Raw genomic sequence first — 55668 nt, 5'->3', positions numbered from 1 at the left:
GCCGCGTTCGTCCCACTCCTCGATCGTCCAGGCCGCGACCGCAGCGTCCCGTCCCGTAATCGGCGCGGAGAGCGGTTCGCCGACCGGGACTGCCGTCCCCTCGAGTTCGACGACGCCTGGCGTCGCGAGCTCCCGCACCGGCGTCGGCGTCACGGCCGCCATCCGGGCGTGGATCGCGCGGCGCTTCCAGCCCGTGTAGACGCCGACGACGCCCAGCGTGGCGAGCATCGCCGGAACGAGCACGAGATCCGAAACCATAGGTTGGCTTTGCGAACAGTTCCTCTTATATATAACTCGAGTCGGCGTCGCGGAACGGGAGCCGTCGTCCGTCGCTCTGTACGGCAATGTTTCGACTTCCTAGCAGTAGATATAAGTCACAACAGTATAATAATCTATACGGAAGCCAGTCTCGAGAACGAGGGGACGTACGGAAACGCCCCGGGTGTCAGAGCACCCGGGACCTGGCTTCCCAACCCGGAAGGGTTCAGGAGCCATTCTTACGTTCGTACTACCGGGACATAAACGTCCCGAACGGCGAAAGAAACGCCCGCTACGAGGAGCCTCGAGTCCGGTGTCGGCCGCGAGCAGACCCAGAGGCCGAAGCGAATGAGCGGTCCCGACGAGCCACCCGCAGACGACGGGGCTGGACTCCCCGACTGTCCCCGCTGTGGCGAACGGGTGGTGATTTCGGTCGCGTTCACCCCTCAGGCGGGGCTGGTCAGCCCCTGTGGCTGTTCCGTGCCGCCGGCGCTCTTTCCGGAGGTCCACGGGGACTAGTCGGGGCTCGCGTCGAGCCCCGCCGGACAGCCAGCCGGTCGGCGCGGTGAGCGTCCACGCCGTCGAAACCACCACCCGTCGACATCACGCGTCGGCCGGTCGGCCCGAAAGCGGCGGCTCGAGCGGGTCTCGCTCCGGGAGAATCGACTCCGAAAAGTCCGGTGGGAGGTCCGGACCGATCGCTCGATCGGTACCGGGACGGGCGTCGATCCGAAACGGGAGCCGGAAACGATCGGTCCCGTTCAGAACCGGGACGGGTCAGCCCTGCGTCGTCCAGCTGTGACCGCAGTTGACGCATGTGAGTTCGACTTCGACGCCCGGTTCCAGTAGTCGACTGTCGTTCCGTTCGCCGCAGTTCGGACACGTATCCGCCTCCATACAGGCAGCAACTCGAGTGGGGAGCGGAATAAGGCGCATTGCTAGCCAAATTGGCTGTGAAAGTCAGGGTGACACTCACTACCGCGGTCCTACACGGCGGCGTTCTCGCTCGAGGGTACGTGCTGGGAACGGTCAGTTCCGGTGACGATCCTCCTGGGCGTCCGTCTACCGCCGCCCGCCCTCGACCGAATGATCAGTCTCGTTTCGGCATCCGAATCGAGCGACTCATTCGTTATGTGTGAACTACCAGCAAGATTTTCACCGCGCCCACCCTTGCTTCGAGTATGAGCCAGCAAGTCACCGAACAGGTACGCGGTCATTACATCGGCGGCGAGTGGACGGACGGGACGGGCGACACCTTCGAGAGCGAGAACCCCGCCACCGGGGAGACGCTGGCGACGTTCGAGCGCGGGACGGAGGCGGACGTAGACGCCGCCCTCGAGGCCGCCGATAACGCCTTCGAGGAGTGGCGCGACCTGTCGTACATCGACCGCGCGGAGTACCTCTGGGACATCTACCACGAGCTACGAGACCGCCACGAGGAACTCGGCGAGATCGTCTCGAGGGAGTGCGGCAAGGAGATCTCCGAAGGAAAGGCCGACGTGACCGAGGCCTGGCACATGGTCGAGTGGGCGGCGGGCAACGCTCGCCACCCCCACGGCGACGTGGTTCCCTCCGAGGTCGCGGGCAAGGACTCCTACATGCGGCGCAAGCCGCGGGGCGTGATCGGCTGCATCACGCCGTGGAACTTCCCGGTCGCGATCCCGTTCTGGCACATGGCCATCGCGCTGGTCGAGGGCAACACCGTGGTCTGGAAGCCCGCCGAGCAGACGCCGTGGTGCGGCCACGTCATCGCCGAGATGATGGACGACGCCGGGGTGCCCGAGGGCGTCTTCAATATGATCCAGGGCTTCGGCGACGCCGGCGCGGCGATAACGGACGACGACCGGGTCGACACCGTTCTCTTTACCGGCTCCGCCGAGGTCGGCCACGAGATCGCGGGCAAGGTCGGCGGCGAGCCCGGCAAACTCGCGGCCTGCGAGATGGGCGGCAAGAACGGGATCGTGATCACCGATGAGGCAGACATGGACACCGCGGTCCACTCGGCGGTCATGTCCTCGTTCAAGACGACGGGGCAGCGCTGCGTCTCGAGCGAGCGACTGATCGTCCACGAGGACGTCTACGACGAGTTCAAAGACCGGTTCGTCGACGTCGCCGAAGATATCGCGGTCGGCGATCCGCTCGAGGCGGACACCTTCATGGGACCGGCCATCGAGGCCGACCACGTCGAGAAGATCCGGGGGTACAACGAACTGGCCCGCGAGGAGGGCGCGACCGTCCTCGTCGATCGGTTCGACCTCGAGGAAAGCGAGATTCCGGACGGGCACGCGGAGGGCCACTGGGTCGGCCCGTTCGTCTACGAGATCGACTACGAGCCCGACCTGCGCTGTCTCAACGAGGAGTGTTTCGGCCCGCACGTCGCCCTCGTCGAGTATTCGGGCGACATCGAGGACGCGGTCGAGATCCACAACGACACCCCCTACGGGCTGGCGGGGGCGATCATCTCGGAGGACTACCGGCAGCTCAACTACTTCCGTGACCACGCCGACGTGGGGCTGGCGTACGCGAACCTCCCGTGTATCGGCGCGGAGGTTCAGTTGCCCTTCGGCGGCGTCAAGAAATCCGGCAACGGGTATCCCAGTGCCCGCGAGGCCATCGAGGCCGTCACCGAGCGCACCGCCTGGACGATGAACAACGCCGACGAGATCGAAATGGCCCAGGGGCTCTCGGCGGACATCAAGACGTCCGAAGACTGACTCCGTTCGCGCCGGCCGCCGCTGACCGCCACAGACAGGCACACGCGGCTGGCCGAACCATCAAGAGTTATCGGGGTCGACACCCCCCGTATAGCCATGACCGACTTCGCAAAGCGAGTCGAGCAGGTGTCGATCAGCGGCATCCGCAAGGTGTTCGAGGCCGCCGGCGACGACGCGATCAACCTCGGGCTCGGCCAGCCCGACTTCCCGACGCCGGCCCACGCCCGCCGCGGGGCGATCGAGGCCATCGAGTCCGGACAGGTCGACGCCTACACCTCGAACAAGGGGACCCCACAGCTTCGCGAAGCGATTTCGGCGAAGTACGACCGCGACTACGGTCTCGAGGTCGACCCCGCCGACGTGATCGCCACCTCGGGCGGCAGCGAGGCGCTGCACATCGCGCTCGAGGCCCACGTCGATCCCGGCGAGGAAGTGATCTTCCCGGATCCCGGCTTCGTTTCCTACGACGCGCTGACGCGAATCGCCGACGGGACGCCGAAACCGGTCGGCCTACGCGACGACCTCACGCTCGACCCCGCGACGGTCGAGGACGCCATTACGGAGGAGACGGCGGCGTTCGTCGTCAACAGCCCTGCCAACCCGACGGGCGCGGTCCAGAGCGAGGAGGACATGCGCGAGTTCGCCCGCATCGCGGACGAACACGACGTGCTCTGTCTCTCCGACGAGGTGTACGAACACATCGTCTTCGAAGGCGAGCACCACTCGCCGCTCGAGTTCGCTGAGACGGACAACGTGGTCGTCGTCAGCGCCTGCTCGAAGACCTACTCGATGACCGGCTGGCGGCTCGGCTGGGTCGTCGCCTCGAACCGACGGATCGAGCGCATGCTTCGGGTCCACCAGTACGGCCAGGCCTGTGCCTCCGCGCCCGCGCAGTTCGCCGCCGAAGCCGCGCTGACCGGCCCACAGGAGCCGGTACAGGAGATGGTCGAGACCTTCGAGGAGCGCCGGGACCTCGTGCTCGACGGACTCACGGACGCCGGCCTCGAGGTTCCCACCCCCCAGGGAGCCTTCTACGCGATGCCGAAGGTCCCCGAGGGCTGGTGCGACGAAGTGATCGACCGCGGCGTCGTCGTCGTCCCCGGCGACGCCTTCGGCGCGAACGGCGAGGGCTACGCCCGGCTCTCGTACGCGACCGGCACCGAGGAGCTGAAAGAGGCGCTCGAGATTATCGACGACGCGACTCGAGCCGTTCGGTAGCGGTTCTCGTTTTCGGCTGAATCAGCTGGTCCGTGCCGCGAACTCATCGACGATCGTTTCGCAAAAGGCCTCGAGGTCGTCCGGGTTCCGACTCGTCACGAGTCCGTCGTCGACCACGACCTCCTCGTCCACCCACTCGCCGCCGGCGTTGCGGATATCGGACTCGAGGCTGTGGTACGAAGTCAGCGTCCGGCCCTCGACTGCGTCTGCCTCGATCAGCGTCCACGGCCCGTGACAGATCACGCCGGCCGGTTTGCCGTCTGTGAGATGTTCTTGCAGCAACTCGACGCCGTCCGCGTCGGTTCGAAGCGTGTCCGCGCCGACGGTACCGCCCGGGACGACCAGCGCGTCGTAGTCGTCCGCGGACGCTTCGTCGAACGTCCGATCGACCTCGTAGCGCTCGCTCTCCTCGAGGTCGTTATTGACGGTCTGGCCCTCGCCCGATTCGCTGCCCAAAACGTCGACCGTCGCCCCGGCGTCGGTGACGGCGTCTCTCGATTCGATGAACTCGACTTCTTCGGTGCCCGCGGGCGCGAGGAAGATTCCGATCGTCGTGTCCTCGAGCGGTCGGCTGTCGGGTGTGCTCACACTGGCTCGGAGGAGCGGCGTGCGGACAAGGATTCGACTTGCTCGTGCAACAGCCACTGCGACACCCCAATCGAATCCTTCCGCCCCGGAAACCGACGCTGCGTAGAGGATCACTCGGCCGGGAGGCGAACGGTAACGATGCTTCCCCCGTTGTCCCCCCTCGCGTACTGAAGGGATCCGCTGAACGCGTTGACGATCCGTCGCGCGAGCAACAACCCGATCCCGTTCCCGTGGCGCAACTGAGACGGTTCGTCTCGCACCTCCTCGTCTATCATCGACCACTCGTCGGCAGCGATCCCCGGCCCGTTGTCTGCGATCTCGACGTGCGCCTCTCCCGCGTGCTCGAACACTCGAACCGTCACCCGCGGCGAGGGCGAGCAGTTGTGCTCGATCCCGTTTTCGATGAGTTGCTCGAGGGCTGTCTCGATCCGTTCGTTGCATTCGACGACCACCGGCTCCTCGGTTGCTACCGTGATCGACGCCTCCGGATAGCGCGCTCGGAGCCGTTCAGACACCGTTTCCGCGACGGCATCGATCTCGAGTGGGTTCGTCTCTCCGGTGGGGTGGAGAATCAGATCCACCATTTGCTTCGCCTTTTCGCTGGTCGTGAGCAGGTTTTCCGCAGCGGCGTCGATGTGGTCGGCGTACGCCGCCGTTCCCTCCTCCGTGGATCTCTCTCTAAGCGTCTCGACGTACCCCCGTATCACGGACAGATCGTTCCGAATGTTGTGACGAAGGAGCCGATTGAGCACTCGCAGCAGACGTTCGCGGTCTTTGAACGCCGTAATATCGCGCGCCTCCGGAACGAGCAGGGTGACCCTCCCATCGTCGTCGGTTATCGGCCGGATCGAAAGGTCGATCACGGCCTCCCTGTCCGCGCCCCGAACGCGGAGTTCGTCCCGGTACGGACTTCCTGATTTGGCCTGTTCGAACCCGTTTCGGAGGGATTCCCGGTCTCCTTCGTCACAGAACTCCAGCGCCTCCCACAGTTTGGCTCCGACGACCGAGCGCACGTCCGTATCGGCGAACGACACTCTCGTCTCGTTCGCTTCGATGATGGTTCCGTCGGGCGACACTAACCCGGTGAACTGGTACGTATTGTTGAACACCGCTTCGAACCGACGCTGTCGCTCCATGCGGCGCGATATGTCACGACCGATACCGACTAGTTTCTCCGGCGTCCCGCGTTCGTCCATCATCGGTGCACCGGTGAACTCGTACGGAACGTGGTCACCGGCTTTCGTTTTCAGGCGGGCTTCGACCGTGGTCGTCTCGCCCGCCTCGAAGACGTCCTCGATGTGCGTTCGAACCCGGTTTCGATCCTCCTCGGCGATGAACTCGAGGGCGTTCATCGTCGCTATCTCGTCGTCGGTGTAGCCGGTAGTGCGCCGAAATTGGTCGTTCCACCGCGTTGGTGACCCGTCTCTGTCGAACGCGTAGAGGAGGTCCGGAAGCGCCTCGAAGATACTCTTCGTAAACGCCTGCTCGTCACGAAGCGACTGTTCGCGCTCTCGGCGGTCGGTGATGTCCTGCACGGCACCTCGAAGGCGGATGACCGTTCCGTCCCTCATTTTCGGGACGCCTTCCGTGTGGACCCACCGCTGCTCGCCGTGATGCGTGATGATTCGGAGTTCTTCCTCGAAGGGGTCTCCGTTACGGATCGCGTCCTCTATCGCCTGGCGAATGCGGGGTCTGTCCTCGGGATGGTAGAAGTCGATCGCCTCGTCGATGGACGGGGAGGCGTCTACGGGAATGCCGTGAATTCGGTTGACCTGGTCGGTCCATCGCAGGTCTCCGGACTGCAGGTCGAATTCCCAGCCGCCGACCACGGCCATCTGCTGCGTGTGGGCGAAGAGGTCGTTTTGACGTTCCAGACGCTGTTCGTACGTTTTCTGTTGGGTAATATCGATAACGACTCCTTCTACGGCCGCCACTTCGCCGTCGACTTCGACTGGGCTCGCTCGCTCCAGCACGTGCTTGATGTCGCCCGACCGCGTTCGGATACGATAGGTCTCAGTATACTGGCGTCGGGCATCGAGACCGTTTCGGATGCTCTGCTCGAGGGCATCACGATCATCGTCTACGACGAGGCTGCCATAGCTGACGTCCCCTTGCGTAAACGCGGACGATGGATAGCCGGTCAGCGCTTCGACCTGCCCGTTGAGAAACGTCATCTCCCACGGCGGTTTCGGGTCGTACCGGTAGGCGAGACCAGGGAGGTTATCGAGGAATCGGTCCAGCGTCGGACCGGGTTCGTCGGGGAAATTACTATCGGACACGGTCGGATCCTGTTCGTACCAACTCGAACGCTCCGGTATAACTCCCGCGGCCGACCGTCATCCCCACAGTTCTGTCGAGAGAGTCACATCGCACGACAACCACTGTTATACCGAGTCGTTGCGTTCGTTCGAACGAGATGCGCGCTGTACGCCTTCACGAACACGGTGACGCGGACGTACTGCAAGTCGACGAGGTTGACCGGCCTGACCCCGACGAGGACCAACTGCTAGTCGAAATCGCCGCCGCGGGCATCAATCCCGTCGACACCTACTTCCGAGACGGCTCGTACACCCCAGTCGACGTACCGTTCACGCCCGGCGTCGACTTCGCGGGCACCGTCGCCGAGACGGGCGACGGCGTCGACGGCTTCGACGAGGGCGACCGCGTCTTCGGCACCGGAATCGGCAATGGCGGGTTTCAGGGGTCGTACGCGGAGTACGCCACCGTCCCGACGGATCGCGTGGTTCATCTCCCCGACGGCGCCGACCTGACCGAAGCGGGTGCCGCTGGCGTCGCGGCCGTCACCGCCTGGCGCGCGCTGATCGATCACGCCGACCTCGAGCCCGCGGAATACTGCCTGATCCACGGCGGCTCCGGCGGCGTCGGCCACGCGGCGGTCCAGATTGCGGCCGCCGTGAGCGCCCGCGTCATCACCACCGCGTCCGAGGGGTACCACGACGCCCTCGCCGACTACGGGGCCGAAACGGTCCTCGACTACGGCCGCGACGATCTGGCCGATGCCGTGCTCGAGGCCTCCGACGGCGGCGTCGACGCCGTGCTGGACCACCGGCTCGACGACTACCTGCAGTTCGACGCCGAGGTCGCGGCGACGGGCGCACGCGTCGTCGGTATCGGCGAGAACAGTCCCGATCCGGGCTTTACCAACGACGGCCCCGCACGATCGAAAGACGTCACGTACCAGTTCATGAGCATGTTCAACACGCCGGATCTGCGCGTGCCGCTGCGCGGCGTCGGCCATCTCATGAGCACGGGCGGGCTCTCGATCGACGTGGCGCGGACGTACGACCTCGAGGAGGCGGCAGACGCCCAGCGCGCCGTCATGGAGGATAGCTTCCTCGGAAAACTGGTCGTAGAGCCGTAGTCGCGACGGAAACGATCCGTATAGACGGGCAGCGGAACGAGACCGCTACTGAGGCGAGTCGCAGACGGCGTCCGTCCGGGAGAGCAACGTTCGGCCGCGATCGGTGAGCGAGACGGTCTTCGTCGCGGAGTCGAACTCGACCGCGTCCGCAGCGGCTAACTTCGGGATGTGAGTGTGGTGGAGCGATATCTGGACGGCGCGGCGGTCTTCCGACGACACGCCGCCGTGATCAGAAATCGTGTTCGGCTCCGACGTCGCTTCCCCCGTCGCGATCTCGACGGCGATCTCCTGGAGCGGGACGGAGCCGTCGACGTCCTCGAGGTACTGCAGGAGTTCACGTCGTCTGCGGTCGGCTAACAGATCCATCGCCGTGTCTACGTCGTCCGAATCGCCGAACGCGGTGAGACTTTCGGGCGAACTGAGTAGCGGGATCATACCACTGATAGCGCCCGAACGGTATTTATATCGCGTGTGAGTCCGATCGAAACACTATCTGCGTCCGGGAGGAATCGCCGCTATCAGTGTCTCTATGGCCGTTTCGCGGCCCCACGACCCGTTACGCGAGGTCGGCGACCGCTTCCATCGTCGTCCGCTTGTCCTCCTCGGTCATGCCGTCGACGAAGCCGACCCGAACGGCGTCGACGCCGTCGATCTCGCTGTACTCCTCGATCCACTCGCGGACCTCCTCGGGGGTTCCCGCGGGCGCCAGTTCGTCGAGCAGTTCGTCGGGCAGGGCCGCGGCCATCGCGTCGGTGTCGCGGTCGTCCCAGGCTGCTCTGATCTCTTCGACGATGTCGGGGTAGCCCTGTTCGGCGACCGAGTTCCCGTAATAGGGTCCGTAGGCGCCGAGCATGAACGCGATCGATCCTCGCGCCTTCGCGCGAGCCTCCTCGCGGTCCTCGGCGGCGATACAGCGGACGATCGGGGCCACTCGAAGGTCCGAGAGGTCCTTGTCGGCCAGTTCGGCGCCGCGCTCTAGGTCCTCGAGTCGATCGCGCAGGCCGTCGGCGGTGAACATCTGCGGGGCCCAGCCGTCGCCGAATCGGCCTGCCATCTCGGTCGCTTTGGGGCCGAGGGTACCGAGGTCGATCGGCGGCGGGTTCTCGCTCGGGCCGCGCTCGTAGCCCAGCCCCGGAATCTCGAAGATCTCGCCCTCGTAGGCGGGGTTGCCCTCCTCGAAGACGGTGCGCATGACTTCGATCACCTCGCGGGTCCGTCGCAGCGGGCGATCGAACTCCATGCCGTGCCACCGCTCCGTGATCGCGGGCGAACTCGGGCCGATCCCGAACCGGTAGCGGCCGTCGGCGGCGGCCTGCAGCGTAAGCGCCGTCTGAGCGAGCATCGCCGGCGTCCGCCCGTACGGCGAGATCACGTCGGTGGAGATCCCGAGTTCGTCGGTGCGGTCGGCGGCCAGCGTCAGCGGCGGCACGATGTTCCAGCCGGTCGTCTCGCCGACCGTAATCCGATCGAAACCGAGATCCTCCGCCTGCACGGCGCGCTCGGCGACGTCCTGTGGTCGGTCGTAGTCTCCGAGTCGGATCAGCAAGTCCAGTTCGGCGTTCATCGTTCGTCCCTCCACACCGGCGCTCGAGTCGCGCGTCGCAGTGTCATCACCATGCACCGCGGTATGCAATCACATAAAACTGTAGCGTTTCCGTCCGGTCACGTCGCGGACACTGGCGGTTCCAGCGCCGGAGAAGATCGAGTTCGAGACGTTTCAGCTCGACAGGATCTCGTCACAGAGCCGCTGTGCGGCCTCGAGATGCTCGCGCGCTGCCCCATCGTCGGGCTCGTCGACTTCAGAGAGGAGCGCCCTGACAGTCTCGACGCGCTCGCGGACGACCGTCGGCTCGAGCCCGGCGGTCGCGGCGTCGCTGGCCACCGCCTCGGCCTCGCCGAGCCAGCGGTTCGTCTCGCGATCGATCGGGCGCTCGGCGGTCGCTGCCAGCCGGCGATGGAGCGCGCGGGCCCGCGCCTCGAGCGAGTCCCGACCGTCAGCGCCGGGTGAATCGTCGGTCACGATCGAACGAACGGGCGCACTCACCGTGACGGTTCCGCCGTCGAACCCGCGGGGGCTACGCCTCAGCGCTCGAGCCGGTGGGAAACGTTGATACCGGTCGTGACTAACGTGGTCGTATGACACGCGACTGCTCGTTCCTCGAGCAACTCGACCTCGCGGACGATCAGGTCTCCTTCGCGGACGGCCGCCGGGAATCGCACGCGACCGACTACGGATCGGAGCGCAACGACGAGGACGGCGCGCTTCCCGATGCCGTCGTCTGGCCGGAGACTACCGACGACGTTTCGGCGGTGCTCGCCGCGGCGACCGACCGCGGCGTCCCCGTCACACCCTACGCCGCGGGGACGGGACTCGAGGGCAACGCCGTTCCGGCCCACGGCGGGATCAGCCTCGATCTCACGCGCATGGACGACGTGGTCGACTACCGGCCCGACGATTTCCAGATCGACGTCGGTCCGGGGATCATCGGCTCGGCCGTCGACGAGCACGTCGCCCCCGACGGTCTCTTCTTCCCGCCGCTGCCGTCGTCTGGCGACATCTCGACGATCGGCGGGATGATCGCGACCGACGCCAGCGGCATGCAGACGGTCCGCTACGGCGAGATTGCCGACTGGGTGCTCGGCCTCGAGGCGGTACTCGCCGACGGCACCGTCATCGAGACCGGGTCGCGGGCGATCAAGACCTCGAGCGGCTACAACCTGACCGACCTCATCGTCGGCAGCGAGGGGACCCTCGCGGTCGTCACCGAGGCCACATTGGAGCTCGCGGGCCGTCCCGAACAGATCCGCGGGGGGCGAGCGATCTTCGAGACGTTAGACGACGCGGCCGAAGCAGTCTTCGACGCGGTCAGAACTGACGTCGGCGTCGCCCGGATCGAGCTCGTCGACGGGCTGAGCGCGACGATGGCGAACGAGTATCTGGGCAGCGACCTGCCCGACGCGCCGATGGTCTTCCTCGAGTTCCACGCCAACCACGGCGTCGACGAAGAGATCGACCTCTGTCGGGCGATCTTCGAGGACCACGACGTCGTTCGCTTCGAGATGAGCGACGACGACGCCGAGATGGAGGAACTCTGGAAGGCCCGTCGCGAACTGGCCTATGCCGTCTCGACGTACGACCCGGACCTCCAGCCGCTCCATCCCGGCGACGTGACGGTGCCGATCAGTGCCTACCCGGAGGTCGTCCGCGAGGCCAAACGGCTGGCCGACGAATACGACCTGCTCGTCCCCTGCTTCGGCCACGCGGGCGACGGCAACCTCCACTACAGCGTCATGGTCGACCCGAGCGATCCGGACCAGCTCGAGCGCGGCGAGCGCCTCTACCGCGAGATCGTCGAACTGGCAATCGAACTCGGCGGGACTGCCACCGGCGAACACGGCATCGGCGAGGGGAAACAGAAGTACCTCGAGCCGGAACACGGAGCCGGCGCGGTCGAGACGATGCGGACGATCAAGCGAGCGCTCGATCCGACGGACACGCTCAATCCGGGGAAGATCTTCCCCGAGACGGCCGACGGCGGGCGCGTGCACGATCGGGAGCGCTGAGACGGGTCGACGGGTCGAATCCCTGGCCGACGAGTCACGTTCCGGGATCGATATGTACGCAAACGTTATGATTCTCCCGTCGAATCACGTCGCCAATGCACCGGCGGGAGTTCCTCGCGCGCGTCCCGCTCGCTGCCGCCGGAACAGTCGCCGCATCCGGGACCGTCGCGGCCGGCGGCGGCGACGGCCGCCTGACGATCGAAGTCGTTCCGCACGCGTCGGTCAGTCCGACCGACGCTGCGATCCCGGCCGTCCTCGAGGGCGCTCATCTCTTCGCCGAGACGTGGACTGACGCGACTCCGGGGGTAGCCGAGGTGAGACCGGACCCGACGACACTCGCTGGCTTCGATATCGTTCCGTCGTACCACGAGACGCTCGATGCGATCGCCGACGACGACGCACTCCGGTCCGATCGAACTCCCGAAACGGTGACGCTGTTCGTCATCGACGACGGGGCGACGGCGGCGGGCGCGATGCGTTCGTATGCGGGCCACGACGGAGTCGGTGACGGGAAACCGGGCGCGTACGGCTACGTCAACGCCACGCTCGGCGGCCTGCTCGGAGTGCAAGTCGGGATGCCGCCCGGTCTGCTACGGAACTTCGCCGCCCACGAGTGCGGGCACGCGGTCCTCGGCTGGGCGGACTTCCCTCACTATCCGGCCGACGAGACTCACCGCGACCCGTCGCCGGGGCTCCGCGCCCACAGTTGCGGGGCGCAGGACCACCCCGCGGCGAGCGGCCCGTTCGTCCGCCACGGGATCACGCCGATGGCGACAGGCTACTCGGCGCGTGAGAGTCGAAATACCCCACGAGAGCACCGGTTCGCGACGGAACAGGGCAAACTCGGCGAAGCCGTGGCGCCGGTCGACGAATCACGGTCGTACTTCAACATGGACTACGTCCCCCGATTCTCGCGGACGGCTCGAGCGGCGATGGCCGCACACTACCGACAGTTCGTCTCGTAGCCGGTCGCGAGAACGAGCCGCGAGCGGGTCACCGCCCGCCGACGGAGCGTACGACGACGGTGACCGGACTCCCAGCGAGCGCTCGAGTCAAGCAGAGTTTTTAACACTGGATCTGTCCGACATGAGTACAGTTCGGGAAGCGAGGGGAACCTCGCATCCGAGTATCGAGGAAGATATGAGAGGTAGGATCCACGTCGACGTTCGAGCCAGTTGTAGCCTCCTCGGCACGGTACTCAAATATCTCTCGCTGACGCTGCTGTTCCCGACGGCGATCGCGCTCTACTATCGGGAGAGCCCGGTTCCGTTTCTCCTCACGCTGCTCGTCGCCGTCGCGATCGGCGCCGGCCTTGAGCGCCTCGAGGCCGACCCCGACCTCGAGCACCGGGAAGCGTTCCTGCTCGTCTCGCTGACGTGGCTCGTCGTCCCGCTCGTCGGGATGCTTCCCTATCTCGTCGCCGGGACGGGGACGATCGCGGATCCGGTCAACGCCTTTTTCGAGAGCATGAGCGGCTTTACGACGACCGGCGCGACGGTCATGGGTGACATCTCCGTCGACACCCATTCGCGGTCGATCTTGATGTGGCGACAGCTCACGCAGTGGCTCGGCGGAATGGGAATCCTCGTCCTGATGGTCGCGATCCTCTCGGTGCTCTCCGTCGGCGGGACGCAGCTTATCCGAGAGGAATCGCCCGGCCTACAGGTCGAGAAACTGACTCCCCGGATTCGGGAGACTGCGAGAGCGCTCTGGCTGATTTACGCCTGGTTTACGCTCGCCGCCGTGGTCGTCTACTACGGACTCCATCTCGCCGGTCTGGCGCCGAACATGGACTTCTACAACGCCGTTGCCCACGCGCTCACGTCGCTGCCGACCGGCGGGTTCTCTCCGGAGGGACGCAGCGTCGAGGCGTTCTCACCGATCGTCCAGTGGGCAGTCATGTTCTTTATGATCGTCGCCGGGACGAACTTCGCGCTCTACTGGTACGCTTGGCACGGCCGTTTCGATCGGCTGATCGAAAACGCCGAGTTCCGGGCGTACCTCCTCGCGATGGGAGTCGTCGGCGGACTCCTCTCGGCCCTGCTGTTCCTCGGCGTTGGTCTCGCGGCCGTCCCCGAGGCCGTCGCGCCGATTCCGGGCAGCCTCGAGCGCTCGTTGCGCCACGGGCTCTTCCAGTCACTCGCGATCGTGACGACGACCGGCTACGCCAGCATGGACTTCAATACGTGGAGCGAGTCGACCCAGATGATCCTCATCTTCGCGATGTTTCTGGGCGGCTCGGCGGGGTCTGCCGCCGGTTCGATCAAGATCGTTCGCTGGTACGTCATCCGGAAATCCATGCGACGCGAACTCTTCCGACTCGTCCACCCGCAAGCGGTCCGCCCGATCCGCATGGGCGGCACCGGCGAGGTCATCGACGAGGAGACCATTCACGGAATATTCGTCTTCGTGGCGCTCTTCCTGACGCTGTTCGTCGTCTCGACCGTGCTCCTCCTCATCGATGCCCATCGCACGCCGGGACTCTCGCTGTCGGCGCTCGAGGCGGTCAGCGCCGTGATCGCGACGCTGGGCAACGTCGGCCCGGGTGTCGGCGTCGTCGGGCCGATGAACAGCTACGAGCCGTTCTCCGACGCCGCGAAACTCTACATGGTCTTCCTGATGTGGATCGGCCGACTCGAGATTCTCTCCGTGCTGGTCATCCTGACGCCGGCGTACTGGCAGTCGTAGCGCAGTCACTCGCTCTCGCCGGCGGGCGGGACCGGCCGCTCGGATCGCGTCGCGGGTCCAGTCGCCGCTTCGGACGGCGACTCGTGGAAGTCCACCCCCGTAATTTCGAAGCGTGCGCCGCCGTCTGCGTCCGCGGTCGCCGTCACCGACCAGCCGTGTACCTCGCAGATGTCCGCGACGATCGAGAGTCCGAGGCCCGTTCCGCGGTCGCTGGTCGTGTATCCCGATTCGAAGAGTTGCGCTGGCTCGTCTTCGAATCCCGTCCCCGAATCGGTTACGGCGAAACCGTCGTCCACTGTTTCGATGGTAACGACGAGATCTGCTTCGTCGTCGTGGCCTCCTCCGTGCCGTCCCGGATGCGGCTCTGCCCGTCCGTGTTCGACCGAATTCCGGAAGAGATTCTCGAGTAACTGGCGGAGTTGGGTCCGGTCTGCGCTGAGTATCCCGTCGCTGGCGATCGAGAGCGTCGAGCCGTCCGTCTCGACCGTCGACCAGGCTTCGGTCGCCACGTCGGCGATCGAAACCGGACCGGGATCGAGCGCGGCCTGTCCCTGCCGGGTCAGCGCCAGCACGTCGTCGATCAGTTGTTCCATTCGCTCGTGGGACTCGGCGACCGTCCGGACGTAGTCGGGATCGTACTCCTCTTCGAGCAACTCGAGGTACCCCTTCGAGACCGAGAGGGGATTTCGCAGGTCGTGGCTGACGACGCCCGCGAACTGGTCTAGCTTGCGGTTCTTGCGCTCGAGTTCGCGCTCTCGGCGGACGCGATCGGTGACGTCGTGGACGACGACCGTCCAGCCGATCGGTTGCCCGCGGCCGTCGTCGATCGGCGAGGTCGAGAGTTCGTAGTGCCGGCGGTCGGTGCCGTTCTCGAGCGAAAATTGGCTGACACGGCCGTCGGAGTCGTCATCGGTATCGCCGGCGGTCGCGCCATCGGCCTCGTCGGTGCGAACCGCGGTCCGATCCGTCGCCGGCTCGAGCGGGTCGCCGAGCACCGCATCGACGTTCACGTTCGGTACGACGGCCGCGATCGGGTTGCCGACGAGGGCATCGCGAGGGCGTCCGAAGATCTCCTGAGCGACCGGGTTGCTGTCGACGACCCGACGGTCGGCGTCGATGACGAGCACGCCGTCCTCGAGGTTCGCGACGACCTCGCTGCGAGCGATCGGGGTGAGCTCGAGGAGGCGGTATCGGTAGAGGCCGAACGTGATCGCGAGTCCGGTGACGGTAAAGCCGATCGGCGTCGTCCCGATGATCTCGAGCGAGGACGTCGAGATGACGGCCGTCCCCCAGGGGACCGCGATGGCGACGAGCACTGCGACACCCTGCCAGCGGTAGAGCCGCTCGTTTCGCACGACCAGGGTGAGAACGAGTACCGACGTAACCGCGAGACAGAGCGTCGCGTAGCCGAGGTGGACGAACAGGCCGAGACGCGGCTCCGAGGTCGCGACCGTCGCAGACGACGTCCACCAGCTTCCGAGGGAGATCGGCTTCTCGTACGGCGGTCCCCACAGTACGTACGTCCAGCCGTTGATCGCAAGCAGGCCGACCATGACGAACGGCTCTACCGCCAGCAAGCCCAGCCGTCGGCGAGTGAGCCAGCGATCTTTCCCGGTGTACTCGAGCGCGAAGACGAGGAATAGCGTCGGGATAAGGGCGGCACACAGCCACTGTACGTCGGCCCAGCGGAGCTTCCAGGCCATCGTCGCCGATTCGATCTCGAGGATGTGCGCGCCGAGCCAGACGGCGACGGTAGCCATGAGGGCGGTGAGCGAGACCGAACCCGCGGCTGGGCGCGTCCGCCACGCCGAGAGAGTCGTGCCGCCGGCGACGACGAGCGAGAGCAACAGGACGATACTGTACGGGTTGATCACCCAGCCCATCCGTAGATAGCTACCTCTGCAGCAACGAGATGCAAGTGTCTACCGACCACCGACCGAGTACCGTTCCGAAACGCCGGAGCGCCGAAACCCGCGCGACGGCTCTCAGTCGTGGACCAGAACGTCGAGCACGTCCGTCCCCTCGCGAGCGAGCGCGTCCTCGAGCGTGCTCTCGATCTCGTCGGGCGTCTCGACGAGTTCGGCGCGGGCCCCGTGGCTCTCGGCGTTCTTCACGAGGTCGACCGCGGGCTCGAAGTCCATGCCGACGAAGTCGTAGTCCTCCTCCTCGCCGCCCATGAGATGGAGCGTGTTGTCCTTCAGGATGCGGTAGTTGCGGTTGTCGGAGATGACGACCGTCAGGTCCAGATCGTAGCGGGCGGCGCTGTAGATCGAGTGCGGGTAGTACTGGTAGGAGCCGTCGCCGATGAAGCCGATCACGTCGCGGGGCTCCTCGAGTTGCTCCTCGGCGACGGCAGCGCCCACCGCGGCCGGCAGCCCGTAGCCGAGGCCGCCGCCCTTGTTCGACATGTACTGCTCGGGGCCGAGGTCCCACCGGGTCAGCATGGCGTACTTCGAGGTGACGCCCTCGTCGACGATGGCGGCGTCGCCCGCGACGCGCTCCATCGCATCGACGAGTTCGGCTTTCGAGGAGCCGGGGTCGCTTCCGTCGCTCTCGCCGTAGCCGGCCATTTTCTCGTCGGCCATCGCCTTCACGTCGGCGACCTCCTCGAGCCGGTCGGCGACGACGTCGTCGGAGAGCCGTTCTCGGACGCGCTCGGTGAGCCCCTGCAGAACGAGTCCGGGATCGCCGACGACGGCCGCGTCTGCGGGCTGGTTCTTACCGACCTGCCAGGCGTCGTCGCTAATGTGAATACAGGTCGTGTCGGAATCGACGAGCGCTTCCTCGTGGCGGGTCAGCGTCGTGTTCGTCGAACAGCCCGCGAACAGTAGCGTGTCGGTGTCCATCAGCATCGAGGCGAGCGTCTCGTTCGTCGGCAGGTAGGAGACCCACTGCTCGTGGTCCGTCGGGAAATCCACCTCGGAAGAGAGGATCTCGCCGTGGACGCGAGCGCCCGTCGCCTCCGCGAGGTCGACCGCCGCGGCGACGGCGTCGGCGCCAGAGCGGGCGATGTGGTCGCCGACGACCATCACCGGGCTCTCCGCCTCGGTCAGCAGGTCGGCGGCACGCTCGAGTTGCACCGGATCGCCGCTCCCCGCGTTGGGGATCGCGCCGAGCCGTTCGGGTTCGGCGTCGGTTTCGGCCATCGTCACGTCCAGCGGCAAGCCGAGGAAGACGGGTCCCGTCGGTGGCGTCATCGCGACGCGGAACGCCCGGCGGAGCATCGTCGGCAGCGCCGAGACGTCGAGGACCTCGTCGGACCACTTGCAGAACTCGCGGGCCATGTTGGCGAGCCGACCCGAGAGGATCGGCTCCTCGTGGCGGAAGTCGGTGCTGTGGTTGCCCGCGGTTACGACCAATGGCGCGCCCGCGATTTTAGCCGCGTAGAGGTTCCCCAGCCCGTGGGCCAGACCGGGCGCGATGTGGAGGTTCGCGACCCCGACCGGCGTCACCGAGTCGTCGTGGTGGGAGTGATACCGTCGGCGCTGGGCGTAGCCCGAGGCCATTCCCACCGCGATGTCCTCGTGGAGCGCGAGCCGATACTCGAGGTCGCTTTCCCCGATCGCGTCCATGATCGGGAGTTCGGTCGTACCCGGGTTGCCGAAGACGTAGTCGACGCCGTAGGACTCGAGAGCGTCAGTGAAGAGATCCGCACCAGTATAGCTGTCCGTCATGCTCCCTCGTGGCACGGCATTTCACATCAAACTGTGTGTTTCGGAAAGCGGATTCCAGCGTCTGCGGACCCGGCCCGGGTATTATGCGTCAGTTCGTTGTCGCTCGACTATGCCCCTCGCGAGAGATGGGACAGGTGTCGGCGCGACGGCTCGAGCGTTCTGGTCGCAGGTCCATCCCGTATTCATGACGCCGCCGCTCGCCGCGTCGCTGTTCGGCGCGATCCTCGCCGGGAGCGTCGATCCAACAATCGCAGTGATCCACGTCGTCGCGATGTTCGCGGCGGTCTACACGGCCCACGTCAAGGACGGCTACGTCGATTTCCACGTCCGCGGCGAGGACGACGACCATCCGCTGTCCGCGACCGGTTGTCAGGTCGCGCTCGCGCTGTCGACGGCGACGTTCGCGCTATGCTGTGTCGCCCTCGGGGTCCTCGTCGACCTGTTCGCGGTCGCGCTCGTCGTCCCGACGTGGCTGATCGCCTACCACCACGCCCCCCAACTCGATATGAATCCCGTGACTGCGACGACCGGGTACCCGCTCGGAATCGCCCTTTCGGTGCTCGGCGGCTACTACGTGCAGGCGGCGACGCTCACCGCAGTGCCGATCGCTTTCGCGCTCGTCTTCCTGACGCTCCTCTCTGGAGTCAAGGTGATCGACGACGCGCAGGACTACGCGTACGATCGCTCGATCGAAAAGCGGACCGTCGCCGTGGCGGTCGGTCCCGACCGCGCCTACGGCGTCGCGTACGGCCTGATGGCCGTCGCGCTCGTCGCCGTCGCCGGCTTCGCCATCGCTCGCGTCTTCCCCGTCACGTCGCTGCTCGCGGCCCTCGCGTTCGCCGTCGTCGCGCTCGTTGCACGGCGGGCCGATCCCGAACTCGCGACGATGTTACTCATCCGCGGCTCGTACGTTTTCCTCGCCGTGCTCGTGGCCGCGGTGCGATTCGATCCGGTCGCTGGCCTCGTGTGAGTCGCGAGCCGCCGGCTCGAGCGATCGCTACACTGCCCCGCTGTGGCCACATCGCGGACAGTACATACACCCCCGTTTGATGAGCATGTAACTCTCGTTGCAGTGACCGCACGGAGAGCCGACCGATACCCCGACTTCGCGTCCCAGCGCCGTGACGGTGTTGTGCAGTTGCCGGTGTCGCTGCTCGCTCGCCTCGAGTCGCTCGTTGAGATCGGCCAGTTGTGCCCGGAGCACTCGGTCGCGTTTCAATCCGGGGTTGGGTAACGAACGTGGCATCATGTACCGCGTAGGTCACCACGAGCGAAAAGGGTATCTCTACTCGACATCGGCCGAGAGAATGCGGTGAACCGGCAATTTCGCCCCTCGAACGCTTGCGGCGTCGACTCGCTCGAGTGCTCGAGCGAGCCGTTAGTCGGTGTCGGCCTCCTCGGAGACGCTCGGCGGTTTCCAGTCCATCTTGATCGTCACCGTCTCGCGGTTCCCGCGGAGGATCGATGACCGTTCGCGGACGCCGACCTCGTACGCGATCGTTTCCGACGGATGGAGGTCGACGGTCTTGTTTCCGGTCCGAACCGACGACGAACCGTCGCCCTCGAGTTCGTCGGCCAGTTCGCGAAGTCGCTCGGCGACTTCGTTTCGCGTGAACTCGTCCTCGGCCAGTGTTTTCTCCACCATGGAGTTGCCTCTCAACGGGTCCGCGGCATAAGCCGACTGCCTGACGCTGTTTGCTCGAGTATATGTGTCGACGGCGAGAACGAATCGAGCCCGCGACGGAAGCGAGGTGGCGTCAGGAAAATCGGGCGTCGGGTCGACGGGGAGGTGTCCTCAGTTCGTGCTGACGATCTTGATCACGTCGCCCTCCTCGAGTTCGTAATCTTCGCCGACCTCGCGATTCGTCTTGGCGTTGACGGCGTGGAGGTAGCCGTCGCCGATGTCGGAGTGGACGCTGTAGGCCAGATCGACCGGAGTCGAGCCACGGGGCAGCAGGAAGGCGTCGGGCAGCACGTTGCCGCTGCCGTCGGACCACTTCGAGGCGTCCTCGACGGGATAGGCGGTGAGGTGATCGAGCAGGTCGTAGACTGCATGATCGAACGCCGTCTGGACGCCGGTGCCACCCCAGTCCGACATCGTCTCGGCGAGTCCCTCGAGGGCCTCGCGTTGCGCGTCACTAACGGTGTCGCCGATGTCGATCGTCTCGTCGCCGGGATCGTAGTCGACGAGACCGTTGTCGGCCGCCCGGCGGAGCGCGAGTTCACCCTCCGCGGTAGTCGGGATCACGGGCTTGTCCAGTTCGAGCAGGCGCTCGACGTTCTCCTCGGGGGCGACGTCGATCTTGTTCGCCGCGACGACGATCGGTTTGGTCCGCCGGCGAACGTCGCGGGCGAGCGCCTCGCGGTGTTCGTCCTCCCACTGGATGGGGTCGTCGGGGTAGTCGAGATCGCGGAGGACGATCGCGATCTGTTTCGGCGAGGCACCGAAGCCGGAGAGCATCTCCGAGAGGGCATCGTCGATGTCGAAATCGGGCGATCGGGACTTGCGCTCGACGGATTCCCAGTTGCGCTCGACGATGCCCGCCAGCCAGAGGTCCATCTCTTCCTCGATGAAGTCGATGTCCGCGAGCGGATCGTGGTCGCCGATGTCGACGGGCTCGCCCTTCTCGTTGGTTCCGCCGGAGGCGTCGACGACGTTGACGATCACGTCCGCGTTCGTCAGTTCGTCGAGGAACTGGTTGCCCAGCCCTTTCCCCTCGTGGGCGCCCGGCACCAGCCCCGCCACGTCGATGAGCTCGATCGGGACGTAGCGCTTGCCATCCTCGCAGTTGTCGGCGTTACAGCGCTCGTCGCGCTCGAGGCATGGACACTCCGTTCGGACGTAGCTCACCCCGCGGTTGGCGTCGATGGTGGTGAACGGGTAGTTGGCGACGTCTACCTCCGCCATCGTCGCCGCCGTGTAGAAAGTGGACTTGCCGGCGTTGGGTTTCCCGGCAAGTGCGATCGAAAGCATGACTCAGGGTAGCAGGGTCCGGGAAAACTACCTTTCGATTCCACAACTCGGAGTCCGACCGGCGAACCGACTCCGCGACCGGGATTTCGGCGGCCGTTATCTGGTGCCCGGTTCGAACGACTCGAGGACGACCGACGCTTCGCGAACCCCTTCCTCGAAGACGGCGTGATCCGACGCCGAAACGCGATCCGCGTGGGGCTCCCAGTCGACGGCCCGGATCTCGCGCAGTTCGGGCAGCGTTGCGTGTCGAAGGCCGGCCGCGACTTCGTCGACGGATTCGTCCGTGTGATACGAAACGGCCCGGGCGAGCGCGTCGACCGAGCGCGCGTCGCCGTTCCACTCGTGGTAGAGCACGGCGAGCGCGAGTCGAGCACGTTCCTTCCGGAGTACTTCGAGGACCGTTTCGGCCATCGATGGAACGGCTGCGACGGCGTCAACGCCGGGATCTCGCGTCGGCGTCGGCGAGTCGAGTGAGTCGACGCCGTCCGCGAACGCATCATGGATGGACGCGTCGAACGCGTCGGGGTCACTGTCGTCGGTTACGGTCCCGGTGGACGGCTGCAGCGGACAGACGGGAGCGGCAGTCCGCCCCGCGAGATCGGTATCGCTCCAGACGGCAGCCGATCCCCTCGTCGCCATCGTCCCCGCCCCGGTCGTTTCCGTCCCGCTTGCCCCAGTTGCATCGGGATCCACCGCCGCGGTGGTGGTCTGCGCGTCGGGTATCGTCGGACGGTCGCTCGCCACCGGTCCGATCGCGACCGTCGGGGTGACAACGGTCGCCGTCGGTCCGATCGCCGCATCGGTCGTCGCCGACGACTGCACGGCCGGGCCGGACGGCTCGGCCGCGGCAGGCAATTCGGTATCGGCCGCTCGAGACGCTCCGCTCGCGTCGATCGATCCGGACGAAGCGATATCCGGTTGCTCCCGGACGGCGGTGACGAAGCCGGCCGCGCCGCCGACCGGGACCAGCGTCGTCGTCAGCGACAGCGGATCGCGAATCGTGCCGCCCTCGAAGGTGACGTAGCCCGTCAGCCAGACGACGAGCGCGCAGGTGACGACGATTCCGGCCGACACCTGTATCACGGCTCGCCAGCGGACCTCAGAGGAGACGTTTCGACTGGCCAACCAGTAGCCGCCGGTGGCCAGCCCGGTCGGAACGAGCAACGAGACGAACAGTTCGAACGCGACGACCGGCTGCGAGGCCGGCGTTCCGAGCGTCCGGACGATACCGGTGACCGCGAGCACGAGTCCCATGAAGACGATCGCGACGGTCGATTCCCCCCCACCCCTCCCACTCGAATCGAACGGGGGTAGCGAAGCGCATACCGTCCCCTTTCAGGGACGGTCATATAAATCGAATTGTCAACTCAGAGTTCGACAGCCATCATCACCTCGTCGACGTAGTGGCCGTTGAGTTTGTAGTGATCCTCCCGGATCGCCTCGGTCTCCCAGTCGTGGGCCTCGAGGAACGCGATCGCCTCCTCGTTCGTCGAGGGAACGCTCTGGTAGACTTTCTCGTAGCCGTTCGAACCGGCCCACTCCAGACCTCGTGAGAGTAGATGGGAGCCGACGCCGTGGCCGCGGTACTCTTCCAAGACGCCGACGGTGACCTCGGCGGTGTGGCTCAGCTTCTCCAGTTCAGGCGCGTAGAGGTGTACCCAGCCGACCACGTCGTCCTCGACCGTAGCAACGAAGAACATCCGTGATTCGAGTTCGTTGTGCCGGAGCAACGTGTTCTCGTGATCGATCTCGTCGGCGACGCTCTCGGCCTCGATGTAGGTCTTCTCCTCTGCGACCTGCCGGATCGCGCCGACGATCCCCGTCAGGTCCTCCTGGCGTGCCGGCCGGATGTGGAACTCGAGATCCTCGGAGACGTACTCTTCTTCTGCCCCGGCGTCGATCGTCACGCGAAGCGTCCCGTCTTCCTCGTCGATCCGGCCGTCCCGCTTCAGGATCGCGACGTGGTGGCGGAAGCCACCGGGGTCGAGGCCGAGCCGGTCGCGCGTCTCCTCGGGGTCGACAGCTCCGTGGCGTTCGACGTACTCGTAGATCTGCTTGCGATCCTCGTGGCCGAACTCGAGCGTGTCAGTTGTTGCCATGAGTTTCGGTACCACAAACCACTACTTAATCTTTGGCCGACTGCTCGAGCGCGGACCGACACTCCCCCGCTACCACAGACAGCCGCGAGCGGCTTCGAGCCGGTCGTCTGCAGATCGATCGTATGGCCGACTTCATATCTGAGTATAGTTCATCTAGTAAAAACATATATTTATATTACTATGGTTGTATGCAGTTAGTTTCAATGAACCATACACGGCGGCGGTATCTGAAAACGGCAGCAGCATCGGCGATGATCGGTGCTGGATCGATGAGTTCGTTCGTCGGGTCGGTGACGGCCCAGTCCGGGGACGCACACTATGGCCTCGATGACGGGTTCGCGGACACTTCGTGGCTCGAGAACGAGGACGTACAGGTGATCACGGTCGCGGAACCGACTCGAAGCGCGGTCGCGGACGCGTTTCAGACGAGCGGCCCGCGCCTCATCGTCTTCGAAACCAGCGGGACGATCGACCTCGGGAACAGTAATCTGGAGATCACGGAGGACAAGTGCTGGGTGGCCGGACAGACGGCTCCCTCGCCAGGAATCACGTTCATCAGGGGAGCCGTCCAGATCGGGGCCAACGATTGCGTCGTCCAGCACATCCGATCACGGATCGGCCCCGGCGACGGGTCGATCCAAGGCAACGACGCCTTCAACACGCAGGACGGCACCCGGAACAACGTCGTCGACCACGTAACGGTCTCGTGGGGCGTCGACGAGTGTCTCTCCGTCGGTTACGACACGCAGAACACGACGGTCATCAACTCGCTGATCTACGAGGGGCTGTGGAACCCCTAGACGACGAGGCAGACCACAACTACGGCACGCTGGTCGGCGACGGCGCGTCGAACGTCACGCTAGCGGGAAACGTCTGGGCGAAGTGTCGCGGTCGCCTGCCGCGGCTCAAGGCCGACACCGACTCGGTCGTCGCCAACAACCTCACGTACTTCTTCGACGAGTCGGCCAACGCCGACAGCTCCGCCACCACGAGCTTCGTCGGCAACGTCTATACCGGGCTGACCGATACCGGCGACCCGATCCTCGAGGGGACGCCCACGGCTTACCACCGGGACAACGTGACGGCCGATCCGGCGCTCGACGGGCAGTCGTTCGCCGAGGTCTCGAGTACGAGTTCGCCGCCGCTGTGGCCCAGCGGTCTCTCGGAGCTACCCGCTGGCGACGTGGAGAGTCACAACCTCTCGAACGCTGGCGCGCGGCCGGCCGATCGGACCGGCAACGACCGGCGCATCGTCCAGGAGATCAGCGACCGGGCGGGTAACGACCGGCTCGATTCACCCTACGACTACTGGGTCGGCCACCCCGACGAGGTCGGTGGCTACCCGCAACTCCCGGTCAACACCCACTCGCTGTCGGTCCCCGACAGCGGCCTGCGCGACTGGCTCGCCCAGTGGGCGAGCGTCGTCGAAAGCGGCGGCTCCCAGCCCGGTTCGGGCGACGACGGCAGCGGGGACGACGGCAGTGCGAGCGGCCCGATCGCGACTGGCACCTACGAGATCGTCAACGTTCACAGCGGCCAACTGCTCGAGGTGGCCAACGCCTCGACGGCCGACGGCGCGAACGTCATGCAGTGGCCCGACACCGGCGGTGCTAACCAGCGCTGGACGTTCGAGTCGGTCTGAGTCCGCTCGCCCTTAAGACGGCAACTGGTACAGCCGGACGACCTTCCACCGGCAGTGTTTCGACTCGAGTGCGCGAGATGTCCCCGGTTCGCCGGGGTGCCCGACAGGTGTGTCTCGCGTTCTCCATGATCGGAACGAACGTGGCGGTTGCTGGCTGTGCGCTCGTGCTCGCGGTAGCAGTCGGACTGGTGGCCCACGAGTGGGCGCACGCGGCGGTTCTCCGACTCGCCCGCGTCGAGTACACCGTCTCCTATTTCCCTGGCCGGTCCGAAGGTGTCGTCTCGCTCCTGACGTCCCGCCCCTGGGCCGCCGTCCACCCCCGGCCGTCCGGTCGCGAGCCCGCTTGGGCCCTCCGACTTGCAGCTCTCGCACCCGCGTTGCTCGCGATCCCTGTCTTCTGGCTCGCGGCCGCCGGCTACGTGACGGCCGAGACGCCGGTCGTCGCCGCGGCGGCCATCGGCTGGCTGGCCTGTGCCCTCCCCAGCCCGCAGGATTTCTCGGTCGCGTTTCACGCCCGTCGACTGCTCGAGCGGTCCCGTGATCCGAACGCCGCAGCCCTCTCCCGCGCCGACTGACGGTCGTCGCTGGCTGTGCGCTCCGGTCCGCTCGCTACTTTCGTGACTTACGTGAAGCGACCGGTCGACCACGCGTGGACGCCGGTCACGACCGCGAACGAAACGAGGACGACTGCCCCACCGGCGAGGCCGCCGATCGGGACGATTCCCGCCGCAATCCCGGCCAGAAAGAGACCACAGAGGCCGACCGTCCCCGCGTACCGCAGCGGCCACCGATCGGCCGACGCGGGTTCGCTGGGCGGCTGGAGATAGGAATCCAGCCGGTTCGCGAGCGGCGTCGCCTCGACTCGACCGCGATCCTTGTCGTAGTCGACGATCCCGTGATTGTCGAGTTTCGGCAAGTGGGACTGATACAACGAAATGTAGACCCGCTGGCGCTCGTCCGATGTCAGGTTGTCGACGGTCGTCTCCTGCTCCCAGGCGGCGATCTGTTCGGCGAGTTCGCGCAGTCGAACCGGTCCCTCTGCGTCCCGAAGATAGCGGAGCACGTCACGACGACGCTTCGTTTGCAGGAGGTGATAAATGTCGTCGAGACTCAGGTCCGACGAGACCCCATCCGAATCGGACGCTCGAGTCGGTCCATCGACCGCGTCCGTCTGGCTGCGACTGGTCACTCTCCTTCTCGGGAGAGTATTCCTGACAAACAGATAAATCTACGGACTAGTTTTGAACGACCATTGAACTGCTGGGTCGAAAACGGCGGGACGGGCCGTGGGTCGACCCGTCGGGTGTCCGGGTGTGACGCGGTCATACAGCCACGAATGACCGCGGATCGGTAATCGAGCACGGGTGATCCACCGGCGCTTCCAGTCGTTCACAGTTCGGCGGGCGATCAGCACCACGCCGACATCCTATTGTTGGTGCGTCCAATAATAAAACTATTCCTCGAGACAAATACGCCATTGGTGGCGAATAAACTGGCCATTCGATGTATATATGGCAAACAGAAACCTGATGTCGGCAACTATCTAGCCAGGGAAGCGCGGGAGTTATCTATCTGTCAGTCTCGCTGCGTTGGCGAGCCCGATTCGGTCACGGATCGATCTCCATCGGCGCAGTTCGATCGGAGAGTTCGGCGCTGACGAGGGCGGCGTGACTGCGGCGGAGCCGCTCGGAGAGCGCCTGATGTGAGATACCCAACTCCGATGCCAGTTCCTTGAGGGTAACGCCTCTCGGCACGTCGAAATAGCCCAACTCGTGGGCCTTGTGTATCGTCTCGTACTGCGTTTCGGTCAGGGGCGTCCGCGCCGTCGCAAGGTCGTCGACGCCGCTGATTCGGGTGACGTTCACCCGGTAGTCGTACTGCTCGAAGAGTTCGTGACAGGCCGAGACCGACTCGCGATCGTGAAAGAGTAGTTTCAGCATCCAGCGGCCGTCGTGTCCGCGCGCCGTCAGAATGGCCCCGTCGTGTTCGGTCACGATCTCTTCGAACAGTTTCACGCTATCGCCGAACTCGAGTCGAAACAGCCAGCGATCTCCCGGGCCGACAGCGGTTTCGTCGTCCATCGGTGCGTTGCCGCTATCGTCGACGACGCTCGCGATCAGGTCGACCGACGGATCCGCCTCGAGCGCCTCGCGAACGGTCTCTTGATCCGGTCCACCCGTCCAGACCAGCGGTGCGGACCCGCCGATCATCCCACCAACCTGGAATTCGAACGCCGACACTCGATCGAACGTCCGGTCGAAACCGAGTCGATCGGCCGAAATCTCGAGTTCGACGACTGTAGTCATTATCGGATCTCACCACAGAGACGTATAGACGGATTTTGTTACCGGTAGCCTTTCCCGCCACCCAATCACAGTGATTATCAGTGTCGAGTGACTCTCGCCTGAGTTAACAAGTCGTTATAATTCCATCGTTTGCGGCCTCTCTAGCTTCGCTAAGAATATCGTCCGAAAAAATATTGCACGGCTGTCATATCTGCCACCGGTAGCCGGCAGAGGGAGCGAACGAGTCGACTCGTGGGTTCTCAGTGCCTGAAACTCCCGAGCAGCTACAAGTACGGTGCCAGCATCGTACGAGATGGCCAACCACTGGAACTGGCCGCCAGGGAATGCACGGCGTTGTCGTTCGTTCTTTTCCGCCGCTACTCGGACTCGCTCGTGAGGGGACCGCCGTCGGTAGATCGGTCTCGACACGGGACTCGACCGCGAATCGAGCGTCGATCGTTCGTCGCCGATCGGAGCGGATGTGACTCACGCGTTGGATTCCGGGCCGCCAGTCACGGGGGGTCCGATCGCCAAGGGGCGTCTCAAATCCCTTGCACGGTCTCGATGCTACCGATCGATTCGAGCGTCATCCAGCACAGAAAGAGGGCGTACAACGCCAGAAACCCGTACGCTTCGCGATTCGTGAGCTCGAGATGGGTGCGAGTGAAGACGATGAACACGAGCGTCGCGAACGCGAGAAATCCCATCGTCGGGACCGCCGCGAGGAAGTTGATGGTCGCCGAGCCGGCGAGCAGGACGCCGACGGGGATGGCGACCAACAGGTTGAACGTGTTGCTCCCGAGGACGTTCGTGAGACTGGTAACGCTCTCGTCGTTTCTGGCGGCGCGCACGCTGACGAATGCGTCCGGCAGGCTCGTCGCGGCCGCGATCACGGTCACCCCCCACAGGAACGACGGCGTACCGAAGATCGCACCGAAGGTGAGCGCGGCGCGGACGATCCCCTCGACGCCGACGGCGATAACCAGAAGCGCAACCGTCAGCCGAGCCCACTCTCGACGCGGGTTCACGGTGACCGACTCGTCGGCGACGTGGTCGCTGGCGTCCTGCTGGTGGAGAAAGACGTAGATCCCGTACGAAACGAGCGGGATGAGGGCGAGCGGCGGCGTCAGGATGGCGGCCTCGTTCGTTCCTCCCGGCACGTACGTCGCACCGAGGGCGAACACGATGAACAGGATGAGTACGCTGATAACGTAGAACTGCGCGTCCTTGTGAACGATATCTCTGGTCACCTCGAGTCGGTCGGTCGAGAGGGCGGAGAACGCCGGAATGACGAGCAGGTTGAAGATCGCGCTCCCGACGATGGCGCCGACGCCCAGCGAGAACTCGCCGTGGAGCACCGTGCTAATTACGATGGAGCTGAGTTCGGGGAAGCTCGAGCCGACGGCGACGACGATGGCCCCGTGGACGGCGACGGGCAACCCGTAGTGCTTGCTGAGACGCTCGGCGGCGAGTTCCAGTCGTTCACTCCCCCACCAGATGACGGCAGTCGCGACGACCGCCAGCACGAGAGGGACGAGGAGAGCGTTCATCGAGTGACGGTTGTCGGTACGTGCTGAAGACGTATTCCATTCGAGCGCACCCAACGGCGAACGCCCGGTCCACCGTCGATCGCGAGTTCGCGAGCGGTCAGCGACGGAGCCGCGCGACCCGTTCCCCGTCGCAGTCAGTGGTTTCGACCAGTTCGTCGTCGGCCAGGTCGGCGAGCAGTCCTTCGAGCCACTCGCGGCCGTACTCTCCATCGGGCGCGTAGTCGACGCGGATGCGGTGGCCGAGTGTATCGAGCTCGAGTTCGTCGTACTCTCGCAACGTGGCGATCACGCGGCCGCGGAACTGTCGGCGGCTCCCCTCGAAACTGGGCTGGGTGGGGACGTCCGGGGCGGTGAAGTCGCCGCTGGCGTAGGCGTCGCACCACTCGCGCCACGGACAGCCCGCCTCGTCACATTTCGGCGTCTGTTCGCAGGCGACGCCGCCGAGTTCCATGATCGCGTTGTTCCAGACTCGAGAGCGGCCGGCCGGCATGAGTTTTTGCGCTGCGTCTTCGAACGCCGTGTCGTCGTCCGGTACACCGAAGGCCCGATAGAGCACCCGCTTGACGTTCGTGTCGACGACCGCGTCGCCGTCGTTGAACGCGAAACTCGCCACCGCGTTGGCCGTGTACGGCCCGACCCCCATCAGCTCCTGGAGTTCGTCGGGCGTGGTCGGAAAGTCGCCGCCGTACTCCGTCTCGACCTGCTGGGCCGACTCGTGGAGATACTTCGCCCGGTTGTTGTACCCGAGACTGTGATCGGTCCAGAAGCCGACCACGTCCGCGCGGTCGGCGTCGGCCAGATCGGCGGTCGTCGGCCACCGCTCGAGAAATTCCTCCCAGGCCTCGACGACGCGGCCGAGCTGGGTCTGCTGGCTCATGACCTCACTGACGAGGATCTCGTAGGGATCGTCGGTTCGCCGCCACGGAAAGTCGCGGTGGTCGTCCTCGTACCACGCGATCAGCGCCTCGCGGACGGCCTTCTGATCGTCCGGTAGCGCCCGCTTTCCGGCCTCTGCTGTCATCGACGGGGGTTGGGGAAGCGACGGTTTAGGGGTGATGGTCGACGTCGACGTATCCGTCGCGTTTTTCTCCGTAGAATGTGTCGTACGCTTACATGAGTTCGCAGTCGCTCGGTCCGAAACTGATCGCCATCGGGTTCGCGATACTCGTCGCACCGTATCTCATCGCGTTTTACCTGTCCCTCGGCCCCGTCGGGTGGACGGTCGCCGGCGTATCGATCATACTCATCGGTATCGCCGTCTCCCTGCGAGAATCCCCCGGCTACGACGACGTCGACCGCCTCGAGCGGACGAACTGCGACGCCTGCGGCTCGCGGATCGACGCCGACGCCGACACCTGCGACTACTGCGGGGCCGTCCGCTGAATCGGCGTACGATACTACGGGCACGAACCGACCACGAAAGGTCTATCCGGCGCGCTCGAGTCCCCTCCCGTATGAGCCTCGACGAGCTTACCGACGACGTGACGGACTCGTACACCAACATCGGCGACGAACTGACCGTCTCGCTCGACCGAGAGACGCGCAACGAGTTGGCCCTGCTCGAGACGGCTCTCGAACCGGAGGAGACGGACGAACTCGTCCGGCGGGCGATCCACATGCTCTTTCAGTCGACCGTCGACACCGGGAAGCTCGACTTCCAGCTCCGATCCGGATACGACGTAACCTACGACGAGTACCTATCGGGGATGACATTCGAGGAGATGACCGGCGCGGACCAGTACCCGACGATGGACGACGAACGTCGCTACCAGTTCTGATCCCAGCGGTCGCTCGTCCGTCCGCTGCCCGAGCCGGAACCGTCCTCGTCCTAATACCTAATTAATGCCATTCATACAGTCCTGACTCCATAATAGGTGCGCTTATGCGTGCTCGCACCCTCGAGTCGCACATGGTAATCAGTCAAGCATCCACCGACTCGACGTATCGCTGTCCCGAGTGTTCCGGGCCGATCGCGGCTCGATACGAGTCGCTCGTCTGTGACGACTGCGGTCACACGCCCCGACACGGCGCCGATTGAGCCGGGCACCGCCGCTTCGAGCAGCCGTTCAGTCTCCCTGATTTTTCGCTCTCTATCTCCGCGGCCCTCGGATTGATCAGTCATCGACCGAGCGGCCGCTCTTCACTGTGGCAGTACCGCACTCGTGATGAAAAGCTGCGTCGCGTTCGCCCCGGCGCTCAGTCGTCGATCGGGGCCGCACTCGAGAGCGCTTCGTCGATGTCGGCCTCGGCCATCTTCTCGACCAGGGCGTCGATGACTTCCTCTCGCTTGCCGGTGACGAACTTGATCGAGCCGACGACGAGGTGGCCGCCGCCGGAGACGCCGCCGCCGGCGATCTCGGCCTCGAGTTCGGAGACCATATTCGGGATGTCCAGTCGGACGCCGTCACTGCGGAGGACGGCGAAGTCCGGGCCGTAGCCGACCGTGATAACCGGGTCGCCGGTCTCCTCGATCTTGCGGTCGTGGATCTCGCCGGTGGTCTTGCCTGGCGCGGGGTAGGTGAACCGATGGGCGTAGTTCTCGACGTCGATCCGGTAGAGGTGCGCGCCGTTCTCGAGCGTCTCGTGTTCGAGATGCGGCATCGCGGCCTCGAGCTGGTCGTCGACCTCCTCGCGACCGCGCTCGGCGAAGAACTCGACGAGGTCGCGGTGGCGTTCCTCGTCGTCGCTGTCGATCTGCAGCAGGTCCTGAATCAGCTGGTCGCCGGAGTTGTATCGCAGCCAGAAGGCGGCGTAGTCGAGTGCTTCGCTGACGTCCTGCAGGCGGTCCTCGTCGTAGCCCTCGTCGGCCGCGAGCGAGAGGTAATCGTCCATCGCGTCGGCCTTCGAACGATCAGAGAGGCCGGCAACGGCCGGGATATGGCGGAGCTCGTCGGTCATCTCGGGGTAGATCATCCGCGCGAGTTCGACGCAGAGCATCCCCGTCGTGATCCGGTAATCCTCGTCGTGGAGGTACGGGTTGACGTGGGCGTCGAGCAGGTCGCCCACTGCCTCGGGGTCGGGGTGGTGGTGGTCGACCGCGACGATCGGGATATCGTAGTGAGCCAGCGTCTCGTAGGCCGGCACGTCCTCGGCCGTCGAACCGTTGTCCAGCATGAGCAGCAGCGGCAGCTGCTGGCCGTGTTTCTCGCGGTCCTCGAGCGCGAAGTTCAGGTCCCGCGTGGCGTCTTCCATCTCGTAGAAGGGGGCCTTCGCGGGGAGGCGCTTGATGAGGTGTCGCGGCGCGTTCTCGTCTTCGTGTACGTCGGCGATGAACCGCTCGAGCGCGATCTGGACCGGGACCGCGGCGCACATCCCGTCACCGTCGGCGTGGTGGCGCACGCGGATCGGACGGCCCTCGAGCACCGTCCGACGGAGCAGTCGAGCGACTTCCTCCAGATCGGGCCGGAGCTTTTCGAAGGCCGGCCAGTCGATCAGCGGCTCGACGTCGTGGGGTTCGGCGCGGCCCTCGAGTGCCGTCTCGAGCCGTTCGCGGGCCTCTTCGGCGTCTTCGCCCTCGAGTTTCGAGAGGCCGTCGACCTCGATCTGGACCGAGCCCTCGCGGTGTTCCGGCGTGCCGGTCACGCGGACGATATCGCCGACTTCGATGGTGGGGTAGGCGCGGACGCCGGCCTCCTCGAATGCGGCGCAGGGAACGACGCCGTACTCGTCGGCGACGTGGAAGATCGTCGGCCCGGCGGTCTGTTTGACCTGCGTGACCTCCCCCTCGACGTGGATCTGTTCGCCCAGGTTCGCCTCGAGGCGGTCGGTGCCGGTCAGGGCGTAGTCGTGGGAGACCTCGGCGAGCGTGTAGTCGTCGACGTCGACGGGCTCGAAGGCGATGTCGCCGTTCTCGCGGACGCTCTCGAGTTCGACGACGAGTTCGTCGCCGACGGCGTAGGTGCCCTCGAGAACGGACTCGTGGACGAGCCCGGAGACGGAGTCAGAGAGGTCGACGAAAACGCCGTAGTCGACGATGCCGTTGATTTCGGCGAGATAGGTGCGGCCTTCCTCTATGTCGTCGGCGGTACAATCGGGAGCGAGATCGTAGACGACGGAATCCCCGTCGTCTGCGCCGGGTTCCCCGGCGGAGTCACGCGTCATCTTGAATCGCCGTTGGGGGCCGTCGCGTATAACCCTTGTCAAGAAGCGGTATCGGCTCACCGGACGGCGCTGTCGGTTCGAGGTGACAGACGAACCCGAGCCCACGACCGAACCGGAGCATCGGAACGTTTAGCAACCGCAAAGCCGCAGGTGGGTGTATGGGGCTGTTCGACGCGCTGTTTCGCTCGAGCGAGATCCTCGGCATCGCAGAGGAGACCCTCGAGTTCGCCCTCGAGTCCTCGGAGGCGACCCACCCGAACGAGTACATGGGATTTCTCCGGGGGACCGAGGCCGACCGGCTGGGAATGGACCGGGACGGCCTGATCATCACGGACGTCCTCGTGGTGCCGGGCACCGAGTCCAACAGCGTCAGCGCGACCGTCAAGACGAACCAGATCCCGAACGACGTGAAAGCGCTGGGCAGCATTCACTCCCATCCCAACGGCGTGATCAGCCCGAGCGACGCGGATCTGGACACCTTCGGACGGGGCAGCGTCCACGTCATCATCGGCGCACCCTACCGCCGAACCGACTGGAAGGCGTTCGACTCGCAGGGGAAGCCGACGCAACTGAACGTGATCGACGTCGACCTGCCCGACACCGAGGACTTCTTCGATTTCACGCAGGCGGATATCGACGAGGAACTGCGACGATGAGACTGCCGACGCTCGAGACGATGCTATCAGTGACTACCGGACCACGAACGGCGGGATCGACGCGGGAACGACAGGCCGAGACGGTGAGAGCGCCATGACGCGAACGGTCATCGCCCAGGGGACCTTCGACATCCTCCACCCCGGCCACGTCCATTACTTAGAGGAGGCCGCGGCGATGGGCGACGAGCTGTACGTGATCGTCGCGCGCAAGGCGAACGTCGATCACAAGGAGAAGCCGATCTGCCCCGCAACGCAGCGCCGCGATGTCGTCGGCGCGCTCGCGGCCGTCGACGAGGCCCTGCTCGGCCACGAGGAGGACATCTTCGTTCCGATCGAGGAGATCGACCCCGACGTGATCGCGCTGGGTCACGACCAGCACCACGACGACGAGGCCATCGCGGCCGAACTCGAGCGCCGCGGGATCGACTGCGAGGTCCGCCGCGCGAGCGCCCGGGAGTCGGCCGCCGACGAGCAACTCCTGTCTACGCGGCTGATCATCGATCGAATCCTCGAGCGACGGGGATAACTGCGCACTGTCTCGAGTCGAGCGGGCTGGGAGGCGCCGCTGGGTGTCGGGAGACGAAGCGATCGACGGCGCGACCGGGTCAGTTCTCGAGGATTATCGGTGGCGGGAGTCGGAGCGAGTCGACCGTGTGGCCCGTCTCGACGAAGTGCTCGATCGCCTTCTCCGACACCTCTTTTTCGGTGTAGCCGTCGGCAGTGCTGACCTGCCAGTCGCACTCGAGACAGTATTTGCACATAGGTCGGTCTAACTGGTATTCGATCGTAAGGCGGGGAAAGATTCGTGCAGGAAATCGAAGGGACCGGCCCCTGCCGGCGCCAGACGATGGCGCAACGCGCGAGCATCGACGGCGGCGAACCGGACCGACTCGACGATCTCAGTCGTCTTTGACGCCGGGGTTGGTAACCGCGCCGTTGGCCGCCGAGCCGAAGTCGCGGCCGAACTTCGCCAGCACGCCGTTCGTGTAGTTGGGCTCGGGCTGGTCCCACTCTTCGCGTCGGGCCTCGAGTTCCTCCTCGGAGAGGTCGACCTCGAGGGTGCGCTCTTCGATATCGATGGTGATCACGTCGCCATCCTCGATGAGGCCGATGGGGCCGCCGGCGAACGCCTCGGGTGCGACGTGGCCGATGGAGAACCCGCGCGTGGCACCGGAGAAGCGACCGTCGGTGAGGAGGGCGACGTCTTCGGCGTGGCCCTGACCGGCGACCGCGCTCGTGACGCCCAGCATCTCGCGCATGCCGGGACCGCCCTGCGGTCCTTCGTTGCGGATGGCGATGACGTCGCCGGTCTCGACGTGGCCCTCCTGAACGTACTGCATGGCGTTTTCTTCGTCCTCGAAGACGCGGACGGGGCCTTCGTGATGAAGGTCGTCGTCGCCGGTCACCTTGAGGACGGCCCCGCCGGGCGCGAGGTTGCCCGTCAGGATGCGGATCGCGCCCTGCTCGTTTTTGGGCTCGTCGACCGTGTAGAGGAAGTCGGTGTCGAGTTCCTCGATCGACGGGGGATCGAGCCGCTCGAGTTCCTCGCCGATCGTGTTGCCCGTGACCGTCAGCGCGTCGCCGTGGAGCAGGTCGGCCTCGTAGAGGGCGTTCAGGACGACCGGGACGCCGCCGACCTCGTGGAGGTCCTCCATCACCCGCGTGCCGCCGGGCTGGAGGTCGGCGATCTTCGGGGTTCGCCGACTGATCTCGTCGAACTCCTCGATCGAGAGGTCGACGCCGGCCTCGGCGGCCATCGCCAGCAGGTGGAGGACGGCGTTCGTCGAGCCGCCGACGGCGACCTGCAGCGCGATGGCGTTCTCGAACGATTTCTTGCTGAGGAAGTCAGAGGGTTTGCGGCCCGCTTCGACGGCCTCGACGGCGATTTCACCGGCCTCGCGGGCGATGTCGTAGCGCGACTCGGCTTCCGCAGGCGGGCTGGCGCTACCGAGCGGGGCGAAGCCGATCGCCTCGGAGATCGAGGCCATCGTGTTGGCGGTGAACATGCCGCCACAGGAGCCCGCGCCGGGGCAGGCGTGGCGCTCCATTTCGTCGAGTTCTTCCTCGCTCATCTCGCCGTCGGCGACGGCGCCGACGCCCTCGAAGACGTTCTGGACGGTGATTTCGCGCCCCTCGTGCTCTCCGGGCATGATCGAACCGCCGTAGAGGAAGACGCTCGGGAGGTCCGTCCGAATCGATGCCATCATCATCCCGGGCATGTTCTTGTCGCAGCCGCCGATGGTGACTAGTCCGTCCATGCGCTCGCCGAAGGAAACCAGCTCGACGGAGTCGGCGATCAGTTCCCGGGAGATCAGCGAGGCCTTCATCCCCTCGGTCCCCATCGAGATAGCGTCGGAGATGGTGATCGTCCCGAACTCGATGGGCATCCCGCCGGAGTCGTCGACGCCCTCGAGGGCGGCCTCCGCGACCTCGTCCAAGTGAACGTTACACGGCGTGATGTCGGCCGCCGGGTTCGGCACGCCGATCATCGGCGAGCCGAAGTCCTCGTCGTCGAACCCCATCGCGCGGAACATCGCACGATGCGGGGCTTTATCCGGTCCTTCCGTCACCTCGCGACTTCGGAGGGACTCGTCTTTCCCGTAGTCGAATTCGTCGTCGCTGCTCATGGTCTGACTGTGATTCGAGCGGGTATAAGTTCCCCTTTCTCGGTTACCCGTTCGTGCCTCCGCAATTCGGCCGAATTTGTTCGGCCAATCTGCGGGGGTAGTCGTCCGGAATCCAGTCTCACCGGAAGTGTTCTCGCGTCGGCGAGCGGCCGGGTGCGGCGTACTCGAGATACCCGGCCAGATAGCACAGAAAGAGCCGCGCGTAACCGATTCGTTCCTGCCGACGCGCGGAGGTCTCGACCGGACAGCTATGATCGTAGACGACCGTCCCCTCCCGCGCCAGCCGCAAGGAGAGGTCGGTATCCTCGAGAAATCCCAGAGACTCGTCGAAGCCGTCGACCGCCTCGAACGCCGTCCGCCGTACGCTGCAGTTGGGACCCGGCTGCTGGACGAAGCCGACCGGCCAGCACGCGCGATACCACCAGTCGGAGAGGACGCGAAAGCACACTCGATGGCGACGGCCGCTCTCGAGCGGCCGGAGCGGGCCACCGACGCCGACGACTTCGGGGGTCGCGTAGTGTCGGCAGTGGCGGCGCACCCACGTCGGCGGGACGACCGTGTCGGCGTCGGTAAAGAGCACCACGTCGCCGTCGGCCGCCGTTGCGCCCCGGTTTCGCGCGGGGCCGGGACCGGCCCGGCGGTCGTCGACCAGCACTCGATCGACGATCGAACGCTCGCGAGCCACCGCCACCGTCGTCTCGCCGCTCGCGACGACGATTACCTCGAGTCGCCCGTCGAACCGCTGGGCCGCGAGCGCATCCAGCGTTCGCTCGAGACGGTCCCCCTCGTCGCGGGCGGGGACGACGACCGAGGCGTCGGTGTCCGGCATCGTCGGGGACTGTCGGTGCGAACGACATAACCGCTGTGTCCTGCCGGTCCCGGTGGGCTCGGTGGACACGACAGCGACCCACGCCCCGGGAGACGGCGACAGTCGTTGCCAGCGTCGAAACCCCCTTGCCGAGGGCTTTCGTAGCGGAGATACCATCATGGCGACCGCGACAGTCAGCGCGGGGGCGCGCCTCCACGTCGGCTTTCAGAACCTCTCGCTCGCCCGCGAGCGCCTGTACGGCGGCATCGGCGTCGGCCTCGCGGAGCCGCGGGTCACCGTCACCGCCGAACCGGCCGAGGTCGTCGCGACCGACGACCCGCTGGTCCGCGAGTATGCCCGCCGTGCCGTCGACGTCCTCGAGGTCCCCGGCGTCTCGGTCACACTCGAGGAGTCTCTCCCGCGCCACGTCGGCCTCGGGAGCGGCACGCAGGTCGCGCTGGCCGTTCTGGCGGCGACCGCACGAGTCTACGGCCTCGAGCCCGGAATTCGCGAACACGCACCCGCGATGGGGCGGGGCGGTCGCAGCGGCGTCGGCGTCGCGACCTTCGAGGGCGGCGGCTTCGTCGTCGACGCCGGCCACCCGACGACCCGCTTTACGACCGAGCCACCGGCGGAGGGCGACTGGACCGTGCCGCCGGTCGTCGCCCGCCACGGTCTCCCGACGGAGTGGCGGTTTCTCGTCATCGTTCCCGACGCCGATCCCGGCCGGAACGGGGACGACGAAGACGCGAGCATGCGCGCGGTGGTCGAGCGCGCCGATCCCGCGATCGCCGACGAGATCGCGGGCGTCGTCACCCGGAAGCTGCTGCCGGCGGCCGCTGCGGGCCGACTCGAGGCCTTCGGCGAGGCTATCGCCGAAATCGGCCGCAAGAACGGCGCCTGGTACGCCGACGCACAGGGCGGCGTCTTCCGGCCGCCCGCAGGCGAACTCGTCGAGGCGCTCGAGGACTGCCCCGTGCTGTCGGGCATCGGCCAGTCGTCGTGGGGGCCGGTCGTCTACGGCGTCACCGATATCGATCACGCCGACGAGGCTCGGGCGGCGGCCGAAGACGCGCTCTCGCATCGAGGACTCGAGGGGCAGATCATTCTCGCGGAACCGGCCGAAGACGGGGCCAGAACTCGATTCGATGCCGAGTGACGGCACGCGACTACAGCGCGTGCCCGTTCTCGGCGGTGGTCCGCGCCGCAGTTATCGGACGTCGACAGTGCCGTCCGCTCGCAGCACGACGAGACACCCGCCGAAAGAGAATACGACCCTCCCCGAGGAATTTCTCGGTCCGTCTGCGGTCGGCTGGAACAGGGTGTCCAGTGCCAGCGGATCTATCACGTCCGCCAGAACGCACTCGAGGTCGATCGGATCGACGCCCTTCTCGGCTGCGACGGCCTCGATGACGGCCGTGCTGGCCGATCGGTCCGCGGAATCGGCTTCGTCCATGTCTCGAACCGAGGGGATCTCACCCGAGCTCCGGACGGGAGGAGAGGGTCAACTCGGGCAGTCCACCGGAACCCGGGATAGTCACCGACAGCTGATCCAGTAGCGGCGTCAGCGCGATCCGATCTCGCTCACGATCCCAGTCGATGACCCCCGCGTCGTGGAGCGCCGGAAGGTGCGCGTGTCGCAGGTGGAGGACGACCTCCCGCCGGTGCTCGGTCAGCACCTCGGTCGACGGAACGCCGTACTTCACCGCCGCGAGTTCGGTCGCCAGTCGACGGACCGTCACGGGTCGCCGCTGCGTCGTCAGGTACTGCAGCGCGTTCCGCCGGACCGAGTCGGACAGCAGCGCGTGGACCGCGTCGAGGAATTCGGGCGTCTCTACCTGCTCGAGCCGAAGGCGTTCGACCATGAATCGTTGTGGGAGCGTACCAGTAAAGCGCGTGCTCCGGGCTGCTCATGCCCTTTATATTGCGAGTAATGGACTCTCTGAATATCGTTTTAAGCGTTTCCCGCACCAGGCTGAAGTAAAACGCTCTCCAGAACTTTGTCCGCGCCGCGTCGCACCCGCTCGGAGAAGGCCTGTACCGAGACGCCGATTTCGTCCGCGAGTTCCTCGTACCCGACCTCGCGCGGGACTTTGAAGTAGCCTCGCTCGACGGCGAGCGAGAGCGCCTCGTACTGGGCCTCCGTCAGTCCGTAATCGTCCCCGTTCGCGTCGGTCTCGGCGAGCGAGGAGACGCGGTTGAGCCGATACGCGATGTCGTTCTCGAGGCAGTATCGGTTGAACCGCGCGAGTCCGGCGTGTTCCTCGAACCGAATTCGAAAGAGCCACTCGTCGTCGCTGTGGGCCTCGAGTATCGTCGCGTTCGTCCGGGCGATACCGGTGATCAGTTGCTCGGCGGGGTCTTCCCACTCGATCTTGTACAGCGCCCGGTCCCCGTACTCGTCGAGGACGGCGATCGACTTCACGTTCGGGCTCTCCGCCATCGCGTCCTCGAACGCGTCCAGATCCGTCCCGTAGCCCCAGATGTACGGCATGACTCGCTTCGCGGCGGGAACGACGCGCTCGATTTCGACCGAGAGGCCGGGATGCTCTGCGATGATTCGGCCCAGGAGGAACTCGTCGGCCTCGATCGATATTTCGGCGATGATGGCCATACGACCGATACGTACTCGACCGTCTTAGCACCGACCCGGCCGGTCGACGCTGTGACCCCCTGCCACAACAGGTAAATCGATCCGTCCGAACGGGAACGTATGGAGCGGATGCCGCTCGGAGTCTCGCGGCTCGACCGGATGATCGGCGGCGGCGCGCCGGCCGGCAGCGTCGTCCTGCTGGCCGGCGAGTCCGGAGCCGGTGCGCGGGAGTTTTGCTACACGAGCGCCGCGATGAACGGCCTCCTCGAGACCGATCCCGACCTGTTCGAACTCTACTACGGCGACCTCGAGCCGGGGGTGACGGTTCCGGAGGCCGTTCACTACGTCTCGTTTACGGACGAACGGGAGGCCGTCGTCACCGAGATGGGATTCGTCATGGACGACGACCTCGTCGACGCGGGCATGACGGACGTCTCGTTCGTCGAACTCGCGGAGGAGTACTTCCAGCTGACGCCGGTCCCGACCGACTGGTACGCGGAAGGGATGGCCGATATCACCGAACTCGGAACCCACAACGAGCGGACTGACGTTCTCGAGGTGCTGGGCGAGTATCTCACCGAACACGCCACCGGGAATCTCGTCGTGATCGACTCGCTGACTGACCTCGTCGCGGCGGCCGACGACCGGCTCGGCTGGGCGGACCTGACCGTTCTGCTGAAGGGGCTCAAGCGCGCGTCCCACCGCTGGGGCGGCGTGATCCTGTTGCTCGTCAACGCCGACGTCCTCGACCCGACGGAGCTGGGTCGGCTCAAAGAGGCCACCGACGGCACGCTGCTGTTCGAGTGGGAGAGCGGCGGCTCGGAGCGCGCCCGCACGCTCGTCGTCGAGCAGTTCCGCGGCGTCCTCTCGCGGCTCGAGGACGAGGACATCGTCCGGTTCGAGACGGAGATCCACGACGGCGGGTTCGACATCAGTAACGTGCGGAAGATCCGGTAACCGCTGCGAGCCGTCTCGAGCGGCCGAACTCAGTTCCTGAGTCGGAACGAATCCTTATGCGACCCCGGTCCCTCTCTCCGACAGATGTCGAGTCAGGACGACGACGGTGGTATCTCCTTCTACCCGCCCCCCGAGGTTGAGGACTGGCTCGCCGAGGAAGCGACTCGGCGGGGCGAGAGCCGCGACGACGTCTGTCGTCGTCTCGTCTCGGCGGCACACGCCGTCGCGACCGACGATTTCGAGCCGGCCGACCGCGACGACATCGCGGCCCTAGAGGGGCAGCTCGAGGCCCAGCGCGAGGATTTCACGGACCTTCTCGAAGACGTTCGCGACCGAGTCGTGCAGGTGAAACGCGAGACCGACGCGAAGGCAGCGGCCGACCACGACCACCCGGAGTTCGCGGCCGCGGCGGCATGCGCGACGCTCGACGAGGACCTCGCGGCCCTCGAAGACCGCGTCGATCGCGGGTTCGACAATTTCGAAACCGTCCTCGAGGAACTGCTCGACGAGGTCGACGCGCACGCGGAACGATCGACTGCCCTCGCTCGAGCCGTGCTCGAGCTTCGAGCGCGACGGGACGCCCTCGCCCAGCGCCGACGGAACCGCGACGCAGCCGAGCAGCTTCAGCTCGCTGCGAACCGGCTCGGGATCCGGACGGCGACCTGTGAGGACTGCGACTCGAGCGTCGATATCGCGTTGCTGACCGCCCCAGAGTGTCCCCGCTGTGCGAGCCAGTTCGCGGACGTCGCGGAACGGTCGTCGATCTTCGGCTCTCACCGACTCCTGACGGGCGATCCGCCCGCGCTCGAGGACCCCGACGACGCCGGCGAGTCGCCGACCGACGAGGTCTTCGAGGCGGTCGCAGCGGATGTCGACGGCGAGATGGGTGCGGCCGGGGACCGCTCGACTGGACCGGCCGACGACGGCGGTGACGAGCGATGACCGACCGGGACGACGGCGAGGAGACCGTGACGGATCGGACCGGAGAGAACCGCGACGAGACGGGCGATAGCGGGATCGAGCTCACTCACAGCGATACGGACGGAGCAGCGGCTGATTCGACGAACGACGAGAGTGAACCGCTGGGCGACCTCGCGGCGACGGTCGCGGAACGCTCGGACGCGGACTCGAGCGATCCGGCGTTCGACGACCTCTTCGACCGTCAGGACGTCGCCGACGTCGAAACCGATGAACTCTGGGTGCGACTCGAGTCCGACGACGCGAACGGTCCCAGCGAGGCGATCCGGTCGGCCGACCGGACCGTCCGCGAGGTCGAGAAACGCGCCTACTGCCAGGACTGCGAACACTTCGCCGACCCGCCGGAGACCGCGTGTACTCGCGAGGGAACCGACATCCTCGCCGTCCCGACGGTCACGACGTTCCGGGTCGCCGACTGCCCCGTCGTCCGCGACGCGGAAGCGCTCGAGGATCCGTACTGACGGGGGCGCTCGCGCGGTCGAACGAGTGGAGTACTTTTGCGTCTCGAGTTCGTAGCCAGTCGATATGCAGTTTTGCGACGACTGCGGCTCGATGATGAAGGCGCAGGGCGACCGGATGGTCTGCACGAACGACGACTGCGGGGCCTCGAGCGAGCGGGACCGCGAGCAGGAAGACGCGTTCGTCACGACGGAGTCACAGACCGACGACGACGTGATCGAGTCCGACGAGAACGCGAACTTCGAGGGCAAACCGAAGGCCAACGACGTCGTCTGCGACGAGTGCGGGAATCAGGAAGCCTGGTACACGCTCAAGCAGACCGCCTCGGCCGACGAGCCGCCGACGCGCTTTTTCAAGTGTACCGACTGCGGGAATCGGTGGAGGGAGTACAACTGAGCGATCGCAGGCGGCCACCAACGACGCCGTCCGCGGCGGACGCGTACTCGGAAAATCGCTATGGCCCCTTCCGAGCGACGGACTGGGTCCCAGGCGCGATGTCACCGTTCTGTCCTGCGATCGTCGCCCACACACCTGTTCCGTAGCGGCTCAGCGCCGCGATTCGTCGATCCCACGGGAACCGACACGACTTAATCGAAATCCGTGCCAGCTACTGGTATGGTTCGTCGAAGCGTTCTGTTCGCCCCCGGTGACAAACCCGAACTGATGCGGAAAGCGGCCGAAAGCGACGCCGACGTCGTCGTCTTCGACCTCGAGGACGCGGTCGCCCCGGCCGACAAGCGGGCCGCACGCGAAGCCGTCCGCGAGGTACTCGACGGCGTCGAGTCCGAGTGTGAGGTCTGCGTTCGCGTGAACCCGATCGGCATCTCGGCCGCGGCCGACCTCGAGGCGGTTCTCGCTGGCCCGCGGCCGGACAGCGTGATGCTCCCGAAGACGGAGGGGGCCGAGGACGTCCGGACTATCGACCGACTGCTCGAGGAACACGGTGCCGACCTCCCGGTGCTGTCGCTCATCGAGTCCGCGCCGGGAGTCCTCCGGGCCGACGACATCGCGGCGGCCGACGCGACCGACGCGCTGCTGTTCGGGGCCGAGGACCTCGCGGCCGACATCGGTGCGACTCGCACGAGCGAGGGGACGGAGGTGTTGTACGCTCGCGAGCGGACCGTGATCGCGGCCAGCGCCGCCGGCGTCGACGCGATCGACATCGTCTACACCGACTACACGGACGCGGACGGGCTCCGCGAGGAGACGACCTTCGCTGCGGGGCTCGGCTACGACGGGAAGATGGCGATCCATCCCGACCAGGTCCCGGTCATCAACGACGCGTTCACGCCCGCCGACGAGGACGTCGAGTGGGCCGAACGCGTGCTGGATGCCCGGGATCGGACGGACGCCGGCGTGTTCGAAGTCGACGGCGAGATGATCGACGCGCCGCTCATCGCACAGGCCGAACGCATCGTCGAACGCGCTCGACAGGCGGAATGAAAGCCGTCGTCCGGACTAACTTCGACGATAGCGTCTCCGCGTACGACGCCTACGAGCAGCGAACCGGCCGGTTCACAGCGCTCGCGCGGCTGCTGGCCGCCGAGATGGCGACTCGAGCAGACGGGCCCTTCGCGTCCGTCCTCGACGCCGGGGCCGGCACTGGCGTGAGCACGCGGGTCTTCGCCGACCGGGCGCAGCGGACGGTCGCGCTGGACATCAGCCGCGAGATGCTGCGCGAACTCGAGGCCGCACCGCGCGTCGAGGCGGATTTCGACCACTTACCGTTCGCCGACGGCTCGTTCGACGGGGTCGCGTTCACCGCGTCGCTCTTTCTCGTCCCGGATCCTGCGGTCGCGGCGCGGGAGGCCGCCCGCGTCCTGCGGACGGGTGGCGTCGTCGGTGCCGTCGCGCCGCTCGGCTGGGTCGACGTCGACGGGACGGACATCTTCGCCGCCCTCGACCGAGAGTCGCGGTCGCCGGCGGGGGCCGACGAGGTCGAGGCGGCGCTCGCCGACTCGTTCGCCGTCACCGCAGGCACCTGGCGGTTCGCGACGACGGCCGCGGACGTCCGACGCTTCCACGCGATTCCGGCGATGGCGGCGCGCCTCTATCCGAACCTCGCCGCCGAGGAACGCGTCGCGAAGGCGCGGGACCTGCTCGAGGGCCTCGAGGGAACCGTCGAACAGCGGTGGCGATGGATCGTCGGCGTCGCGGAATAGAATCCGGAACGGACCGGTTCGCTCTCGATCGCCCGGGTCGTTACGCTTCGTGCTCGCGTTTCAGCGAGAGCGCCGTCCGGTCGAACTCGCAGACCAGCGGCTCCTCGGGATCGTTCACTTTGAACACCTCGACGTGCATGGTGACGATCCCGCGTTCGCCGTCGCTGGTCTCGCGCTTGTCTGTCACCGTCGACTGGACCCGGATCGTGTCGCCGTGGAAGACCGGATTCGGGTGCTCGACGTTGTCGTAGGAGAGGTTCGCGACGATGGTCCCGTCGGTGGTGTCGGGAATCGTAATGCCGACGGCGAGGCTCATCGTGTAGAGCCCGTTGACCAGCCGCTCGCCGAACTCGGTGTCGCCGGCGAATTCCGCGTCTAAGTGCAGCGGCTGCTGGTTCATCGTCATGTCGCAGAACTGTTGGTTGTCGCGCTCGCTGATCGTCCGTCGCTTCTCGTGTTCGATGGTCTCGCCGACCTCGAACTCCTCGTAGTATAGTCCCGTCATGGTCAGAGGACGGTCCCGTGTTTCTTGTCGGGCAGGTCTTTCTCGACGCTCTCGTAGAACGCGAAGCGGTTGGTGAGTTCCTCTCGCAGACTGCTCGGCGGGACGATCTCGTCGATGACGACCTCGCTGGCCATCCGGTGGACGTCGATGTCTTCGCGGTACTCCTCGCGGAGTTCCTGTTCCATGCGTTCGCGCTCGTCGGGATCGTCGATCTCGGCGAGCTTGCGCGCGTAGACCGCGTTGATCGCTGCCTCCGGTCCCATGATGGCGATCTCGCCCGAGGGGAGGCCGATGACGCTCTCGGGATCGTAGGCCGGGCCGGACATCGCGTAGATGCCCGCGCCGTAGGCCTTCCGGACGACGACCGACTGCTTGGGGACCGTCGCCGAGGAGGTGGCGTAGATCATCTTCTTGCCCTGCTCGAGGATGCCCTCCTTCTCGACCTGCGAACCGGCCATGAAGCCGGGCGTGTCACAGAGGTAGAGCAAGGGAACGTCGTAGGCGTCACAGGTCCAGATGAACTGGGCCGCCTTCTCCGCGGCGTCGGGGAAGATCGCGCCGGCGCGGTGGGCGGGCTGGTTGGCTACGATGCCGACCGGTCGACCGTCGATCCGCGCGAAGGCGGTGACGATCTCCTTGCCGAACTCCGGCCGCAACTCGAGCGTCGACCCGGCGTCGACGATCCGATCGATGACGTCGAACATGTCGTAGCCCTTGTTGGGCTCCTGTGGAACGATCGCGTCGATCTCCGCCGGGGAGTCGGCGGGTGCGCGCCCGTCGGTTCGCGGCGGCTTCTCGTCGCTGTTGTCCGGCAGGTAGCCGATGAGTTTGGCGACCAGCTCCCGGGCGTGCTCTTCGTCCTCCGCGATGAGGTCCGCGCTTCCGGAGTACTGCGCGTGGACGTCTGGACCGCCCAGTTCCTGAAGGTCGATCTGCTCGCCGGTGACCATCTCGACCATGCGCGGGCTGGCGATGGCCATCGCGCTCACGTCCCGGACCATGACGGTGAAGTCGGCGAAGATTGGCGTGTAGGCCGCCCCGGCGATACAGGGGCCGTAGAGGACGCAGATCTGCGGCACTCGCCCCGAGAGCATCGAGTGGTTGTAGTAGTACTTCCCGATGCCCTCGCGGTTGGCGAAGAAGCCGGTCTGCTGGTCGATCCGGCCGCCCGAGGAGTCCATCAGGTAGAACACCGGCTTGCCCGTTTTCAGGGCGCGCTGTTGCATCCGGAGGAACTTCTCGACGCCCTTCGCGGCCATGCTCCCGCGTTTGACCGTGTAGTCGTTCGCCATGAAGTGGACGTCCCGTCCCTCGAACTCGGCGGCGCCCGTGATCAGGCCGTCGGCGGGCAGCCGGTCGTCGTCGTCCTCGTCGGTGTTCGCGCCGCTGGGATGCCAGTCGTCGAACGCCGCGAACTTCCCGTCCTCGAAGAGGAAGTCGTCGCCGAACCAGAGGTCGAGCCGGTCGCGGACGAACAGCTTCCCCTGCTCGGGCAACTGATCGCGGTACTTCTCCGGCCCACCCTCGAGGATTTCGTCGATTTCCTCGCGCAGCGCCTCCTCGCGGGCCGTCGGCCCGAGTTCTGCGTCCGGTTCGGACCCGGCTGCCGCGTCGGATCTACCGCCGGCAGTCGCGTCGGAGCCGCCGTCGTAGGACGCGCTGCCGAGTTCATCACCGCCGTCGGTGACGACGGTCACGTCGTCCCGGTACTGCGAGGCCATCGCTTCGGCGATGGCCCGCGCCTGTGCTTCGGTCGCGTCGTCGGAAATTCTGACTCGCATCGTGTTCACTCCAGCGTGACGAGGGTGTCCCCCATGTCGACGGAGTCTCCCTCGGTGATCGGGACCGATTCGACCGTGCCGCCGGCGGCGGCGACCACGTCGTTCTCCATCTTCATCGCCTCGAGCACGCAGACGACGTCGCCGGCCGCGACCTCGTCGCCCGGTTCGACGGCGACCGAGAGAATGGTTCCCTGCATCTCTGCGGTGACGGCGTCGGCGGTGGCGACTTCGGCGGTCGCGTCTCCCCCGGATCCGCCGCCGGAACCGGCTCCGTCGTTGGCGCTTCCGGCCGTCGCCCGCGGGACGCCGTCCTCGATGACGACGTCGAACCGCCGACCGTCGACCTCGACGGTGACTTCCGCGGTCTCCGCCCGCGCGCCGTCGCCGCCGGTCGCCTCCGCGGGCCCCCAGCGGTCGACGGCCGCCTCGAGCGCGTCGTCGTCGAGTTTCCGATCGAGGTAGTTCGTCGTGTGGTCCCCGGCGACGAAGCGCTCGTCGTCGAGCATCAGTCGATGGAACGGGATCGTCGTGTGGACGCCCTCGACGGCGAAGTGCTCGAGTGCGCGTTTCGAGCGCTCGAGGCAGTGCTCGCGGTCGTCACCCCTGACGATCAGTTTCGCGATCATCGAGTCGTAGTCGCCGCCAATCTCGTCGCCCTGCGCGACCGCGTGATCGAGGCGGATGCCGATGCTCGCCGGCGGCCTGTAGGTCGTCAGCTGACCGGGGGTGGGTGCGAAGTCGGCGGCCGGGTTCTCGGCGTTGATGCGGTACTCGATCGCGTGGCCCTCGATCTCGACGTCGCCCTGGTCGAACGCGAGTCCTTCACCGGCAGCGACCCGGAGCTGCCACCGGACGATGTCGATGCCGGTCACCTCCTCGCTGACGGTGTGTTCGACCTGGATGCGGGTGTTCACCTCCATGAAGTAGAACTCGCCGTTTTCGACCAGAAACTCGACCGTCCCGGCGTTCGTGTATCCGGCCTCGCTGACGCCCCGGCGGGCCGCCTCGCCGATCTCCGAGCGCAGGTCTGTATCGAGCGCCGGGCTCGGCGCCTCCTCGATGACCTTCTGGTGGCGGCGCTGGAGCGAACAGTCCCGCTCCCCCAGATGGCGGACGTTGCCGTGTTCGTCGGCGATCACCTGCACCTCGATGTGCTTTGGCGCGTCGAGGTACTTCTCGACGTAGACCGAGTCGTTACCGAAGTACGCCTCGCCCTCGCGCTTGGCGCTCTCGAGGGCGTCCTCGACTTCGGCCTCGCTGCGGACGATCTTCATGCCGCGGCCACCGCCGCCGCCTTCGGCCTTGATGGCGATCGGATAGCCGAACTCCTCGCCGAGTTCGCGCACTTCTTCGGCGTCGTCGACCGGCTCGGTCGTCCCGGGAACGACCGGGACGCCAGCCTCCTGCATGACGGATCGAGCCTTCGTCTTCTCACCGAGCGTCTCCATGGCGTCGCTGGGCGGGCCGACCCACGTGATCCCGTCCGCCGACTCGACGCGGCGGGCGAATTCGGCGTTCTCCGCGAGGAAGCCGTAGCCGGGATGGATCGCGTCCGCGCCGGCCCGCTCGGCGACGTCGACGATTGCCTCTTGATCGAGATACGAGTCGCTGGCTGGTGCCGGGCCGACGTTGTACGCTTCGTCGGCGTACTCGACGTGGCCGGCGTCGCGGTCGGCGTCGCTGTAGACGGCGACCGTCTCGATGCCCAGTTCTTCGCACGCTGCCATCACGCGGACTGCGATTTCGCCGCGGTTCGCGACGAGTACTTTCTCGAACATGGTCAGTAGGACTTGGGGAAACCGAGCTGCTGGCTGATGTGGTTGTACGCCATCTGCTGGGAGACCGGCGCTAAGCGGGTGAGGTTGATCTCGCGCCACCAGCGCTCGACGTCGTACTCCGTGGCGTAGCCCCAGCCGCCGAAGGCCTGCATCGACTGCTTGACCGCTTCGATGCCGGCGCTGACGGCCGTCGCCTTCGCGACGTTGGTCTCGTAGCCGCAGTCCTCGCCGTGGTCGTAGAGCCAGGCTGCCTTCTCGCGCATCAACGTCGCCGTCTCCATCTGCGCGTAGGCCTGCGTGATCGGGAACGAGACGGCCTGGTGGCTCCCGACCGGGGCACCGAACACCTCGCGGTCGTTCGCGTACTCGATGGCGGTATCGGCGGCCAGTTTCCCGATCCCCGTCCCGGCCGCGGCGAACCCGATGCGCTCGGGGTTCAGCATGTCGACGAGCGCCCACCACCCCTCGTCTTCCTCGCCCAGCAGGTTCTCCTCGGGTACCCGAACGTCCTCGAGGAAGACCTCGCAGGACTTCGAGTAGTTGATGCCGTGCTTGGGGATGGGCGAGACGTCGATACCGGGGTCGTCCATGTCGACGATAAACAGGCTGATGCCGTCGGTGCCGCGGTCGACCGCCGCCAGCGGGGTCGTGCGCGTGACGATGATCATGTTGTCAGCGCGGTCCGAGAAGGTGATCCACGCCTTCTGGCCGTTGAGGACGTACTCGTCGCCGTCCTTCTCGGCGCGCGTCGCGACGTTCAACGTGTTCGTTCCGGCCTCCGGTTCGGTGATCCCGATGGAGAAGTTCCGCTCGCCGGTCGCGATGTCGGGGAGATAGGTCTCCTTCTGGGCCTCGGTGCCGTTCTCGCGGATGCCGACGGCGGCCATGCCCGCGGTGAGTACGAGATACCAGGTACCGGCCATGCCACACCCCTCGGCACAGAGCGTCTCCATCGCCAGCCCCATCTCCTGCATCCCCATGCCGGCGCCGTCGTACTCCTCGGGGACCAGCAGACCGTGGAAGCCGGCCTCCGCGAGTTCGTCCCAGAACCCCTGGGCGAACTCGCCGTTCTCCTCTTTCTCTCGCCAGTACTCCGGTCCGTATTCGGCCGCGACAGATTCCGCGGTCGACCGGATCATTTCGCGTTCGTCCGTAGACTCGAAATTCATCGTGTAGTGTGTTGAATAGGTGTTTGCAGACGGTTCGTCTCGAGCGGCGATCGCTTACGGCGACGCCTCGGTCTCTTCTTCCGCCTTGTCCTGAAGTTCCGTCCGGCGGATCTTCCCGGTGACGGTCTTCGGTAGTTCGTCCCGGAATTCGATCTCGCGGGGGTACTCGTGGGCAGACAACTCGTCGCGCACGTGGTTTCTGATGTCCTCTTTGAGCTCCTCAGAGGGCGTCGCGCCCTCGCTCGGGACGATGTAGGCCTTCACGATGTTTCCTCGCGACGAGTGGGGTTTGGGAACGACGGCCGCCTCGGCGACGGCCTCGTGCTCGCCCAGCGAACTCTCGACCTCGAACGGGCCGATCCGGTAGCCCGAGGAGAGGATGACGTCGTCGGCCCGCCCCTCGAACCAGAAGTAGCCGTCCTCGTCCTTGTGCGCGAGGTCGCCCGAGAGGTACCACTCGCCGTCGGGGCCGTCGACGAAACACGACGCGGTCTTCTCGGGCTTGTTCCAGTACTCGGCGAAGAAGCAGGGGTAGTCACCCCGCTGGGCGATCTCGCCGGTCTCCCCGGGCTCGAGGACGGCACCGGTTTCGGGGTCGACGATGTCGGCCTCGATGCCGGGGAGCGGCTTCCCCATCGAGCCGGGGCGGAGCTCCATCGTCGGGTAATTGTTGATGATCATGTTGCCCGTCTCCGTCTGGCCGTAGGTATCGAGGATGGTGACACCCAGTTCGTCCTCGCCCCATTCGACGACGCCGGCGCTGAGCGGTTCGCCGATCGACAGCGCGTGGCGTAGGTCGAGGTCGACGTCCGCCAGTACGTCCTCTTTCTCCCGGAGCATGCGGTACGCCGTCGGAACCGAGAACAGGACGGTGATCGGGTACTCGTCGAGCAGTTCGGCCCATTCCTCCGGATCGAACTCGCCCTCGTAGGTGAACAGCGAGGCGCCCCAGAACCAGGCGCCGAGCGTGTTGATCGCGCCCGTTAGCCAGCCCAGGTCGCCGGTGCTCCAGTAGAGGTCGCCCGGCTGGAGGTCGACGGCGTATTTCTGAGTCGCCGCGACGCCAGCCACCCAGCGCTGCTTGTGCAGGACGCCCTTCGCAAGCCCGGTCGTCCCCGACGTGTAGTACAGCAGCGCGTCGTCCTCGCCGCCGGTCTCGGCAGCGTCGTACGCCGTGCTCGCGCCGTCGAGCGCCACGTTGAACGTGACGTCGTCGACGGGTGCCCCGCCGCCGCGATCGACGGTGATGACGTGTTCGACCGACGGCGCGTCCTCGAGCGCGTCGTCGACGGTATCGCGGTTGTCGGTCGTGGTCACGACGACCTTCGCGTCGCAGTCGTCGAGCCGGTACGAGATACCGTCCGGTCCGAACCGCTCGTTGACGCTGCCCCAGACGGCGCCCCGCTTGAGCGTCCCGACCAGAGCCACGTAGTGTTCCGGAATCCGCGGCATGTACGAGAACACCCGATCGCCCCGCTCGACGCCCAGTTCCTCGAGCACGTTCGCGAACTGGCTCGAGCGGTCGGCGAGCTCCCAGAAGGTCATCTTCGTGAGCTCCCCGTCGGTGTCGACCTGGTAGAGCGCGACCGTCTCGCGATCGGTGGCGTGTCGGTCAGCGACCTCGTGTGCGATGTTTAGCTCCCCCGGTGCGTCCCAGTCGGCTTCCGCGTAGATGTCTTCCCACGAGAACTCCTCCCGTTCGGTCTCGTAGTCGGACAGGTTGTGGCTGGACACCATACACGGCTGCGGATTCCGTTCCCCTATATAACCGCACCGGTAAATTCTGAGAATTAAATGAGCACATATTAGATAGAACTAGAAACTGGCTAGGTATTGTCGTTATACCGTTATGCGTAAACACTTCCGTTTTCTATAGGTCATTTCACAAATGTGTTTGCTGTGACTACTGTGCGACCGCCGCTGGCTCCCAGTCATGGCTTCAGCCCCTGTCTTCGGCCGCCGCGTCGTGACGCTCACGCCACGTTTTCCGTGCGGCGTCGCGAACGGACGCCGGAAACGACTGTTCGAACGTGACGCGCGGGGCGATGTAGGAGTCCTCCCAGCGAGGGTCCCAGGCCGCGTTCACGTACAGCCGAGCTCCGGTCGTCCCGTCCTGGCGATACCGGGGTCGTTTCGCCGCCGGCGCGGCCGGCTCGCTGAAGATCCAGTCTCGAGAGGGATGTGCTTTCACCCAGATATCGCCGAGGACGCGTCCGAGTTCCCGCGGCGAGACGTCCGCATCAACGATGACGACGGTGTCGAACAGCGACGAGAAGGTAAAGAGGATGTTGGCGAGTTGCCACTCGAAGCCGGCGTAGAGGACGTCCGTGGCGACGAAGCAGATGCCGAGTTCGGCTTCCGCTGGCAACAGGACCCACTCGACGGGCGAGATTCCCCAGTAGTCGTTGACGCGACGATAGAGCGTCGCCGCCGTCGCCAGCCCCGAGAGCTGCAGGTCGTCCGCGAGCGGCCGCCCGACTGGCGAGAACGGGATCACCGGATCGTCGGTCGCGATCACCCGCTCGACGGAGAGGGAGAGCGGCGTGCTCGCGACGCCGTGCTCCCAGGCCTCGCGCCGGTCCGACCGGAAGTCGGGATGTCGATCCGCAACCGTCGTCTCGACGACGAGCTCCGTTGCGCTCGGAACGAGGCCGCCGTTCGTCGGAACCAGCGGCACGTCGTCCGCGACGCCGCAGGTCTGCACCGGCACCTCGATGCGGCCCGTCACGGCGAGCAGGTAGGCGGCCGCGACGGCCGCCGGCGGCACGCCGAGGGCGATGGAGAGCGTCCCGTCGTCGTCCAGCAGCGACGACAGCGCGGCCGGTGTGCGTACGCGGAGCTTGTCGTCGCTGACGACGGAGCCGTGGATCGGTGCCCAGTGTGACCCCTCGGCCGTCGAGACCGACGCGACGCCCAGCGTCAGCGAGGGTCGAACGTCGTCGGCGTCCCGAGGCAGGTGCAGCTCCTGCACGCTGTCGACGGTTCGCGACGCCGCCTGTCCCGCGTACGTCGGCTCCGTGTCGCCACCTGCCGGGCCGAGCCCCGCGACCGTGTCGAGCACGGAGACGAACGATGCATCGGGATCCAGTCCGAGCCCCAGCGCCAGCCGCGACCACGGCTGCGCTTCGCGACGCTGCATCTGATCCGGGCCGCTGAACGCCCCGCTGACGAGGTCGACGCCGTCGCCTCGTTCGTACAGGAGCGCCGGCCCGCTCGCGCGGAGCGCCTCGGCCGCGACTACGTCCGGAGGAACGTCGACGGGACCCTCGAGGGTCACGAGCTCTCCGTCGCTCGCCAGTCCCCGCAGGTACTGCGCGAACGGGATCATTCGAACTCACCGCGTCGCTCCGCGAGGAGATCGAACGGCTCCGCCGAGAGGCCCGCGTCGACGAGGAGCTCCTGTGCTCGCTGTCTCCGGTCTTCGTCTCCCGATTCGCCCGCTCCCGGACCGTCCGTGGTCGCGTCGATGTACGCTTTCGCGGTCTTGGCTTTCGAGGTGCCGACGTCGGCGCTCCCCTTCTCGTCGGGGGTCTGGTAGATGTTGAGCGGCACTTTCGGCATGCGCTCGAGGCCGAACTGGTGGAAGTCGGCGTCGGGGTCTGCCTCGAGCGAGACCGCCGTCAACACGGCCCGCGGGTCGAGCGGGTCGACGTCGGCGTCGACGAACACGAAGAAATCGATGTGGAGCATCCCCCAGGTGGTGAACACGAAGTTCGCCAGTTCGTGGAGGTAGCCCGGATAGGGCCGGTCCGTCGCGATGACCCAGACGGTTCGGGAGGTAAAGCGCCACGGGACGGCCATCGTGACGTCGAAGCCGGCCGCTCGCAACCCGAGGGTCGCGTCGGGACCGGCCGCGGCCGTCTGGAGAGTGCTGCTCGAGTTCTGCCCGTAACCGACGCCGGTTCCTTCGACGCAGAACGGTACTCGCGGCTCGGTCCGGCGGGTGATCGCGTCGACCGTGAGCACGGGCATGGACCGCCGCGGGCCGTTCATGTACCCGAAATAGTCGCCGAACGGCCCTTCGTCGAGTCGTTCGTTCGGGAGCACGTGTCCCTCGATGACCAGTTCAGCGGTCGCCGGGACGGAGAGACCGTTGGTCTCGCACGGAACGAGGTCGACGGGACCGTCTTTCAGCCCGCCCGCGAAGGCTGCTTCGCTCCGGCCCGTCGGGATCCACATCTCCGTACTGCACTGGACGGCCGGCTCGGCACCGAGAACGACCGCTACCGGCATCGGCTCGTCGCGCGGTTCGTACTCGTAGTAGTAGCGGTTCGGCGCCTGTTCGCCCGCCAGAAACAGGAGGCTGGCGAGGGCGTCGTCGTGGATCATCATCCGATGGCTCGACCAGTGTCCCCACCGCGTTTCCGGGTCCGGCGCGACGACGGTTTGGAGGTTCGAGTAGCGTCCCCCGTCGCCCTGGTGGATGTACGGCCAGGGGATCGACAGGAGATCGACGTCCGTTCCCGTCTGGACGATCTCCTTGCAGGGAGCCGCGTCGCTATCGACGACCCGCGGCTCTCGAGGCGATCGGAGTCGGTCGACGACCGCCTCGTAGTACGCCGTCCCGGACAGTCCGGCCGGCAGCCCGAACGACAGTGCGAAGTGATCCCACGGTCGACACCGCGGGCCGCGGTACGGGTCGCCGACGAGCGCCGCGTCGATCGCGGTCTCCTCGATCGACTCGAAGAGCGGGACCTCGCCGTCGGTTCGATTGGCCAGCGTCGTGACTGCGCTCGCCTCGAGGTCCCACGACACCGACTCCGGGATCGAGACGAGGTCGTCCGTCTCCTCGAGACGGCGGAGGTACGCTCGGAAGGAGTCGGCCGACATGGCTACTCCCCGTCCGTGAGGGCGCGACGGAGCGGATCGGCTTCGAACTCGGTTCGGACCTCCTCGTACGTTTCCAGCAGCGCGGGCCGGTTCTCGGCGAGGTGCTGGAACGCGAGTTCACGGAGCGCTTCGGCGGTCGACTCGTACTGGCCCGATTCGACGAGGTAGCGCAGGACGACCTTGAGATCGTCCGAGCGAGTGTTGACGATGTTCGAGGCCGTTTCCTGCTCGCTCGCCAGCCGGCGCAGGAGGTCTTCGTTGACCCCGGCCGAGTCGATCTCGTCGATGAGCTCGATGTATCGTTCCTCGCTCACGTTCTCGTGGGGTCCGGTGACGACGCGCAGCGGTCGCGGGTCGGTGAGCTCGTCGGGTTCGCTGGCGATCCGAACCCGGGCCTCGAAGATCCGCTTCGTCTCGGCGTCGGTGATCTGGAGCGTCGTCTCCGTCCGTTCCTCGTCCGGCAGATGTTCCGCCGCTGTGATGTAGTGGTTCGACATAGTCTCCCGGTTTCCGTGACCCGTGTCTCGTGTTCGCACGCGCTTATCGATCGTTTCTACTCCCTATCCGCCCTAAAGAGTGGGGTTCTCGACACACCGCCGGCGAACCCGCCGTCCGCTACGCTTTTTTCGAGTATCGACGTTCTCACGACTGATGCGCTACTACGAGGACATCGAGGTCGGCACGACCGAAGAGTTCGGCGAGTACCACGTCACGAAATCGGAGATCGTCGAGTTCGCCGAACGGTACGATCCACAGCCGTTCCACACCGACGAGGAGGCCGCAGCAGAGTCGGCGTTCGGCGAACTGGTCGCGTCGGGATGGCACACTGCCGCGATGTCCATGCGACTGCTCGTCGAGAATTACCTCCGGGAGAACGCGGGAATGGGCGGCCGCGGCGTCGACGAATTGCGGTGGCGCCAGCCGGTTACGCCGGGCGATACGCTGTCGGTTCGGACGGAAGTCGTGGACAAGCGCCGCTCCGAGAGCGATCCGCGCCGCGGGTACGTGGACAACGATATCGAAGTGCGAAATCAGAACGACGATGTGGTCCTCTCGTACACGGTCACCGGAATGATCGAGCGCCGAAACCCCGGCTCGAGCGAGTAGTCATCGGAGCCGAGCATCGCGCCCGCTTCGGCCATCGATTCGACCCCGCTATCGGGATCTTACCGGCTCGATGGGTGTGGCTTCCGCCGGCGGGGCGTCCCGCCGATCGCGGACCGGTAGTCGCTTGCGGCCGGTGCGAGTCCCGGACGGACGTTTCGACAGTGCCAACTATCATCCATGCCTGTGCCATGATACCAATGGACAAGGGATAAGCGACCGTACGCCATAGCGTACGTATGGACACCAGAGAACGGCCCGCGTTTTCCTCGGATGCCAGCAAGCGCATGTACGAGTACGTCGAGCGGCACGGAACCGCCGAACGGCACAAGCTACTCGACATCGTCTCCCTGCCTTCGGAAGAGTTTCGAACGCGTCTCGAGGAGCTCAAAGCCGACGGATACCTCGAGGAGGAGGGCGGAACGCTCCGGGTCGCACTCGAGTTCGGGGCCATCGAAAAGCACGACCTGGGCGAGTTCACGGTCACCGTTCGCCCCGCTCGGCAGCGGGATTTCGACGGTCTC

The 55668-nt window shown here is 66.1% G+C and carries 55 protein-coding genes and 1 pseudogene (2 of these 56 cut by a window edge); 24 read left to right on the top strand and 32 right to left on the bottom strand.

What is annotated here, in order from left to right; translation table 11 throughout:
- Positions 1–258, bottom strand: the beginning of a protein-coding gene (locus NDO75_RS22890) for a GIDE domain-containing protein (protein ID WP_310908943.1). It extends 588 nt beyond the left edge of the window; the window shows 258 of its 846 coding nt (coding positions 1–258); the start codon lies at positions 256–258; the stop codon falls past the left edge of the window.
- A 348-nt stretch (positions 259–606) separates the two neighbouring features.
- Here NDO75_RS22890 and NDO75_RS22885 point away from each other — a divergent pair, with 348 nt between their 5' ends.
- The 3 genes from NDO75_RS22885 to NDO75_RS22875 all read left to right on the top strand — a co-directional run bounded on the left by NDO75_RS22885 (position 607) and on the right by NDO75_RS22875 (position 4190).
- On the top strand, positions 607–777 hold the full coding sequence (locus NDO75_RS22885) for a hypothetical protein (RefSeq protein ID WP_310908942.1): 171 nt from the start codon (positions 607–609) through the stop codon (positions 775–777).
- Between the two features lie 662 nt (positions 778–1439).
- The gene (locus tag NDO75_RS22880; protein ID WP_310908941.1) at positions 1440–2972 is read left to right on the top strand and encodes an aldehyde dehydrogenase family protein; all 1533 of its coding nucleotides are present in this window, start codon (positions 1440–1442) and stop codon (positions 2970–2972) included.
- 96 nt (positions 2973–3068) lie between these two features.
- Positions 3069–4190 carry a pyridoxal phosphate-dependent aminotransferase gene (locus NDO75_RS22875; RefSeq protein WP_310908940.1) on the top strand — a complete coding sequence of 374 codons (1122 nt, stop codon included), beginning with the start codon at positions 3069–3071 and terminating at the stop codon, positions 4188–4190.
- A gap of 21 nt (positions 4191–4211) precedes the next feature.
- Here NDO75_RS22875 and NDO75_RS22870 read toward each other — a convergent pair whose 3' ends face one another.
- Positions 4212–4778, bottom strand: coding sequence for a type 1 glutamine amidotransferase domain-containing protein (locus NDO75_RS22870; RefSeq protein ID WP_310908939.1), 567 nt, complete (start codon positions 4776–4778; stop codon positions 4212–4214).
- Between the two features lie 110 nt (positions 4779–4888).
- Positions 4889–7057 (bottom strand): PAS domain-containing protein, encoded by a 2169-nt coding sequence (locus NDO75_RS22865; protein WP_310908938.1) that lies wholly within the window; start codon positions 7055–7057, stop codon positions 4889–4891.
- Positions 7058–7194: 137 nt separating this feature from the next.
- Between NDO75_RS22865 and NDO75_RS22860 the strand changes: the two genes are divergently transcribed.
- Positions 7195–8160, top strand: a complete 966-nt coding sequence (locus NDO75_RS22860) for an NADPH:quinone reductase (protein WP_310908937.1) — start codon at positions 7195–7197, stop codon at positions 8158–8160.
- A 45-nt stretch (positions 8161–8205) separates the two neighbouring features.
- Here NDO75_RS22860 and NDO75_RS22855 read toward each other — a convergent pair whose 3' ends face one another.
- From NDO75_RS22855 to NDO75_RS22845, 3 genes are all read right to left on the bottom strand, one after another.
- Positions 8206–8595 (bottom strand): hypothetical protein, encoded by a 390-nt coding sequence (locus NDO75_RS22855; protein ID WP_310908936.1) that lies wholly within the window; start codon positions 8593–8595, stop codon positions 8206–8208.
- Between the two features lie 121 nt (positions 8596–8716).
- Positions 8717–9724: a TIGR04024 family LLM class F420-dependent oxidoreductase gene (locus NDO75_RS22850; RefSeq protein ID WP_310908935.1), complete on the bottom strand. Its 1008-nt coding sequence runs from the start codon at positions 9722–9724 to the stop codon at positions 8717–8719.
- Positions 9725–9877: 153 nt separating this feature from the next.
- Positions 9878–10180 carry a hypothetical protein gene (locus tag NDO75_RS22845; RefSeq protein WP_310908934.1) on the bottom strand — a complete coding sequence of 101 codons (303 nt, stop codon included), beginning with the start codon at positions 10178–10180 and terminating at the stop codon, positions 9878–9880.
- Between the two features lie 116 nt (positions 10181–10296).
- Between NDO75_RS22845 and NDO75_RS22840 the strand changes: the two genes are divergently transcribed.
- From NDO75_RS22840 to NDO75_RS22830, 3 genes are all read left to right on the top strand, one after another.
- Positions 10297–11724 carry an FAD-linked oxidase C-terminal domain-containing protein gene (locus tag NDO75_RS22840; RefSeq protein WP_310908933.1) on the top strand — a complete coding sequence of 476 codons (1428 nt, stop codon included), beginning with the start codon at positions 10297–10299 and terminating at the stop codon, positions 11722–11724.
- A gap of 95 nt (positions 11725–11819) precedes the next feature.
- Positions 11820–12689 carry a hypothetical protein gene (locus tag NDO75_RS22835; protein ID WP_310908932.1) on the top strand — a complete coding sequence of 290 codons (870 nt, stop codon included), beginning with the start codon at positions 11820–11822 and terminating at the stop codon, positions 12687–12689.
- Positions 12690–12864: 175 nt separating this feature from the next.
- Positions 12865–14412, top strand: coding sequence for a TrkH family potassium uptake protein (locus tag NDO75_RS22830; RefSeq protein ID WP_310908931.1), 1548 nt, complete (start codon positions 12865–12867; stop codon positions 14410–14412).
- Between the two features lie 5 nt (positions 14413–14417).
- Here the strand turns inward: NDO75_RS22830 and NDO75_RS22825 are convergent, their stop codons facing one another.
- Both NDO75_RS22825 and NDO75_RS22820 read right to left on the bottom strand, forming a co-directional pair.
- The gene (locus NDO75_RS22825) at positions 14418–16295 is read right to left on the bottom strand and encodes a histidine kinase N-terminal 7TM domain-containing protein (RefSeq protein WP_310908930.1); all 1878 of its coding nucleotides are present in this window, start codon (positions 16293–16295) and stop codon (positions 14418–14420) included.
- A gap of 102 nt (positions 16296–16397) precedes the next feature.
- Positions 16398–18086 (bottom strand): thiamine pyrophosphate-binding protein, encoded by a 1689-nt coding sequence (locus tag NDO75_RS22820; RefSeq protein WP_310908929.1) that lies wholly within the window; start codon positions 18084–18086, stop codon positions 16398–16400.
- A gap of 109 nt (positions 18087–18195) precedes the next feature.
- On the opposite strand from NDO75_RS22820, the gene NDO75_RS22815 reads away from it, so the two are divergent.
- Positions 18196–19056: a UbiA family prenyltransferase gene (locus tag NDO75_RS22815; RefSeq protein ID WP_310908928.1), complete on the top strand. Its 861-nt coding sequence runs from the start codon at positions 18196–18198 to the stop codon at positions 19054–19056.
- A 27-nt stretch (positions 19057–19083) separates the two neighbouring features.
- Here the strand turns inward: NDO75_RS22815 and NDO75_RS22810 are convergent, their stop codons facing one another.
- From NDO75_RS22810 to NDO75_RS22790, 5 genes are all read right to left on the bottom strand, one after another.
- On the bottom strand, positions 19084–19332 hold the full coding sequence (locus NDO75_RS22810) for a hypothetical protein (protein ID WP_310908927.1): 249 nt from the start codon (positions 19330–19332) through the stop codon (positions 19084–19086).
- Between the two features lie 132 nt (positions 19333–19464).
- The gene (locus tag NDO75_RS22805) at positions 19465–19731 is read right to left on the bottom strand and encodes an amphi-Trp domain-containing protein (protein WP_310908926.1); all 267 of its coding nucleotides are present in this window, start codon (positions 19729–19731) and stop codon (positions 19465–19467) included.
- 150 nt (positions 19732–19881) lie between these two features.
- The gene (locus tag NDO75_RS22800) at positions 19882–21060 is read right to left on the bottom strand and encodes a redox-regulated ATPase YchF (protein ID WP_310908925.1); all 1179 of its coding nucleotides are present in this window, start codon (positions 21058–21060) and stop codon (positions 19882–19884) included.
- 96 nt (positions 21061–21156) lie between these two features.
- On the bottom strand, positions 21157–22314 hold the full coding sequence (locus tag NDO75_RS22795) for a hypothetical protein (RefSeq protein ID WP_310908924.1): 1158 nt from the start codon (positions 22312–22314) through the stop codon (positions 21157–21159).
- A gap of 113 nt (positions 22315–22427) precedes the next feature.
- Entirely contained in the window at positions 22428–23159 is a 732-nt protein-coding gene (locus NDO75_RS22790) for a GNAT family N-acetyltransferase (RefSeq protein WP_310908923.1), read from the bottom strand.
- A 251-nt stretch (positions 23160–23410) separates the two neighbouring features.
- Between NDO75_RS22790 and NDO75_RS27810 the strand changes: the two are divergent.
- Both NDO75_RS27810 and NDO75_RS22775 read left to right on the top strand, forming a co-directional pair.
- Positions 23411–24801, top strand: a pseudogene (locus NDO75_RS27810) (RICIN domain-containing protein).
- Between the two features lie 125 nt (positions 24802–24926).
- Positions 24927–25376 carry a hypothetical protein gene (locus tag NDO75_RS22775; protein WP_310909193.1) on the top strand — a complete coding sequence of 150 codons (450 nt, stop codon included), beginning with the start codon at positions 24927–24929 and terminating at the stop codon, positions 25374–25376.
- Positions 25377–25423: 47 nt separating this feature from the next.
- Here NDO75_RS22775 and NDO75_RS22770 read toward each other — a convergent pair whose 3' ends face one another.
- From NDO75_RS22770 to NDO75_RS22755, 4 genes are all read right to left on the bottom strand, one after another.
- Entirely contained in the window at positions 25424–25990 is a 567-nt protein-coding gene (locus NDO75_RS22770; protein ID WP_310908920.1) for a hypothetical protein, read from the bottom strand.
- A gap of 418 nt (positions 25991–26408) precedes the next feature.
- Positions 26409–27107, bottom strand: coding sequence for a helix-turn-helix domain-containing protein (locus NDO75_RS22765; protein WP_310908919.1), 699 nt, complete (start codon positions 27105–27107; stop codon positions 26409–26411).
- A 521-nt stretch (positions 27108–27628) separates the two neighbouring features.
- On the bottom strand, positions 27629–28636 hold the full coding sequence (locus tag NDO75_RS22760; protein WP_310908918.1) for a sodium:calcium antiporter: 1008 nt from the start codon (positions 28634–28636) through the stop codon (positions 27629–27631).
- A 97-nt stretch (positions 28637–28733) separates the two neighbouring features.
- Complete coding sequence (locus NDO75_RS22755) at positions 28734–29657, bottom strand: A/G-specific adenine glycosylase (protein WP_310908917.1); 924 nt, start codon at positions 29655–29657, stop codon at positions 28734–28736.
- A gap of 92 nt (positions 29658–29749) precedes the next feature.
- Between NDO75_RS22755 and NDO75_RS22750 the strand changes: the two genes are divergently transcribed.
- From NDO75_RS22750 to NDO75_RS22740, 3 genes are all read left to right on the top strand, one after another.
- A complete protein-coding gene (locus tag NDO75_RS22750; protein ID WP_310908916.1) occupies positions 29750–30019 on the top strand; it encodes a zinc ribbon domain-containing protein in 270 nt (89 codons plus the stop codon).
- A 71-nt stretch (positions 30020–30090) separates the two neighbouring features.
- Positions 30091–30414: a hypothetical protein gene (locus tag NDO75_RS22745; protein WP_310908915.1), complete on the top strand. Its 324-nt coding sequence runs from the start codon at positions 30091–30093 to the stop codon at positions 30412–30414.
- Between the two features lie 131 nt (positions 30415–30545).
- Complete coding sequence (locus NDO75_RS22740; RefSeq protein WP_310908914.1) at positions 30546–30674, top strand: hypothetical protein; 129 nt, start codon at positions 30546–30548, stop codon at positions 30672–30674.
- Between the two features lie 158 nt (positions 30675–30832).
- On the opposite strand, the gene NDO75_RS22735 is transcribed toward NDO75_RS22740, so the two are convergent.
- Complete coding sequence (locus tag NDO75_RS22735; protein ID WP_310908913.1) at positions 30833–32737, bottom strand: OB-fold nucleic acid binding domain-containing protein; 1905 nt, start codon at positions 32735–32737, stop codon at positions 30833–30835.
- A 158-nt stretch (positions 32738–32895) separates the two neighbouring features.
- On the opposite strand from NDO75_RS22735, the gene NDO75_RS22730 reads away from it, so the two are divergent.
- Positions 32896–33393: a Mov34/MPN/PAD-1 family protein gene (locus NDO75_RS22730; protein ID WP_310908912.1), complete on the top strand. Its 498-nt coding sequence runs from the start codon at positions 32896–32898 to the stop codon at positions 33391–33393.
- Between the two features lie 94 nt (positions 33394–33487).
- Entirely contained in the window at positions 33488–33919 is a 432-nt protein-coding gene (locus NDO75_RS22725) for an adenylyltransferase/cytidyltransferase family protein (RefSeq protein ID WP_310908911.1), read from the top strand.
- A 79-nt stretch (positions 33920–33998) separates the two neighbouring features.
- Here the strand turns inward: NDO75_RS22725 and NDO75_RS22720 are convergent, their stop codons facing one another.
- The 3 genes from NDO75_RS22720 to NDO75_RS22710 form a co-directional block, all read right to left on the bottom strand.
- The gene (locus tag NDO75_RS22720) at positions 33999–34154 is read right to left on the bottom strand and encodes a hypothetical protein (RefSeq protein WP_310908910.1); all 156 of its coding nucleotides are present in this window, start codon (positions 34152–34154) and stop codon (positions 33999–34001) included.
- 138 nt (positions 34155–34292) lie between these two features.
- Positions 34293–36020 (bottom strand): dihydroxy-acid dehydratase, encoded by a 1728-nt coding sequence (gene ilvD / locus NDO75_RS22715; protein ID WP_310908909.1) that lies wholly within the window; start codon positions 36018–36020, stop codon positions 34293–34295.
- Positions 36021–36138: 118 nt separating this feature from the next.
- Positions 36139–36849, bottom strand: coding sequence for a glycosyltransferase (locus tag NDO75_RS22710; protein ID WP_310908908.1), 711 nt, complete (start codon positions 36847–36849; stop codon positions 36139–36141).
- Between the two features lie 157 nt (positions 36850–37006).
- On the opposite strand from NDO75_RS22710, the gene NDO75_RS22705 reads away from it, so the two are divergent.
- Complete coding sequence (locus tag NDO75_RS22705) at positions 37007–37987, top strand: beta-ribofuranosylaminobenzene 5'-phosphate synthase family protein (protein WP_310908907.1); 981 nt, start codon at positions 37007–37009, stop codon at positions 37985–37987.
- A 51-nt stretch (positions 37988–38038) separates the two neighbouring features.
- On the opposite strand, the gene NDO75_RS22700 is transcribed toward NDO75_RS22705, so the two are convergent.
- From NDO75_RS22700 to NDO75_RS22690, 3 genes are all read right to left on the bottom strand, one after another.
- Positions 38039–38284 (bottom strand): HalOD1 output domain-containing protein, encoded by a 246-nt coding sequence (locus tag NDO75_RS22700; RefSeq protein WP_310908906.1) that lies wholly within the window; start codon positions 38282–38284, stop codon positions 38039–38041.
- 19 nt (positions 38285–38303) lie between these two features.
- Positions 38304–38693, bottom strand: a complete 390-nt coding sequence (locus NDO75_RS22695) for a hypothetical protein (RefSeq protein WP_310908905.1) — start codon at positions 38691–38693, stop codon at positions 38304–38306.
- An 89-nt stretch (positions 38694–38782) separates the two neighbouring features.
- Complete coding sequence (locus NDO75_RS22690; protein ID WP_310908904.1) at positions 38783–39442, bottom strand: helix-turn-helix domain-containing protein; 660 nt, start codon at positions 39440–39442, stop codon at positions 38783–38785.
- 99 nt (positions 39443–39541) lie between these two features.
- Between NDO75_RS22690 and NDO75_RS22685 the strand changes: the two genes are divergently transcribed.
- The 6 genes from NDO75_RS22685 (at position 39542) to NDO75_RS22660 (ending at position 43977) form a co-directional block, all read left to right on the top strand.
- On the top strand, positions 39542–40378 hold the full coding sequence (locus NDO75_RS22685; RefSeq protein WP_310908903.1) for an HTR-like protein: 837 nt from the start codon (positions 39542–39544) through the stop codon (positions 40376–40378).
- Between the two features lie 84 nt (positions 40379–40462).
- On the top strand, positions 40463–41320 hold the full coding sequence (locus NDO75_RS22680; protein WP_310908902.1) for a hypothetical protein: 858 nt from the start codon (positions 40463–40465) through the stop codon (positions 41318–41320).
- Positions 41317–41817 carry a hypothetical protein gene (locus tag NDO75_RS22675; RefSeq protein ID WP_310908901.1) on the top strand — a complete coding sequence of 167 codons (501 nt, stop codon included), beginning with the start codon at positions 41317–41319 and terminating at the stop codon, positions 41815–41817. The genes NDO75_RS22680 and NDO75_RS22675 overlap by 4 nt, the downstream gene beginning before the upstream one ends.
- 64 nt (positions 41818–41881) lie before the next feature.
- Complete coding sequence (locus tag NDO75_RS22670) at positions 41882–42211, top strand: transcription factor S (RefSeq protein ID WP_310908900.1); 330 nt, start codon at positions 41882–41884, stop codon at positions 42209–42211.
- A 219-nt stretch (positions 42212–42430) separates the two neighbouring features.
- The gene (locus NDO75_RS22665) at positions 42431–43258 is read left to right on the top strand and encodes a CoA ester lyase (RefSeq protein WP_310908899.1); all 828 of its coding nucleotides are present in this window, start codon (positions 42431–42433) and stop codon (positions 43256–43258) included.
- Entirely contained in the window at positions 43255–43977 is a 723-nt protein-coding gene (locus tag NDO75_RS22660) for a class I SAM-dependent methyltransferase (RefSeq protein WP_310908898.1), read from the top strand. Before NDO75_RS22665 ends, NDO75_RS22660 begins: the two co-directional genes overlap by 4 nt.
- Positions 43978–44017: 40 nt before the next feature.
- Here NDO75_RS22660 and NDO75_RS22655 read toward each other — a convergent pair whose 3' ends face one another.
- From NDO75_RS22655 to NDO75_RS22620, 8 genes are all read right to left on the bottom strand, one after another.
- The gene (locus NDO75_RS22655; protein ID WP_310908897.1) at positions 44018–44482 is read right to left on the bottom strand and encodes a MaoC family dehydratase; all 465 of its coding nucleotides are present in this window, start codon (positions 44480–44482) and stop codon (positions 44018–44020) included.
- A gap of 2 nt (positions 44483–44484) precedes the next feature.
- Positions 44485–46263 (bottom strand): acyl-CoA carboxylase subunit beta, encoded by a 1779-nt coding sequence (locus NDO75_RS22650; protein WP_310908896.1) that lies wholly within the window; start codon positions 46261–46263, stop codon positions 44485–44487.
- A gap of 5 nt (positions 46264–46268) precedes the next feature.
- Positions 46269–48041 carry an acetyl-CoA carboxylase biotin carboxylase subunit gene (locus NDO75_RS22645; RefSeq protein WP_310908895.1) on the bottom strand — a complete coding sequence of 591 codons (1773 nt, stop codon included), beginning with the start codon at positions 48039–48041 and terminating at the stop codon, positions 46269–46271.
- Positions 48042–48043: 2 nt separating this feature from the next.
- On the bottom strand, positions 48044–49210 hold the full coding sequence (locus NDO75_RS22640; protein ID WP_310908894.1) for an acyl-CoA dehydrogenase family protein: 1167 nt from the start codon (positions 49208–49210) through the stop codon (positions 48044–48046).
- A gap of 54 nt (positions 49211–49264) precedes the next feature.
- On the bottom strand, positions 49265–50947 hold the full coding sequence (locus NDO75_RS22635) for an AMP-binding protein (protein WP_310908893.1): 1683 nt from the start codon (positions 50945–50947) through the stop codon (positions 49265–49267).
- Positions 50948–51149: 202 nt separating this feature from the next.
- Positions 51150–52538 carry a UbiD family decarboxylase domain-containing protein gene (locus NDO75_RS22630; protein ID WP_310908892.1) on the bottom strand — a complete coding sequence of 463 codons (1389 nt, stop codon included), beginning with the start codon at positions 52536–52538 and terminating at the stop codon, positions 51150–51152.
- Positions 52535–54040, bottom strand: coding sequence for a UbiD family decarboxylase (locus NDO75_RS22625; protein WP_310908891.1), 1506 nt, complete (start codon positions 54038–54040; stop codon positions 52535–52537). Before NDO75_RS22625 ends, NDO75_RS22630 begins: the two co-directional genes overlap by 4 nt.
- A gap of 2 nt (positions 54041–54042) precedes the next feature.
- Complete coding sequence (locus NDO75_RS22620; protein ID WP_310908890.1) at positions 54043–54537, bottom strand: ubiD operon protein; 495 nt, start codon at positions 54535–54537, stop codon at positions 54043–54045.
- 154 nt (positions 54538–54691) lie between these two features.
- Between NDO75_RS22620 and NDO75_RS22615 the strand changes: the two genes are divergently transcribed.
- A complete protein-coding gene (locus NDO75_RS22615; RefSeq protein ID WP_310908889.1) occupies positions 54692–55147 on the top strand; it encodes a MaoC family dehydratase in 456 nt (151 codons plus the stop codon).
- A gap of 236 nt (positions 55148–55383) precedes the next feature.
- Positions 55384–55668, top strand: partial view of a GNAT family N-acetyltransferase gene (locus NDO75_RS22610; RefSeq protein ID WP_310908888.1) — the 5' portion only. Its footprint extends 447 nt past the window's final position; 285 of the gene's 732 nt are visible here — the first part of the coding sequence; it begins with the start codon at positions 55384–55386; its stop codon lies off the right edge, out of view.

This window comes from Natrinema sp. 1APR25-10V2 (assembly GCF_031626495.1).
GTDB lineage: Archaea > Halobacteriota > Halobacteria > Halobacteriales > Natrialbaceae > Natrinema.
The sequence above is the reverse complement of the archived record's forward strand: the minus strand, read 5'-3'. Positions and strand labels throughout refer to the sequence as shown.

Excerpts from the sequence above, each read along its gene's own strand:
- NDO75_RS22650 (WP_310908896.1), bottom strand. The coding sequence starts at position 46,263 with ATGCGAGTCAGAATTTCCGACGACGCGACCGAAGCACAGGCGCGGGCC.
- NDO75_RS22695 (WP_310908905.1), bottom strand. The coding sequence starts at position 38,693 with ATGGTCGAACGCCTTCGGCTCGAGCAGGTAGAGACGCCCGAATTCCTC.
- NDO75_RS22795 (WP_310908924.1), bottom strand. The coding sequence starts at position 22,314 with ATGGGACTCGTGCTCGCGGTCACCGGTATCGTCCGGACGCTCGGAACG.
- NDO75_RS22775 (WP_310909193.1), top strand. The coding sequence starts at position 24,927 with ATGATCGGAACGAACGTGGCGGTTGCTGGCTGTGCGCTCGTGCTCGCG.
- NDO75_RS22880 (WP_310908941.1), top strand. The coding sequence starts at position 1,440 with ATGAGCCAGCAAGTCACCGAACAGGTACGCGGTCATTACATCGGCGGC.
- NDO75_RS22700 (WP_310908906.1), bottom strand. The coding sequence starts at position 38,284 with ATGGACGAAGCCGATTCCGCGGACCGATCGGCCAGCACGGCCGTCATC.
- NDO75_RS22740 (WP_310908914.1), top strand. The coding sequence starts at position 30,546 with ATGGTAATCAGTCAAGCATCCACCGACTCGACGTATCGCTGTCCCGAG.
- NDO75_RS22655 (WP_310908897.1), bottom strand. The coding sequence starts at position 44,482 with ATGACGGGACTATACTACGAGGAGTTCGAGGTCGGCGAGACCATCGAA.
- NDO75_RS22640 (WP_310908894.1), bottom strand. The coding sequence starts at position 49,210 with ATGAATTTCGAGTCTACGGACGAACGCGAAATGATCCGGTCGACCGCG.
- NDO75_RS22850 (WP_310908935.1), bottom strand. The coding sequence starts at position 9,724 with ATGAACGCCGAACTGGACTTGCTGATCCGACTCGGAGACTACGACCGA.
- NDO75_RS22630 (WP_310908892.1), bottom strand. The coding sequence starts at position 52,538 with ATGATCCCGTTCGCGCAGTACCTGCGGGGACTGGCGAGCGACGGAGAG.
- NDO75_RS22730 (WP_310908912.1), top strand. The coding sequence starts at position 32,896 with ATGGGGCTGTTCGACGCGCTGTTTCGCTCGAGCGAGATCCTCGGCATC.
- NDO75_RS22710 (WP_310908908.1), bottom strand. The coding sequence starts at position 36,849 with ATGCCGGACACCGACGCCTCGGTCGTCGTCCCCGCCCGCGACGAGGGG.
- NDO75_RS22835 (WP_310908932.1), top strand. The coding sequence starts at position 11,820 with ATGCACCGGCGGGAGTTCCTCGCGCGCGTCCCGCTCGCTGCCGCCGGA.
- NDO75_RS22735 (WP_310908913.1), bottom strand. The coding sequence starts at position 32,737 with ATGACGCGTGACTCCGCCGGGGAACCCGGCGCAGACGACGGGGATTCC.
- NDO75_RS22810 (WP_310908927.1), bottom strand. The coding sequence starts at position 19,332 with ATGCCACGTTCGTTACCCAACCCCGGATTGAAACGCGACCGAGTGCTC.
- NDO75_RS22750 (WP_310908916.1), top strand. The coding sequence starts at position 29,750 with ATGAGTTCGCAGTCGCTCGGTCCGAAACTGATCGCCATCGGGTTCGCG.
- NDO75_RS22680 (WP_310908902.1), top strand. The coding sequence starts at position 40,463 with ATGTCGAGTCAGGACGACGACGGTGGTATCTCCTTCTACCCGCCCCCC.
- NDO75_RS22875 (WP_310908940.1), top strand. The coding sequence starts at position 3,069 with ATGACCGACTTCGCAAAGCGAGTCGAGCAGGTGTCGATCAGCGGCATC.
- NDO75_RS22885 (WP_310908942.1), top strand. The coding sequence starts at position 607 with ATGAGCGGTCCCGACGAGCCACCCGCAGACGACGGGGCTGGACTCCCC.
- NDO75_RS22665 (WP_310908899.1), top strand. The coding sequence starts at position 42,431 with ATGGTTCGTCGAAGCGTTCTGTTCGCCCCCGGTGACAAACCCGAACTG.
- ilvD (WP_310908909.1), bottom strand. The coding sequence starts at position 36,020 with ATGAGCAGCGACGACGAATTCGACTACGGGAAAGACGAGTCCCTCCGA.
- NDO75_RS22670 (WP_310908900.1), top strand. The coding sequence starts at position 41,882 with ATGCAGTTTTGCGACGACTGCGGCTCGATGATGAAGGCGCAGGGCGAC.
- NDO75_RS22675 (WP_310908901.1), top strand. The coding sequence starts at position 41,317 with ATGACCGACCGGGACGACGGCGAGGAGACCGTGACGGATCGGACCGGA.
- NDO75_RS22660 (WP_310908898.1), top strand. The coding sequence starts at position 43,255 with ATGAAAGCCGTCGTCCGGACTAACTTCGACGATAGCGTCTCCGCGTAC.
- NDO75_RS22705 (WP_310908907.1), top strand. The coding sequence starts at position 37,007 with ATGGCGACCGCGACAGTCAGCGCGGGGGCGCGCCTCCACGTCGGCTTT.
- NDO75_RS22690 (WP_310908904.1), bottom strand. The coding sequence starts at position 39,442 with ATGGCCATCATCGCCGAAATATCGATCGAGGCCGACGAGTTCCTCCTG.
- NDO75_RS22805 (WP_310908926.1), bottom strand. The coding sequence starts at position 19,731 with ATGGTGGAGAAAACACTGGCCGAGGACGAGTTCACGCGAAACGAAGTC.
- NDO75_RS22840 (WP_310908933.1), top strand. The coding sequence starts at position 10,297 with ATGACACGCGACTGCTCGTTCCTCGAGCAACTCGACCTCGCGGACGAT.
- NDO75_RS22745 (WP_310908915.1), top strand. The coding sequence starts at position 30,091 with ATGAGCCTCGACGAGCTTACCGACGACGTGACGGACTCGTACACCAAC.
- NDO75_RS22720 (WP_310908910.1), bottom strand. The coding sequence starts at position 34,154 with ATGTGCAAATACTGTCTCGAGTGCGACTGGCAGGTCAGCACTGCCGAC.
- NDO75_RS22855 (WP_310908936.1), bottom strand. The coding sequence starts at position 8,595 with ATGATCCCGCTACTCAGTTCGCCCGAAAGTCTCACCGCGTTCGGCGAT.
- NDO75_RS22615 (WP_310908889.1), top strand. The coding sequence starts at position 54,692 with ATGCGCTACTACGAGGACATCGAGGTCGGCACGACCGAAGAGTTCGGC.
- NDO75_RS22760 (WP_310908918.1), bottom strand. The coding sequence starts at position 28,636 with ATGAACGCTCTCCTCGTCCCTCTCGTGCTGGCGGTCGTCGCGACTGCC.
- NDO75_RS22765 (WP_310908919.1), bottom strand. The coding sequence starts at position 27,107 with ATGACTACAGTCGTCGAACTCGAGATTTCGGCCGATCGACTCGGTTTC.
- NDO75_RS22725 (WP_310908911.1), top strand. The coding sequence starts at position 33,488 with ATGACGCGAACGGTCATCGCCCAGGGGACCTTCGACATCCTCCACCCC.
- NDO75_RS22830 (WP_310908931.1), top strand. The coding sequence starts at position 12,865 with ATGAGAGGTAGGATCCACGTCGACGTTCGAGCCAGTTGTAGCCTCCTC.
- NDO75_RS22685 (WP_310908903.1), top strand. The coding sequence starts at position 39,542 with ATGGAGCGGATGCCGCTCGGAGTCTCGCGGCTCGACCGGATGATCGGC.
- NDO75_RS22625 (WP_310908891.1), bottom strand. The coding sequence starts at position 54,040 with ATGTCGGCCGACTCCTTCCGAGCGTACCTCCGCCGTCTCGAGGAGACG.
- NDO75_RS22790 (WP_310908923.1), bottom strand. The coding sequence starts at position 23,159 with ATGGCAACAACTGACACGCTCGAGTTCGGCCACGAGGATCGCAAGCAG.
- NDO75_RS22860 (WP_310908937.1), top strand. The coding sequence starts at position 7,195 with ATGCGCGCTGTACGCCTTCACGAACACGGTGACGCGGACGTACTGCAA.
- NDO75_RS22820 (WP_310908929.1), bottom strand. The coding sequence starts at position 18,086 with ATGACGGACAGCTATACTGGTGCGGATCTCTTCACTGACGCTCTCGAG.
- NDO75_RS22635 (WP_310908893.1), bottom strand. The coding sequence starts at position 50,947 with ATGGTGTCCAGCCACAACCTGTCCGACTACGAGACCGAACGGGAGGAG.
- NDO75_RS22620 (WP_310908890.1), bottom strand. The coding sequence starts at position 54,537 with ATGTCGAACCACTACATCACAGCGGCGGAACATCTGCCGGACGAGGAA.
- NDO75_RS22815 (WP_310908928.1), top strand. The coding sequence starts at position 18,196 with ATGCCCCTCGCGAGAGATGGGACAGGTGTCGGCGCGACGGCTCGAGCG.
- NDO75_RS22800 (WP_310908925.1), bottom strand. The coding sequence starts at position 21,060 with ATGCTTTCGATCGCACTTGCCGGGAAACCCAACGCCGGCAAGTCCACT.
- NDO75_RS22645 (WP_310908895.1), bottom strand. The coding sequence starts at position 48,041 with ATGTTCGAGAAAGTACTCGTCGCGAACCGCGGCGAAATCGCAGTCCGC.
- NDO75_RS22825 (WP_310908930.1), bottom strand. The coding sequence starts at position 16,295 with ATGGGCTGGGTGATCAACCCGTACAGTATCGTCCTGTTGCTCTCGCTC.
- NDO75_RS22755 (WP_310908917.1), bottom strand. The coding sequence starts at position 29,657 with ATGACAGCAGAGGCCGGAAAGCGGGCGCTACCGGACGATCAGAAGGCC.